The following is a 57,671-nucleotide window of genomic DNA, read 5'->3' on the forward strand; positions in this document are numbered from 1 at the left end:
AATATTTCCCTGAAAAATGCCCTTCAAAAACTACAGAAGGAATCGGGATACAACGTCTTCTATCTGTCTTCCAAAGTAACGCCTTATAAAGAGGTTACCCTGCCAAAAGCCACGCGCTCCGTTCATCAGACTTTGGAGCTGATTCTTCAGAAAACACCGTTTTCATTTCGGCAGGAAGGGAAAACAATCATCCTGACCGACAAGAGTGAGATCGTACTTCCGGGACAAACGGAGGCGCCCAATCAGAAACAGGTGAGAGGTAAAGTTTCTGATGAGAAAGGAGAAGGCCTCCCCGGTGTCAGCATACTGGTAAAAGGAACCCAGCAGGGGACCATCACAGACGAAAACGGGAACTACCAGCTCTCCGTTGAGCAGGACAATGCCACGCTGATTTTCAGCTTCGTGGGTTACCTGAGCCAGGAAATAACCCTGGGTGGCAGAACAACTGTCGATATCTCGCTCGCTACCGATACCAAAGCGCTGAACGAAGTGGTCGTGACCGCCTTCGGTATGTCAAAAGAAAAGCGGATGCTGGGATTTGCCGTAACCGAGGTAAAAGGCGCAGAACTCGCAGCTACCCAACAGATAAACCCGGTCAACTCACTGATGGGTAAAGTTTCCGGTGTTCAAATCGACCAGAGTGCTTCCGGGCCTTTCGGCAACTCCCGGATCGTCATCAGGGGGAACTCCACGTTGAGCAAAAATAACCAGCCGATCTTCGTAATCGACGGGATTATCGTAGATAACGAATCGGTTTCAGGCGGCCGCGATTTCGCCAACGACCTGACCAACCTCAACAGCGAAAATTTCGAAAGTGTCTCCATCCTGAAAGGGTCTTCCGCTGCCGCTCTTTACGGATCGAGGGCCATCAACGGGGTGGTGCTGATTACTACCAAAAAGGGAAGTAAGGCTACCGGTCTTGGCGTGGACATTTCGCAAAACTTCATGGTTTACAACCCGTATAAAGGCCCGAAGTTTCAAAACGAATTCGGCGGAGGTAGCGTAGGCGCTTTCTTTACCGATGCCCGCGACCCCAACTACCAGCCCAACCAGATGTGGACGACCAAAGTATTCCCGGTCAACCCGATCACCAATGAGCCGTACATCGACCCCGCTGTCAACCGGGAAAACGAAAACTGGGGCCCCAGGTTTGCGGGTCAGAAAGTACGGAACTACGACGGCACCTGGACCGAATATAAAGCAGTTCCCAACAACTTCCTCGATGCATTCAAAAACGGGACCCTGAGCACGACCAGCGTAGCCTTCTCGGGAGGCGGCGAGAAAACGACTTATCGTTTCGGCGCAACGCACGACGCGCAGACCGGTATTTCCGTTAACAATAAAATGAAGCGGAACAGCTTCAACGTACGCGCCACCCACCAGGTAGCCAAATGGCTTAGCACCGATTTCAGCGCGAGCTATACCGGGAGCGATAATACCAACCCGCAAAACCTGACCTGGGCGCCTTACACCGATACTTTTGCCGGTGATAACTGGGGAGTTGCCTATATGTGGATGTTCCCCCGGAACTACGATACCAAATACTGGAACCAGCAGGAAAGGTTTACCAGCCAGGTATTCGGAGGTGCGCCGAAAGCAACCAACCCGCTTGAGCCCAACAAGGTAATGGCGCCGGAATTCTGGTTCAATATGCGGAACACCGTGGCCACGATGGACAGCCGTAACTTTATGGGCCGGTTTGCATTGACAGCCAAACTCACCGACTGGGCCAGCCTGACAGTTGAAGGCAACATGAACAACAATTACGACAAATATGAGAACAAGGCGCTGGGCCATTTCAGCAACTACAGCGGCGGTTCCTATACCATTAACCAGTCGAAGAAGGAAAGCAATTTCAAAAAAGCCATTCTTACCTTCTCCAACATCAATATTGCCAAGGACTTCGGATTCAGCGGGTTCCTGGGCGGGGAAATGTACAACTCCATCAGCTCCTTTACGCAGGGGACTACCAATGGCGGACTTATGGTGCCTGGCAACTTCTTTATCACCAACTCCATCAATTCCCCGATTGTAACGGCAGGCGTCAATTACAACAAAAAAATCAACTCTGTATACGCAGCTGCTGATTTTGACTACAAAAACCAGTTCTACCTCTCCACCACCTGGCGGGGCGACTGGTCTTCTGCCCTGACTTACGCTAACGGAACAGGTAACAACTTTTATAATTACCCGTCAGCCAGCCTTTCGTGGATTGTATCGGAAACATTCTCACTGCCGAGAGCCATTACCTTTGCAAAACTCAGAACGAATATCGCCGCTCTCGGGAAAGACACCGAACCTTTTGTCATCAACCCGGGGTACAAGTTTTCAGGCAAGGTTATCGGCCTCCCTGGAGAACCCACCCGTGCTGATTTCAGCTCTACAACCACGCTGTCGTCGAGGCTGAAACCCGAGAGAAAAATCTCAAAAGAAATAGGTCTTGAAGCCCGTTTCCTTAAAAACCGCCTCGGTTTTGATCTTACCCTTTACCAGGATAACACCTACGACCAGATCATCGACATTTCGACACCTGTTGAAACCGGGGTATCGGGCGTGATGATCAACGCCGGGAATATCCAGAACAAGGGTATAGAAATCTCGCTCGACGGCTCACCCATCGAAACCAAGAACTTCTCCTGGAATTCACGGGTGACTTTCTCGCGCAACCAGAACCTGATCGTCTCCCTGGCAGAAGGCAGAAGCGAATACCCGTTGGGCGGCGCTGCATTTGACGCGAGCTCATGGGCAGTCGTAGGAAAATCATACGGTATGATCCGCTCTACTACCCAGTCACTCAAATACGTTAATCCCGAAAATCCGAACGACCCGAAGACCGGCATGACGGTATTGGCCTGGCGGAACGACGCCCGCGCGGCTTTCCCGCAGAGAAGCAATAAATACCAGGATATCGGTAATATCAATGCCAAATTCAGAGGTGGCTTCTCTAACGATTTCAGCTACAAAAACTGGTCGCTTAATGTATTGCTGGATGCTAAATTCGGTGGTGACATGGCCATGTCCTCTATCCGGTCGGGTACACATACGGGCGTATTGCCCAATACGCTATTCGGTCGCGATGCCGATCACGGCGGGATCACTTTTACCAGTAAATTCGACGGCATCACCTACGACGACGGTATGATCATTGACGGGGTGTTCGCCAAAGGGCAGAAAGTATCCATCCCGGGCGGCGGTACGGCAGATGTAGGCGGTATGACTTTCAAGGAAGCTTACGAGGCCGGCCTGGTAGAACCGACCCACGCGCCGCAGTTTTACTATCGCTATGCCTCCTCTTCTACCGGTGTCTCCGACTTCTGGGTGGTCAAAAGCAGCTGGGTAGCCCTTCGCCAGGTGATGTTATCCTATAACCTCCCCAAGGACATTGCTACGAAGTTCAGAGTGAACGGAATCTCGATCAGCCTGATCGCCAGGGACCTCGGGTACCTGTACAACTCGCTGCCCTTTGATTTGAATCCGGCGTCGCTCAACTCCAACCTGACTTCGGCCGTAGGAGAAGAAGGCTTCCTGCCGATGGTACGGTCTATGGGCGGATCAATAAAGATTCGTTTGTAAGCATCATTGATCATGATCGTACGTAAAGACATGAAATAGCCGTGAGCCTTGAGGTATCAGGTTTGAGGAACCAGGAAAATAAGCCAACGCGTTCCGGCGCAGCAGCTCATACCTCACAGCTCACCGCTTAAACTTTTTATACAGATGAAAAAGAAGTTCCTATATATTTCAATTGCGGCATTCCTCGGTTTGTCCAGTTCGTGTACCAATGATTTTGAGAAGGTAAATGTGAACCCCAACGTAGTTACCGACGTTGATGTCAGGCTGCTGTTTACCTCATCGCTTGTGCCTATACAGACCTCCCGGGGCGGAGAGTACTGGAACGAAGGGTTTACGCATTTTCTTTCAGCGTGCCAGTTGGTGACGGGACAAAGCTACGCCGTAGCAACTACCGCGGTAAACGGCCGGTACAGGCTGTTCTATACGAGCGTATTACCTAACCTGGTAGAAATGAGACGGCTGATCGCACTCAAGCCGGATAAAGAAAAGTTTGAGCAGATCAATGCGATTACCTACATCCCCCAGGTTATGATGGCGTTGAAGGTAAGCGATATGAACGGCTCAATGCCCTATACCGAGGCAAACAAGGGAAGGGACGAAGGGCTTTACAATCCCAAGTTTGATAACCAGGAGTTTTTGTACACCCTGTGGTTAAAAGAGCTTTCGGACGCTATCGTCACCCTCGAGAAAAACGCATCGAACCAGGTAAATTTTGGCAACAATGATGTTTTCTTTGCCGGCGACGTTACCAAGTGGATCAAACTGGCCAACTCGCTGAAACTGAGAATAGCAGCCCGGATCCAGAACCAGGATGCCGCAAAAGCAGCCAAAATTTTTGAGGAAGTGATGTCGGATGCGGTAGGACCGTTCAGTTCCAATGCCGATCAACTGATTCATAAAAACCCGGCTTACTATCCATTCGGTGTAGACGGCTACAATATTGACATCTACAGCCGGCACTTTGCCGTAGGAAGCGCCGTCGAATTCCTGAAATCGTCGTCAGACCCGCGTCTGGGCATCTACTACGACAAGAATTCCCTGACCGGCAGCTTTCAGGACACGTTGACCAAGTACAACAAGGTGCTTCCTTCGTGGATCAAAATGAACGATGCCAATATTATGTACCAGGGCGGGCCGGCAGATTTCCAATCCAATCCACCTGTCAGTACTTATTTTGTCAACCCGTTCAACGCCGGCGGTTCCAACCGCTACCAGTTGATTTCTACGGTAAACCGCAAATTCTTCGCTCCTACGGTAGACCAGGGAAGCGGAACGGTAGTCGATGTGTTGTTTTCTTACGCCGAAGTATGCTTCCAGGTAGCGGAGTTTATCCAGAAAGGCTACGGCGCCAAGATCAACACCAAGGGCACGGCCGCAGATTGGTATAACAAAGGCGTCCGGGCATCCTCGCAGTCGATGAACGATATAGCCATCGCCGCCAACTCCACTTCTTATGCCAACATCGACGCAAGAATTGATGCGCATCTGGCAAACCCAAAAGTGAAATTCGACGGCGCCAACGATCTTGAGAAGATCTACATCCAGGCGCTTTTGAACCTGTACCGCGATCCGAACGAGGCCTTTACACTGGCGCGGCGTACCGGCTACCCGAAATTCAACTCCACGCTCCTTGCGCGTGAAGTCATTGCCGACGACCTGCTGCCCAGAAGATGGTGGACCCTCGACCCGGGAGAAGTCAACAGGGCCAACTGGACCGCCGCTATGACCGAACAAGGCTTTACACCCAACGATTTCTCTATCGAAAAACTCGCGAAAGAAAGAATCTGGTTTGATAAAAAATCCCCCGATTACGGGAAAGGAGGAAATTAAGGCGTGAGGCATGAGGCATGAGGCATGAGGTTTGAGGTTTGAGCAGTCGGAAATCGGAAATCAGAATCGGCGCGCTGATTTCCGATTTCCGATTTCCGATTTCCCATCCCCCCTCACGCCTCACCCCTCACCCCTCAAACCTCCCCCCTAACCCCCAAAAGCCATGACCAACCGACGAAAATTCTTACAACAGCTGGGCGGAATGGCCGGAGCTTTTTCGGCCAATAGCCTTTACAACGAGCTGCATGCCGAGTCTATTTCTGCTGCCAACCGAACCGTTGACCACCTTTCAGCCCTTGATGTCGCCAAAGACGAAGACTACTGGAGTGTCATTCAGCAGGCTTACACAACAAGCCCGAACCTGATCAACCTTAACAACGGTGGGGTCAGTCCTGCTCCCCGCGTGGTACAGGAAGCGCTCGAACGCTACAACAAGCTGGCCAATGAAGGTCCTTCTTACTTTATGTGGGAAATCCTGGACCAGGGCCGGGAACCGCTTCGCGAAAAACTGGCCGAACTTGCCGGCTGCGACAAAGAGGAAGTCGTTTTTAACCGGAATGCGACGGAATCGCTTAACACCATCATTTTCGGCCTTGAACTGAAAGCGGGCGACGAGGTAATCGGTTGCAAACTCGACTATCCCAACCACATGAACGCGTGGAAACAGCGGGCGCTACGTGACGGAATCCACTACAATCAACTCAGTTTTAATTTCCCGATTGAGAATGACGATGAGATCGTTGCCGCCTATGAAAAGGCCATTACGCCAAAAACGAAGGTTATCCACGTCACCCATGTGATCAACTGGGTCGGGCAAATTATGCCGGTCAGGAAAATAGCGGACATGGCACACCGGCACGGACTGGAGGTAGTATGCGATGGCGCCCATTCCTTCGCCCTGCTCGATTTCAAAATCCCGGATCTGCACTGTGATTACTTCGCCACCTCGCTGCATAAATTCCTGAGCGCTCCTATCGGCAGCGGGATGATGTGGATCAAAAAAGAAAAAATCACTAAAATATGGCCGCTTCTGGGCAATGGCGACCCGCGAAGCAGCAATATCCGTAAGTTTGAAACCCTCGGTACCCGGAGTTTCCCGATTGAGCAGGGGATTGGAGAAGCAGTAAATTTTCAGTTAGGGATCGGGAACAAAAGAAAAGAGGAGCGCGTGCGCTACCTGAAAAACTATTGGGCGGAACGGGTGACGGCGCATCAGAAGGTGAAACTCTGGACTTCTCTGAAACCTGAATATTCCTGTGCCATCTGCGGCGTAAGCATAGAAGGCCTTAGCCCGAAAGAAATAGAAAGAGCACTATTTTTACGGTATAAAATTCACACGGTGGCCATTGAATATGAAAATGTGAAATGCGTGCGCGTAACACCTCACGTGTACACGCGTCTGCCGGAACTGGACAAATTTGCAAGGGCCATCACCGAAATAGCGACGGCCGGGAAATAAGCTATGGAAATACTGAAGTTGCTCGGGAACCCGTTGCCGGTAGGGATGCTACTTTACCCGGCCCCGGGTTACCCCGAACCCGCCAGCAAATGATTTTTTTCAACTTCCCCGGCAAAAATGTAAAGATTCGGAGTGATATTTGTTTTCCTATATTTGCCGGGTACTATCAGGAGGGCCAACTTTTTCGATAGTCAATTGCAAGCAGGCCGGGTATGGAAAAAAAACTTGAACAACAGCATCTGGATAACCTTTTAAAGCGGCTCGCCGAAGCAGACGACGCCGCTTTCAGGGAGATCTATGACCGCTATGTAAAAACGGTTTACCAGACGGGCCTGCGGTATCTTCGCTCGGACGACCTGGCCAATGACGTTGTTCAGGAAGTATTTTGCTCTCTGTGGGACAGGCGTGAGCATTTTCTGCACGTAAGGAGCCTGGAAGGTTACCTGGTAACCATGACCCACCATCAGATTTACAGGCTTTTCAGAAAATGGGCGGCAGAGACCAAAGGCAGGGAAATGTACGCGGAAAGACGGGAATCGGCTTTTAACGATACCGATTTCGGGATCCTGTCCAGTCAGTATGAAGAAATTCTTGAGGAGCTGGTCGACAGGCTCCCGCCCCAACAGAAACAAATCTTCAGAATGGCCCGGAAAGAGGGGATGACCCACGAAGCCATTGCGCGTGAACTGAATCTCTCCCAGGGAACGGTAAAAAATCATATGGTGAGAGCGCTGCAGTTTCTGAGACAAAATCTTTCTCCCCACGTCGGGATGTATCTGCTGATTTTGTCTGAATGGATTCTAAAAGATTAATGCCGGTTTAGCAATATTGGTTGTCGTACGCATAAAACCTATCTTTGCTAAAAGGTGTTACATGGTGTAGTCATCGGGTTAGCGACACTAGAAAGCGACCCGTCATTTATGCCTTTCTAAAAATGAAACTTTCAAAAAAAAATATTGAAGCACTCAAAAGCTACTTTTCTTCTAAACCGGTAAAAAGGGCGTACTTGTTTGGCTCCTATTCCCGTGGAGAAGCGAAAGCTACCAGCGATGTCGATATTTTGGTTGAACTGGATCATACTCATCCAATCGGGCTACGCTTTTTTCAATTTAAAGACGAACTTCAGGAGTTACTGGCGAGAAAAGTAGACTTAATAAGCGAAGAAGGCTTATCTGTCCACGTCAGGCCATTTGTAGTAAAAGACAGGATATTAATCTATGAAAGGTAGATTAGGTGACAAGGTACGTTTAGAGCATATTCTTGACGCCATCTAATTTTTTTTCTGCTCGACTGTCCCTATCCGCCGATCAAACAACTCTGTAGTGTAGGAGCCTGAAAAACAGGCTGGCCGGGGAGGTCCCCGGGTAAACCCTATACGATCAGGATCGGTAGAAAAATGGAAGATCGCTTTAACTACTTGTTGCAGAAATACCTGGCACAATCAGCTACTCCAGATGAAGAGGAAGAGTTGAAATTATTGTTTCTGACCGACCGGCACGAAGATGACTTCAAAGCCAGCGTTGCCAGTTATATGGAGGATAAGTTTCGCGAGAGCGACAAGCACCCATCGTCGTTTGATACTGAAAAGCTATATGAACAGATCAGCAGCCGAAATATGCCCAAAAATGAGCAAAAGCCTGCTTTTACTTTTCAATGGCATTGGTTCCGCATTGCGGCGGCACTGGTGCTCACCCTCGGCGCCGGGTGGTGGCTTCTTTCCACCTACAGGGCACCGGATCGTCCCTATCTGACCCGGACCGGTGGCGCAGAAAACGACAGCGTCGTCGTCATTTCAAAAAAAGACTTTATCCGGCTACCTGACGGCAGCACCGTTTTACTAAACGAAAACAGCCGCCTGGTATACCACCTGCCTTTCGGAAACGGTGCCCGGGAGGTGGAATTGAGAGGAGAAGCCTTCTTCGATATCGCGCACAACCCTGCCAAACCCTTTGTAGTGCGTACCGGTAAAATATCGACTAAAGTACTTGGAACGGCCTTTAACGTAAATGCCCGGGAGAGAAATGTGGTCGTGACCGTGGAACGCGGACTGGTTGAAGTCAACAATCAGACCCAGACACTCGGCCTGGTGCGGCCTACGGAAAGCCTTACCGTGAATGAAGACAGCGACAATAAGATTGAAAAAACTGCCGTAGACCTTACCGAAGCCATTAAATGGAAAGAGGAAAGCCTCGTGCTGGACAACCTTACCCTGGGTCAGGCGATTGACCGGCTTGAAACCTATTTCGATGTAAAAATAACGCTCGAAAACCGGGCGATAGAAAACTGCAGGATCGACGCCTGGTTTCTGCACCAGGAGAGTCTTGAAGAGATCCTGGAAATGGTTTTCGGTATCCGCCAGGCCACTTTTACCAAAAAGGACAAGCTGGTGACAATTTCAGGTGGAATTCCGTGCACCCCCGTCGACCCCAATTAACCGCTCACCTAAACCTTTGTAAATGAGAAAATAATAAACCCAACAAAAAATCGGCCATCCGGGGTAGGAGCCGGATGACCGGGCGTTCTTAATAACCATTCTGTAACTATCAAAAACACGTAAAGTTATGCAATTATCTTTAACTGAACCCGCGTGTACCTCCCGCAAAAAACCGAAAAGCGGTAGGCATGCGTTAATTCGATCAGCTATGCGGATCACGCTATCCTATATCCTGCTGCTCACATGCACGATCCAGCTGCTTACGGCCAGTCCGGGCACCAGCCAGGAGCTGCATCAGATGACCATTACGATAAGCGCCCAAAAGGAAAGCCTAAGAACAGTGCTCAAAAAGATTGAAGAGAAAACAGGACTTTCCTTCGTAGTTCCGGTGGATGAAGTGGAAACGTATACAGCAATAAGTTTCCCCAAAATGAAACGCAATATCAAAACCACACTGGATATTCTTTTCGAAAATACACATTTGGGATACCGGCAGATTAATAGCAGATCTGTGCTGATCTATGTAAAAAATAAAAACGCGAATGCGTCATCTTCCGCTTCCCCGTCTACCGGCCTTGCTTCCAACGTTTCGACGGAGTGGAGTGCCCCGGCGGTCAGGGGGAAAGTAACCGATGACAAGGGAGAATCTCTGCCGGGTGTGAGCGTGGTGATCAAAGGCACGCAACAGGGGACTATAACCGATGAAAACGGGAACTTCCAGCTCTCCGCCCCTGAAGGCTCCGTGCTGGTTTTTAGTTTCGTAGGCTATGAAAACCAGGAAGTTACCTTTGTTGGACAAACTTCACTGAGTATTTCCCTGAAAGTGGATCAGCGCTCTCTTGAGGAAATTGTAGTCGTAGGGTATGGTACCCAGAAAAAAACGTCAGTAACCGCCGCGGTTTCCACCATGAAGGGAGAAGCAATTGCAACCGTTCCGGTAGCCAATATGAGTAACGCTATCGGCGGCCGTTTACCCGGTTTGATCGTCAGGCAAAACACAGGGGAGCCGGGTCGCGACGCCAGCAACATTTTCATCAGAGGGGTAGCCACCACCGGTAATTCTCAGCCGCTTTTGATCGTAGACAACATTCCGAGAAGCTTCCAGAACCTCGACCCGAATACGGTAGAAAGCATTACTGTATTGAAAGATGCTGCCGCTGTGGCCCCCTACGGTGTGGCAGGCGCCAACGGGGTAATCCTGGTTACCACCAAAAGAGGAAAATCGGGCACACCGACCATTTCTTATAACGGCTATATCGGCTTTCAGAATCCGACGGTATTACCCGAGCTTCCCACAGCCTATGAATATGCCAAACTGAAAAACGAGGCCAGCCTAAGTGTAGGCGGCGCACCGCTTTACTCCGAAGAAAGCCTTAGAAAATACCGCGACGGTTCCGATCCTGACGGCCACCCGAACCAGAACATCTACGACATGCTGTTTGAAAAAAACACGCCGCTGACCGGGCATAACGTAGAACTGACGGGAGGAGCCGAGCGTGTACGATACTACGCCAGCGTGGGTTACCAATACCAGGCTGGTTTGTGGAAGCCTACCAACCAGTCGCGGTACAATTATGCCATCAGCATAGATGCCGACGTGACCAAATCGACCAGGGTTTCTTTCAGCCTGAATGGCCGTGAGCAGACCAACAAAGCACCGACCGTAGCTACCGATCGCATTTTTGAACTCGTACACTATGCGGCGCCCAACCAGCCCATTCTTTTCTCCAACGGTGAAAGTGGCGTGTATGTGTGGAACAACGTGCATGGCAGCGGTCAGGCGCGGACCAATACCACCCAGGTATATTCGCAGCTCTCGCTTGAGCAGGATCTCAATTTTATCAAAGGCCTGAAGCTGAAAGGTACACTTGCCTTCGACCCGACGCTTACTCGTTACAAAGCATTCCGTACGCCGTCGCATATGTGGACGGTAGATACTACTCAGACTCCTTATGTTTTTATAGACGGAATTTTTGAGCAAACCAAGCCTTCTCTGAATCAAAGTATGAGCTATGCCAAACAGCTCACTTACCAGGCCAGCCTGAATTACATCGGCTCGTTCGGGAAGAATACGATCGGCGCACTGGCGGTCTTTGAGGCCAAATCCAATGATTACGAAGATTTTGCAGGTATCAGGAGAAATTACAACCTTACTATCGACGAGCTCAGTATGGGGAGTTCCAGCGTGCTGGATATCGGCAACAGCGGCACGTCCAGTGCAGCGCGCCAGATGGGTCTCGTATACCGGGTTACTTATGACTATGCCGACAAATACCTCTTCGAGGCCAGCGGACGTTATGACGGAAGCTACTACTTCCCCAGAGAAACACGTTTCGGCTTTTTCCCGGCATTCTCGGTGGGCTGGCGCTTGTCTGAAGAAAACTTCCTGAAGGGTACCCGCTGGATCGATAACCTGAAATTGCGGGCTTCCTACGGCGAAGTCGGCGCCCTTGCCGGTTCACCTTTCCAGTTTATGAGTCTTTATAATGTGAGAGGCCCGGTTGCCGTTCTGGACGGTGTGGCCGTACAGGGCGCCTACGAAGGGACCGAGCGAAACCTGAACATTACCTGGGAGCGCGCCAGGAAGACCAATATCGGACTGGAAGGATCTTTCCTGAATAACCTGATCAAGCTGGAAGCCGACTATTTCTTCGAGCACCGCGCCAATATGCTTACCAACCCGACCGTGGTGGTTCCGGTCGAATACGGCGTGGGACTCAGCCAGGTGAATGCCGGCGAAATGCAAAACAGCGGGATCGACCTGACGCTCAGCACGCAACGCAGCTTCGGCAAAGACTTTGACGTATCGCTCGGAACCAACTTCACTTTCGCCAAAAACAAGCTGATCCAGGTCTTCGAGACACCGGTTACTTACAACAACCCGAACAGGAGAATAACCGGCAGGCCTTACAACACACGCTTTGGCTACGAGTCACTCGGGTATTTCCAGGTAGAAGACTTCAACGACAAAGGCGACCTCCTTCCGGGCATCGCCACACAACCATGGGGTAAAGTATTCCCCGGCGATGTGCGGTACAAAGACGTGAACAGCGATGGGAAAATCGATGTCAACGATATTGTCCCGATTGGTGTCGCCGACGTCCCGCAAATTATTTACGGTATTTTCGCCAATGCGAGGTACAAGCGGTTTGCAGTGGATTTGTTGTTCCAGGGTGCCGCCAAAACCAACATCTACGGTCAGAACGGGTACTGGCATCCCTTTAACAACGGCCGGGGCGCTTATAAAAGCAACATGGACTACTGGACCCCCGAAAACCGGAACGCCTCCCATGCCAGGATCACGCCTTCCCCTACTTCGAACAACAACCAGATGTCGTCTTACCTGATGTTCAATTCGCGTTACCTGCGTCTGAAAAACATCAATGTATCCTACAGCATACCGGAAAATCTTTCGAAAAAGGTGGGAATCCAGAGCGCAAGGGTATATGCGGCAGCACAGAACCTGCTGACTTTCACCCCGATCATCAACTACGATCCTGAGATCATCAACTCACAGGCGCTCGACTATCCGCAACAGCGTGTGGTGTCATTTGGTCTTAATCTAACCTTCTAATATCCTGCGAAATGAAATTTTCGATATTCAGATACAGCAAGTTTTTAGCGGCACTGGCATGCACCTTTGTGATGTCTTCCTGCCAGGATTTTCTTGACGTCACCCCCAAAGAGCGGGTCTCCGACGCCACACTCTGGACCTCAACCGGGAATGCAGACCTTTTCCTGAACGGCATTTATGGCAGCATCCGCGGTCCTATCGACTTCTTCGATCACGGCGATAACTATACAGACAACTCCATCAGCCAGTATTTGTGGGCCGGGAGCCGGGGACTGTACGTATTAGGTATCGAAACCCCCAATACGCTTTCAAACCTGCAGCAATGGAGCCAGTTCTCCAAAATACGCGCCTGCAACGTGTTCATCGCCAACGTCGAAAAATCCAAGCTGGATGAGAAATGGAAAAAACTGCGACTCGCAGAAGTCCGTTTCCTGAGAGCTTATTTCTACTCCATTCTCTGGACGACCTACGGCGGGGTCCCGATCATCACCGACGTACTGGACCGGAACACCCAGGGTGAGGAAATCTTCAGGGCAAGAAATACGGACGATGAGACTTTCAAGTTTATCGTAGACGAATGTGCGGCCATCGCCAATGACCTGCCGGTAAAACCCGGCGCTTCGCGGGCTGGAAAAGGCTCGGCCCTTACCCTGAAAGCCTGGTGCGAGCTGTTTTACGCGAGCCCGCTGAAAAACCCGGCCAACGACAAAACCAGGTGGCAGAATGCGGCGGCGACCTTCAAACAGGTAATGGATTTAGGGGCATATTCCCTATTCCCCGACCGTGGAACGCTCTTCTACGAAGCAAACAACAACAATTCCGAGGTCATATTTGACAAAACTTATCTCGGTGGCACCAGTATCGGCAACAGCCGTTCGGGGTACCAGCCGATTTGTTTTGTGGGCGGTACGCAGAACTCCTGGTCAGGTGTTAACGTGACCCAGGAGCTGGTAGACGAATATGCCATGGCCAACGGGTTGCCCATTACCGATCCGGCATCCGGGTATGATCCTCAAAATCCCTACAAAAACAGGGAAAAACGCTTCTACCAGGATATCAATTTCGACGGGAACATCTGGAACGGCTATGAATCGGTTTACTATACCGGTTCGGGAAGCTTGAATGAGGTTGATTTCAACTTCGGGAGCACCGGCAGGCCATGTACGGTGTACCACCCGCTGAAAGGCATAGAAACGCAATTTTACGTCAACGGGGATAACAAGCTCAGCAGTGCCAACTGGGTAATCTTCAGGTATGCAGAAGTCCTCCTGGGATACGCAGAAGCACAAAACGAAGCGGCCGGAGCCGATGCTTCGGTGTACGACGCCATCAACCAGCTCCGCAAGCGGGTTGACCTTCCTGAGCTGAAAAAAGGTCTGTCACAGGCAGACATGCGCACCGCCATTTACCGCGAGCGCCGGGTAGAACTGTGTTTTGAAGACAAAAGATGGCCCGACCTGATGCGGCTTAAACTGGCTGAAAAACTTATCCCCGGAAGTGTTCACACCATGAAAATCGAAATGGTTAACGGCAAGAAAAAGTATACCGTTGTGCCCACAGGCGGCACTAACCGTGCATTTGACCCGGAAAAAAATTACGTATTGCCGATTCCGCAAAGCGTATTGGATCAGAATTCCAAAATTGTGCAGAATCCGAAATACGGGAAAAACTGATTCCTTACCCGAAAACCGGGGCGGCCGCTATGCGGCCGCCCTCAATTCTCATCTTAAGATCCTCTTCCTGAGGCTAAACCTGCAATCTTCATGAACAGAAGACAATTCTTTAAAAAAGGCGCTGTTCTTTCCGCTGTGGCGCAGTTCCCGGCACTCCTTCCGGCGACTCCCCCGGCAAAGTCCGACACCGTTTTTATTGCCAACTACGATACGGAAAGCCCCGCCTGCCTCGAGCACCTGGAGTCCATCGTGAACGTGCACCTCAAACACCGAACGCCCGCAACTTTTTTTATCGTATCGGATATTCTCAACGACGCTAACAAGCAGCGGGTGGTAAAATTGCTCGACAATCCGCTGTTTGAAATCGGAAGCCATTCCAAAAGCCATCAGCTCATTCTCCCGCACCCGCTGAACCCCAGGACCGGGAACCCGCGGGAGCAACTGATCGATTCCAAGAAAAGACTGGAAGATATATTCGGCAAACCCATTATCGGCTACGCCACCCCTTATGCCTACGTTGACGGCTTCAAAGGCCACAAAGATATTCTTGATATCGTAACGGAGGCCGGGTATCAATACATCACTACCATCTGCTGGGGGCCCGGATTCTCCCTGCCCGCCCCTATTACCGACCCGTTTACTTACGCTGCTGACGGCTATGCCAACCTGTGGGAGATCCCGAAACACGGCTGGCACGAAAACGTGCTGAAAGGCCACACCAACGTAGACACGGTAGCCCTGCTCAACTGGCCAAGCCCCTGGCCTGACGGCGCCGTCCCTCAAAAACCGATTCAAAAACCGGAGGAAGAATTTGCCGTGAACAAAGTCTTCATGGATCTTGCAAGAGAGAAGAAGAAAAAGCACTTGACGCTCGCTTGGCATCCCTGGTCAATCGGTCGTTTCGACCCCAAAATGAAGGCGCTTGATATGACGTTCGCATATGCCAACAAAACCGGCATGAAAACCGGAACGTTTGAAAGTCTCTATAAAAACCTGATTGGGTAGATATTATTTATCCTCAATCATAATGATGCCTGCACTTGGCAATCAGAATCGCGTCTGCTTCGTATCTGTAAATCAAACGGTGCTCGTCATCAATTCGTCTTGATCAAAAACCCGTGTACTTATGCTTCAAAGGCTCCGGTTTTCCCAGTCCGTCAAAAGGATTCCTGGCAATATCTTTCAAAAGCTCATTTATTTTTCTCAGCTTTTTCTTGTCTGTGCTTTGTCAATAGAGATAGTCTTCCCAGGATTCATCTACAAATATATATTTCATCCTAATCCTGGATCAGATCTTTTGCAAACGAGTCATTTTTTTTCAGTTTTTCAATGGCCGAATCCAGCCTCATTTCGTTTTTCCGGGACGACAGCTCATACTGGGTTGCCATTAACGAGTTATACTCATCCAAAGAGATCACGACAACACTCACATCTTTGGCACGATTGATAATCAGCGTTTCAAAATTTTTCGAAACCTTATCCAGATAAAGTTTAATGTCTTTTCTGAAATCCGAGATATTGACTATCAGCATAACTTTCAGGCTTTATTTTCTTGTACAGAATTACGTACAAAATTCGCAATTATCCAACAACAAATGAATTTCCTCACCTCCCCGAAATACGCGATAAGGTTGCTTCGGCAGCTTCTGCATCCGCTTCCGGCACCAGCCTGCGGATTGCTGCTACTCGTTTTTTCGGCAGTGAGGGCCCAGCTTCCCCCTTCGTATTGGGCGACCGGTTTCTCAGGCGCTGACTCCGTTGCCACCACGAAAGGGGTCGCGGGGAAGGCCCTGGACCTGAGTAAAAATGCAAAAACCCGCCGGTCCCTCGATTTTTCGATGGATACGACTGCGGCAATCCGTAACTTTTCCTTTACCATTTGGGTCAATACAGACCCTACGTCCGGAAAGGAGTATACGATTGCTTCCACCCTTCTGCCGGGCAAAAAAGACTTCTGGTCCATCGGCGTTACGGCTGAGGGCGCATGGTTTTTTAAGGCCCGGTTCCGGGACGAGTTTTATGAATACCGGGCTACTGCCCCCCGGCAAAGCATACGCGACGGCAAATGGCACCTGCTCGCCCTTACTTATTCCGCCGATGACCGCGAGCTCCGGTTCTATCGCGACGGCATCCGGGTAGCCACCTATCTCGCTTCACCTTACCTCCGCTTCCTTTCCAGCGGCAACCTTACGCTCGGCGCCTCGCGTGCCGGCCGGAACTACCGCCAGTTCTGGAAGTTTCCCTACACCACCCAACCCTTTTACACGACCTGGGAAACGTACAATGGCCTCATCGACGATGTCAGCATTTACGAGGCCACCCTTACGGATACAGCGATTGCGCGATATTACCGGCAAATCTCGGGATCTGCCGTTCCGGCAGCTTATACTCCCGCGCCGACCTCCGGGCTCACCGTGACCACCCATAATATCAAACACGGCGGCAACGTTTTCGGAGCAGAAACCGGCCGGGCCAATCTTGCAGAAATACTCCGCAAAACAGACTCCGACGTCTACCTCATTGTTGAAACAGAAGGTTCCGGGGCCTACCTCGCCGATGCGCTCGGCTACCAGTTCTACCTGGTCGGCTCGAATGACACGGCCAACCTCGCCATTATCAGCAGGTACCCCATTATAAAAAGCTATCCGCTAAGCCGCCCCTTTACCGCAGGCGGCGTACAGATATCGCTCCCGGGGAATCAAAAAGTAAATATCTTTTCGGTTTGCCTGGATTGGCAACCTGCTTATTTCTTCTATTCGTTCGACAACAACGAAGGTTGGTCGGTTGAGCGATTTCTCGAAGAAGACGACCGCACACGCGGCCGGGAAATCCGTGAAATACTCCGGAAAATCAGCCAATGTCTGGCAGAAACCGACAGCATCCCACTCATCATCGGTGGTGACTTTGACAGCGGCTCACACCTTGACTATGTGGCAGCCACCCGCAAACAGCATAAGGGCTACGTGGTCAATTGGAATGCCAGCCGCATCAAGGCAGAAGCCGGCTTTAAAGACTCCTTCAGAGAAATTTATCCTGATCCGGTGAAAATGCCGGGTATTACGTTCAGCCTTGCATTCGAGGTGTGGATGAACGATCGTATCGATTTTATCTATTACAAAGGAAATCGACTCCGCGCGGTCGCGTCGCGAATAATAAGCGAACACCCCGTTCAGTTTCCGTCCGACCATGCGGCCTTAAACACCACTTTTGCAGTATCCAATAAGCGTTCACAACGTATCAGTCCTTATTGATTATGACTCCCTTAAACCTGCATTCAAAAAACACCTATGACGCCATTGTCGTAGGTACCGGTATCAGCGGCGGCTGGGCCGCCAAAGAACTCTGCGAAAAAGGCATGAAAACTCTTGTGCTGGAACGCGGCCGCAACGTAAAACATATAGAAGATTACGACGATATGAAAGCCCCCTGGGAGCTGCCGCACCGCGGCCGTAAAACTCAGGACGATATCCGCCGCAGCCCTATCCAGAGTGGTGTCTATAATTTCCATGAAACCTCCAAGCGTTTTTTTGTAAACGACCATGACCAACCCTACGAACAGGTAAAGCCCTTTGAATGGGCGCGGGGCTACCAGGTGGGCGGCCGCAGCCTGCTTTGGGGCCGTCAATGCTACCGCCGCAGCGACGTCGATTTCGAGGCCAATGCCAAAGACGGGTTCGGTGTGGACTGGCCTATCCGGTACAAGGATATTGCTCCCTGGTATGACTACGTGGAACCTTTCGTGGGCATTTCCGGATCGCTCGAAGGTCTGCCCCACCTGCCCGACGGCAAATTCCAGCCGCCAATGCCTATGAACTGCCTGGAAAGTTATGTATCCGAACGGGTAAAAAAAGGTTTCAACGGGGAAAGGCTGATCATACACGGGCGGACTGCCAACCTTACCCGGCAAATCGGCACGAGAGGTCCCTGCCAGTATCGTGCCAAATGTGAGAGCGGATGTAGCTACGGCGGTTATTTCAGCAGCGTTTCCGCGACCATACCGGCCGCCGCAGCCACAGGCAACATGACCCTCAGGCCATTTTCGGTGGTAAAGGAAGTCATCTACGACAAAGAAAAAAGAAAAGCCGTCGGTGTCCGGGTCGTCGATTCGGAAACACTCGAGGAATACGAATATTTCGCCAAAGTAATCTTCCTGAACGCATCGGCACTCAACACCACGCTGATCCTCCTCAATTCGGTTTCGGACGCATTTCCCGAAGGCCTTGGGAACGGAAGCGGCCAGATCGGCCATAACCTGATGGACATGCCCTACGGCATGGGGGCCTCCGGCAGTTTCGATGGGTTCCAGGATAAATACACTTTCGGCAACCGGCCTACCGGGATATTTGTCCCACGGTTCCGCAACATCAACGAAAAAACCAAAACCGACAAATTTCTGCGGGGGTACACCTACCAGGGTGGCGCCGGTCGGGGGCGCATCGGCTGGGCCGACGGCGTGGGCATGCAATTGAAACAACGCCTGACCGAGGCCGGCGGATGGAGCATGGCCATCACCGCCTGGGGAGAACACCTGCCGTACTTCGACAACAAAGCAACGTTGAGTAAAACCCGGAAAGACAAATTCGGTATGCCCGTTCTGGAAATCGACTGCGAGTTCCGCGAAAACGAAGAAAAACTGATTGAAGATGCCATGACCAGCGCCGCGGAAATCCTGGAAATGGGCGGGCTCAAAAATATCACCACCTATAACTGGAAAAAAATACCGGGATCCTGTATACACGAGACCGGCACCGCCCGGATGGGAAAAGATCCGAAAACCTCCGTACTGAACAAATGGAACCAGATGCACGAGGTGAAAAATGTCTTTATCACCGACGGTTCCGCTATGGCTTCATCGAGCTGCATCCCGGGCCCATCCGTGACCTACATGGCACTCACCGCCAGGGCGGTAGACTACGCAGTTAAAGAAATGAGAAAAGGAAATATCCGGTAACGGAAATCAGAAATCGGAGATCGGAAATCGGAAATCGGAGATCAGAAATCAGGCGCACAAACGGGCTTGCGCGGCGCGGCCGATTTCCGAATTCTGATTTCCGATCTCCCCCCAACACAGACAAAATCATGAACAGAAGAGAAGCACTCGAAAAAGTAACCCTTTTGCTGGGCGGTACAATGATCGGCGCGCAGGCATTTCTGAGCAGCTCGTTCACCTTTCCCAAAGACAGTGATTTTTTAACCGCAGCCCAAAAAGTGCTGTTGAACGAGGTCGGGGAAACTATTTTTCCGGCAACCGACACCCCGGGTGCAAAAGAGGCGGATGTAGCCGCTTTTATGTCTGTTATTGTAGCGGACTGTTATACTCCGGCGGAACAGCAAATTTTTCTGGCAGGGATAGAGAAACTGGAAAAAACCAGCCATGATACCTATGGCAGGTCCTTTCTTAAACTAAACCCCACAGAAAGAGAAACGCTGCTGACCACCATCGACAAAGCACATATCGCTTATATGTCCGCCCGGAAGTCCGGCGAACCGGTCCATTATTTCCGCATGTTCAAGGAACTTACCATTTCCGGCTATATGACCTCGGAAGTAGGCGCCGTCAAATTCCTGGAATATAATCCCGCCCCCGGCCGTTACGACGGCTGTACAACTGAGAAACCATGGCATTGAAGCTATTGACACTCGTTTTTCTTGCTTTTTTTTGTTTCTCCGCAAAAGGACAGGAAACCAGGGAAATCTATTTCAAGGTCCCCCTGAACGACTGCGATACCCGGCATTTTCCCCGGGGACAGAACAATGCTCCCGTTGAAGACTTTGCCATTCTCAAACTCCCCGCCACCTACTCCGCCAACGGGGAACCGACGCGCCTGGTTTACATGGCGCATGGCGCCGGCGGCGGCGTGTCGGCCAATGAATGGTTCCTCAACCAATTTGATCTGCAGCGTACCCTCCTCGAAAACGGCTATGCCGTGTTTGATGTGAACGGCGGCGGTGTCGAAAATTTCGGCGGGCCATTAGTAGTTTCCTCGGCCTTCAAGGCTTATCAGTACATTGTTCAAAATTTTAATGTATATCCCCGGATCATTGTCGGCGGATTTTCTATGGGCGGCCTGTCGTCCACAAATTTTGTGTACCGGCATTCGGCAATTGTACTCGGGCATGTCATGTATAGCCCGGTGCTTGATTTGTACGGGCAGGCCTGGAAGAACCCTTGGCTGAAAAGTACCCGGCAGGCAATGGCAGCGGTATATCAATTCGGCAATGTATCCGAATTCGATTCCTGCGCGGTAAATGGTTTTAACCCTATTGATGAATATACGGTGAATTCCACGCGCGGACCATTGAAACCGTACCCAGTACCGGTAAAAATCTGGCATGGCGCCCGCGACCCGGTAGTGACGGTACCGACCTCCCGCCGTTTCTTCGAAGCGGTGAAACGTGGCGGCGGAGATATAGAACTCGTGGAAATTGACAGCGACGACCACGCGCTGAGCTGCGGCAATGAAAGTATGAACAAAGAATTGCTCCTGTACATCAAACGTTTTAAATAAATGAACGCTCTCAGACGCCTGCTTCCCGATACCCTGGTCAAAACCTGCATTTGCGTCGCGCTTTTGCTGGGATTGACGGCAATCGAAAGCCGGGCCAGGGTTTGGCTTCCTTCGATTTTCGCTGATCACATGGTGCTTCAGCAAAATACCCGGATTAAAATATGGGGTTGGGCCGACCCCTGGGAAACAGCGACTGTGAAACCCTCCTGGTCTGACCAGGTATTTAAAATCAAAGGCGATGGAAATGCTTCCTGGCAGTTTTATGTGGATACACCCGCAGCAGGCGGCCCCTATACGCTTACTATTGCGGCTGAAGACGGTGAGTTCACCATCCGCAACATCATGATGGGTGAAGTCTGGCTTTGCGCCGGGCAATCCAATATGGAATGGAGTGCCAAACACGGCGTTAAGGATGCCATTGCCGATCAAAAAGGTCTTTCAAATCCGGCGCTGCGTCTTTTCAAAATGAGAAAAAGAGGAAGCGAAGAAAAACAGGCGGACGTAGAAGGGAACTGGTCGGTTTGTGATTCGGCCGCCCTCCGCAACTTCAGTGCGGTGGGCTACTTCTTCGGAAAGCAATTGAACCGGGAATTAAAAGTGCCGGTAGGTTTGGTAGATATGGCGTGGGGCGGTTCCTACATCGAATCCTGGATTCCACGCGAGTTGGTGGAACTCTACCCGGATTGCAAAAAATCGGCTGATATTATTCCGCCCACCCTGTACTGGCCCAACAAGGCCGGCGCCATATACAATGGCATGGTCGCCCCGCTGACGGACTTCCGGATCGCGGGAGTGATCTGGTACCAGGGAGAGTCCAACACCCACAACCCGCCCGCCTATTATACGCTGCAGCACCTGATGGTTGAGAACTGGCGAAGGGCAAATGCAACCGAGTTCCCGTTTTACTATGTTCAGATTGCACCCTTTCAATATCCGCAGGATAGTACCGGCAAAAAAGCTGCATATGTGCGGGAAATGCAGGAAAAAGCGCTTGATCTGCCTAAAAGCGGTATGGTGGTCTCAACCGACCTGGTCGACAACCTGAAGGATGTACATCCCATTTACAAAGCCGAAGTGGGCAGGCGCCTTGCCAATTGGGCACTGAATGAAACCTATCAGGTCCGGCGCCCCGATTATAAGAGCCCGTCGTTCGCAAAAAAAGAAATCCGGGGAAATAAAGTGTTGCTTACGTTCCGGGATGTTTCCGAAAAAGGCCTTGAATTCCGGAAAAACGAGGTAATGGAATTTGAAATCGCAGACCGGAGCAAAAAATTTACCGAGGCCAATGCCCGCGTAGTCGGGAAAAACCAGGTGGAAGTGTGGGCAGACGATGTTACGAATCCCGTGGCCGTTCGGTTTGCATTCAGCAACAGTCCCTCCCCTACACTGTTTGACAAGTCCGGGCTGCCCGTCGTACCGTTCAGAACCGACGAATGGTGAAATTGCTATTCCCTTAACCTTTTCCAAGTATGTACCTGAATCCAACCTTTAAGAAAAGCCAAAGTAAATTTCTTTTATTCCTGGCCCTGTTTTGCTTTTCCAGTCTTTACGGGCAGGAAGCCGGGAATTTCAAAGCCGGCTTCGGCAGGAGCAATATCACCCCCCTGACGCCCCAGAATTTGCTGGGATATGCACCGCGGCAATCCAATGGCGTGAGAGACAGCCTGTACCACAAAGTGGTGGTACTCGACGACGGGAAAAAGCAGTTTTACCTGGTGGCAACCGATCTGGGCACTATTGCTCCCAACACCTATGACAAGGCTGCTGCCCGGCTGAAGAAAATGTTCAACATTGACCGCGCTGATTTCTGGTGGACCAATACCCACACGCATTCGGCGCCGGAAACGGGCCCTCCCGGTGTGATTCCCCTGTTTTTAGGAGATCGCTATGAGGTGAAACACAATGAAGCCTATGCGCAATATGTAGAAGACCAGCTGGTAGAAGCCGTGCGCCTCGCCAGGAAAAATCTCTCGGCTGCCCGGTTGGGGGTGGGTTGGGGCTTCTCCCGGGCCAATATCAACCGCCGTGCCCGAGGGGTTGACAATAAAACCTTCCTGGGCGAAAACCCGGATGCCCCCGTCGACAACCGGATCGGCTTGCTGCGCATCGACCACGCCAACGGAAAACCCATGGCCATTGTCGCCAACTACGCTATCCACGGGACCGTTCTGGCCAGTACCGATGTCAGGATAAGCGGTGATGTTCCCGGTGAAGTGGCCCAGTATGTGGAAGAACAGGCCGGGGCGCCGCTGCTATTCGTAAATGGCGCCCTGGGCAATATTGCACCCCGCTTCTCCATCTCTGTCAATAATACAGGCAACAAGGACGGACAGCTCCGGCAGTTCAGAAAGCTCCTGGGAGAGCCTATACTCGAAGCCAGCCGTAAAATTACAGCCACCACCGGCCAGGTCAGGCTCAATACCACCGGCATTAACATTGAAACCCCGCGGCGGGCGGATATAAAGACCTGGCCCGATGATCTGAAAGCCTACGCGCGTACCTCCAGCACAGGACAAAACCTGATCCGGATGCCGGTACAATTCCTTCGGATTAATGATGACATCATGTTCTGGTCTGCCCCTTGCGAACTGTTCTGCGAAGTTTCAAATGAAATTCGCAACAATTCACCGTTTGCTTACACTTTCTATTCCGGCATCACCAACGGTACTTTCGGCTATTTGTGCACCGAAGACGAAATTAAGCTGGGCGGCTATGAGCCTATGGTATCGCCCTTCTCACCTGCCGCCGCAGTTGACCTCGCTGAAGGCGTAAGCAGACACCTCGAAGAAATTTCGAGGCAAAAAAAATAAAGTAACCGTATCGATTTACGCTATTTCTCTATAATAAACGATTGATTAATGTTAGCCAAAAGAGTACTCTACCTGGGCGGAATCATCGGCCTGAGCTGTTTCTCAGGTTGCCAGAAAACCCAGACCCGGCAGGGGCTTTCTCCCGCCGAAGCTATCCCGACCTTTGAAATTGCCGAGGGTTTTGAATTCCAGCAAATCGCTGCGGAACCGCTGGTCGCTGACCCGGTGGCCATGGAAATTGACGAAAACGGCCGTATGTACGTGGTAGAGATGCACGGCTACCCCCTTGACAAGGGTGGTTCCGGCGCCGTCAAACTCCTGGAGGACACCGACGGTGACGGTGTAATGGATAAAAGCACGGTTTTTGCCGACAAACTGGTATTGCCTACCGGTGTCATGCGCTGGAAAAAAGGGATACTAGTAACGGATCCGCCCAACGTATTGTACCTGGAAGACACTGACGGCGATGGCAAATCCGATAAACGGGAGGTTATTCTGACCGGATTTGCGCTGGCAAACCCCCAGCACAACGTGAACAACCCCATGCTCGGCCTCGACAACTGGATCTACCTGGGCCACGAACCTGCCGCTACAGCCAAAGTTTATACGCAGTACTACAGTGACAGGGGAAGCGAAGTTTTCTATCCGGGGCACCCTGACGGACCCAGGCTCCCTGAAAATGCACTCGGGAGAAGCGTCAGGTTCAACCCCGACCAGGTAACGCTTGAAAATCTTTCCAGTCAAACCCAATTCGGCCATACTTTTGATAAGTGGGGAAACCGCTTCCTGGTCAGCAATGCCCACCATATTTACCATGAAGTGATAAAAGCGCGGTACCTTGATCGCAATAAATCCCTCCTTGTATCCAATTCCATCGAATCCGTATCGGATCACGGTAACGCGGCCGACGTATACCCCATCACCAAGAACCCGGAGCATCAGTTACTGACGGATTTAGGTGTTTTCACATCTGCGTGCGGTATCACTGCCTACACAGGAGGCCTGTTTCCCGCTCTTTATGACAGCGTCACGTTTGTAGCCGAACCTGTAGGAAACCTCGTACATGCGGACATCCTGCGCGACCGCGGCGCCACGTTCACCGCCAGCCGCGTGCTGGAACAAAAAGAATTCTTCGCCTCTACCGATGCGTGGTTTCGCCCGGTGAATATGTATGTAGGGCCGGACGGCGCCCTGTATGTGGTGGATTATTACCGGCAAATTGTGGAGCATCCGGAATGGATGGCCGACGAGGTAGCCAAATCCGACGCAATTTACAACGGGATGGACCAGGGGCGTATCTACCGTATTACGCCCAAAGGCGCCGCCAAAGCCGATTGGACTTCGGGACTCAAGCTGGGAGAAGCCGGTACAGAAGAACTCGTAAAATACTTGTCCAGCCCCAACTCCTGGTGGCGTAAAAACGCACAGCGGCTACTCGTCGACCGGAAAGACAGCAAGGCAACCGCCCTGCTGGAAGAAGTAGTCCGCACCGGCGCCAGTCCGCTGGGCAGGCTTCACGCGCTCTGGACACTGGAAGGGTTAGCCTCGCTGACAACCGATGTTCTGTTGAAAGGTATACAGGACCCGGAAGCCGGTGTTCGGGAAAACGCCATTCGCATTTCAGAAGAAGTGCTTCTGGGCAAAGACGAGGAGAAAAAAGACCGGGTGGTGGCCGAACTCGTAAAACTTCAGCATGATCAATCGTCCAAAGTACGTTTTCAATTACTGGCAACGCTCGGGTTTGTCAATACCCCTGAAGCAGTTCAGGCGAGAAAAAACCTGTTATTCGAAAACCTGGGGGACAATTGGATGCAAATCGCGGCGCTTTCCGCTATTCCTGCCGCCGAAACGAACCTTTTGGAAGAAGTCATTCAACGGTACCAAAAAGGGAACCCCCAATACGCCACTCTGCTGGAACGGCTCAGCAATATGGCCGGGGCTGCGGGTGAAAGCTCCCGGATCAAATCGCTCGTCGCCCGCGCGCTTGCTCCTGCCGGCGGTAATGCTGAATGGAAAGCCCCTTTACTGAAAGGCCTCGCCCAAGGATTGCGGAATAAGGAAATTGACAAAGACAGCCTGGGCGCTGAACGTAGCCTGCTGCTTTCGAACGCCCTGGAAAACAAAGATGCAGGTCTCAGAAAAGCCTCTATGGACCTGCTGCGGGTATTGGGACTACCTGCCGGGGAAAGCACCGCCAGGGCAATTGCCGCCGCCGGGAAAAATGCGGAAGATAAAAAACTTGATCCTGAAAAAAGAACGGAATCCATCCGGATGCTGACCCTTGAAGATCCGCGGAAACATGCGGACGTTTTCCGGCAGCTGATTGATCCTGTCCAGCCCGTTTCAGTACAATCGGCCGCACTCAGCGCGCTCAATGCGATTCCAGATTCAACCGTCAGTGTGTTCCTGGTCAGCAAATGGAGCAGTCTTACGCCCGGGCTGAGAGACCAGGCCATCGGCATATTCATGTCGAGCGAGTCCCGTGTGGTCTTGCTGCTCGACGCACTGGAGAAAAACGTGGTTGATCCCACCGCGATCAGCTGGCCCCGGCAGGTAGGACTAATGGCCAACGGCAACGAAAAACTCAGGAACAGGGCGAGAGGGCTTCTGGCCGGCAACAATAATTCTCAGCAGGAGGTGATCAAAACCTACGAGGAAGCCCTGAAGCTTCCGGCAAATGCAGAAAACGGGCACAAGCTCTTCATCCAGCATTGCTCCGTTTGCCACCAGATAGGCGGTAAAAACGGCGTTGCCTACGGCCCAGACCTGGGCACAATCCGCAACAGGCGCCCCGAATCCATCATTGCCGATATCCTGGACCCTAATTTGTCTATCGCTGACGGCTTCGATATCTGGAATGTAGAGCTCAATTCGGGAGAAACGCTCCAGGGTCTTATCGCCACGGAAACGCCTTCGGCAATTACGCTTAAAAATTATGGCGGTATCGAAACAATCGTAGCCAGGTCCGACATCAGGTCGCTTACCGCAATGAGCACTTCGGTCATGACCAACGGCTTCAACCAATTGATTGATAAACAACAGATGGCTGATTTACTCGCCTATATCCGACAACCTAAATAGTACGAATAAGGCAATTCTTATGAACTATCCGACAACAAAAAACGTGCGGGCTTTGCTCAAATCCACGGCCGCCTTGGGTATTGGGCTAATGGCGACATTTACGCCCCTTCCCTCCATTGCGCAGTCTTTCAAGGCAGCAGTAGGCAAAGTGGATATTACACCGGACAGCCCGCAACAGCTGTTAGGCTACGGAGCCAGGAAGTCAACCGGGGTAAACGATAAAATCTACCACCGGATTGTGGTTATGGACGATGGGAAAACCCGGTTTGTATTGGTTTCATCGGACATCTGCCTGATTGCACCGTCCGAATACGACCAGGTTGCCGCCCGTTTAAAGAAAGAACTGGGCATAGAAAGGGAAAACTTCTGGTGGTCATTTACCCATACCCATTCCGCCCCGGAATTAGGCCCTCCCGGTCTGCCTGAAGCTTTTCTCGGCGAACGGTATAAGCACCAGTACGACAAAAAATATGCCGAAGAAACCGAGACAAAGCTGGTCTCCGCGGTAAAAGACGCCATAAAGCGGTTGGAACCCGCCAGGCTCTCGGTGGGCTGGGGACATTCCAACGCTAACATTAACCGGCGCGCACGCGATGCCCAGGGGAAGACCTACCTCGGGCTTAACCCCGACCTGCCGGTGGATCGCCGTATCGGTATGTTGCGCATCGACAAAAGCGATAACTCTGCCATGGCGATTATTGCGAACTACGCCATGCACGGCACGGTGATCGGTGGTGAATGTACACTGATCAGCGGCGACGGCCCCGGTATTGTTTCGGAGTACGTGGAGAAAAAAACAGGCGCCACCATGCTTTTCATCAATGGCGCCGCGGGGAACATTGCCCCTATCTACAGTACACAGCCCACACCGTTCCGCCTGAAGGAATTTGAACCCCTTCTGGGCGACCGGATCCTGGAAGCCAACGCCAGGATGACCTCCTCCGACGCAATCGTCAGCATTAAGACGGGCGGTACCATTGTCGAAACACCACGACGCGAAGGTCTGAAATGGCCCGGGTACATGGCAGACTACACCGGCACCAATACTGCCGGAACGCAGGTGGTCAAACTCCCGGTTCGTTTTCTCAAGATTAACAAGGACATCGCAATCTGGAGCGCTCCGCTTGAGCTCTTCTGCGAAATCTCGAATGAAGTCCGGGAACGGTCACCTTTTCCATATACATTTTACTACGGCTACACCAACGGTTGGCTCGGTTATATGATGACAGACGAGGAAATCCCTTACGGTGGCTACGAGACTACCGTTACCCCCTTCAAGCCCGGCGCAGGAAAGGACCTGATTAACGGCGTTCTCGGCTATATAGAAGGAGCCATGAGCGCCCGGTAAAATTTATTAAACCAATCCGATTTATGAATAAGCTATCAAAATTCGCCCTTTTGCACCTCCTTTGTTTACCCCTTACCGGGGCACTGGCGCAAGGCAATCCGCAGAAATTTCCGTGGCCTGAAGGCAAACGCATGGCGCTTAGCCTGAGCTTCGACGATGCACGTAAAACAAATGTCAGACAAGGAACCGACTTGTTCGACAAGTACGGCGTACAGGCTACCTTTTATGTCGTTCCCTCCAATGTGAAGCCTGATCTCGAACTTTGGAAAAAAGCAGTCAAAAACGGGCATGAAATGGGCAATCATTCCATTGTACATCCGTGCAGCGGCAACTTTGTGTGGTCGCGGGAAAGGGCACTTGAAATGTACACGATCGACAAAATGCGGGCGGAACTCACGGAAGCCAACCGGCAAATCAAAGAGTTGCTGGGCGTAACCCCCACCACCTACGCATATCCTTGCGGCATCACGACGATCGGCAGGGGTAAAAACGCCCAGAGTTTCGTCCCGCTTATCGCCGACATGTTTGTAGCCGGCCGCAGATGGCTGGACGAAGCCCCGGTTGACCCCAATTACTGCGACATGGCGCTGTTGACCGGTGTTGAAATGGATGGAAAAGATTTTGAACAACTCCTTCCCATGATCCGGCAAGCCGAAAAAGCGGGTCAATGGCTGGTGTTGGCAGGTCACGAAACAGCGGATTCGGGCAATCAAACCTCCCGCCTTGCCATGCTGGAGAAATTGATTCAGTACGCCAAGGACCCCAAAAACGGGATCTGGATAGCGCCGATCGGTACCATTGCACAATATGTAAAAGAGAAAAGAGATGCCGGGCTGATCAATACGCCCCAAACCCTCTATGCTGCCGCAGGAAAACCGCTGACGCTGGAAGCACGCTACGGCACTGCTGTGGGCCCTAAAATTGAGTATATGCCGGAATGGAAAGCATTCGGTTGGTTTACCGGGAAAGACAAGGTGGAATGGAGCCTGGAGATACCCCAGACAAGTCAATACGACGTAGTACTGGATTGGTCGGTTTCTGACGAAGAAGCCGGCAAGAACTTTGTCCTGGAAACCAATAAGAAGCTTCTCTCCGGGAAAGTGGAAAAGTCCGGCTCCTGGGAAACTTTCAAAGAGAAAAAAATCGGCCGGATAAAATTGGAGAAGGGAAGACACCAACTGGCTTTTCGTTCCGAAGAACCCTTTGAAAAAGGCGCACTACTTGACCTCCGGACGATTAAGCTGATACCGGTGAAGTAAACATTGCGTCCGGAATGACGGGAGAGAAATCGCCCTCTTCGTCATTCCGGGAAAGAAGTTTTTTGCGAAAACACCTTGGGATAGAAATGACAAAGAGGTGTTGTCAATGGAAGTCAATGGTAGCCGGAGGCTACCATCCGGACGGTCATCCTGAGCGGAACGCAGTGGAGCCGAAGGATCTCCTGTTGTTAGAAAAATCCTATTTAAAGGATTAGGTTCGGGGGGCGGGAGATTCCTCGGCTCCGCTCGGAATGACCGTCCGGACGGCGCGCAAATCCGTAGTATTGTCAATGGTAAGCACTTCTACCCGAGGGTCATCCTGAGCGGAACGCAGTGAAACCGAAGGATCTCCTGTTATTAGAAAAATCCTATTTAAAGGATTAGGTCCGGGGAGCGGGAGATCCCTCCACTGCGGTCGGGATGACGGAGACATACGTCAGGATGACGGAAACATCGGTAGGGGATAACGGGGAGCCCCCTCATTCCCCTGTCATCAAATCAGTGAGTAAACTTCCTCCTGTATTTCACTATACAAATCTCTTCTCGAAGGATTTCGAATCGCTATCAAAGCGTCCTTTTTAGCACGCGTCCACTTTTTCAATTGCTTCTCTCTTTCGATTGCTAAAGCGACGGATTCATAGTGTTCATAGTATACCAGATACTCCAGGTTATAAACATCAGTGAAACTTTTTTCTAACAAATGATGGCGATGCTCGTATGCTCTTTTCCGAAGATTGGAAGTAACCCCAATGTAGAGTACATTTCCATGTTTATTACTCATCATATAGATAAATGCTATTTTTTTCATATAGTATGTTTTGAGAATACCAATATAACAATTTGATAACTAACAACATACACCTCCGCCATTCCGAGCGCAACGCAGTGGAGCCGAGGAATCTCCCCAATCAAACCGCAAAATCCATTCCCTAAAAAACCGGAAGGCATAGGAGATCCCTCCACTGCGGTCGGAATGACGGGGACTCCGGCTCCCGTCATTCCGAGAAAAAAGTTTTTTTTTGCGAAAACACCTTGTAGCGGAGATGACAAATAGATGTTGTCAATGGAAGTCAATAGTTGCCGGAGACTACCACCCGGACGATCATCCTGAGCGGAACGCAGTGGAGTCGAAGGATCTTCTGTTGCTATAAAAAGTCCTCTAAAAGGGATTGGGTGAAGGGACCGGGAGATCCCTCCGCTACGGTCGGGATGACCCTCCGGTTGGAGTGGCGTCATCCATCGTGTTGTCAATGGTAGCGCATCTGCCGGATGGTCATCCTGAATGGAACGCAGTGGAACTGAAGGATCTCCTGTTGCTATAAAAATCCTATTTAAAGGATTGGGTTCGGGGTGCCGGAGATTCCTCGGCTCCGCTCGGAATGACCGTCCGGATGGCGCGCGCATCCGTAGTATTGCCAATGGTAAGCACATCTGCCCGAGGGGCATCCTGAGCGGAACGCAGTGGAGCCGAAGGATCTCCTGTTATTAGAAAAATCCTATTTAAAGGATTGGGTTCGGGGAGCGGGAGATCCCTCCACTGCGGTCGGGATGACGGGGATACAAGCCGGGATGACCGAGCAGTCGGGGTGACAGGTACGTCGGTCAAATGACGTACCTTTTCTTTATCACCTCAACACCTACTACAACTATACTTTTCTACGTTTTAAGATAGTCGTAACTTACTGCGGCCTCATACAAACAAATAAACAAACATCACCTCTCGGAAATGGAGAAACCAATCAAAAAATTAGCGCCGCTTTTCTTCATCGGCGCATTATCGCTTACCCTTTCCTGCAACCCGTCTACCAAAACTGCAACTACTGAGCCGGATGCTATCCAGGCCCCAAACGACGGTCAAAACGAACCCGCTGCAACGGGGAAAACAGACCAGCACCTCCTGATTGGCTCATGGCTGGACCTCTCGCAGGCCGCCCTTCATTTTTCGATGTTTGAAGACGGCACTGCACGATCCGACAATATGAAAACCCTGCTTTACAAAAAATGGCGGGTGGCCGGCGACACCCTCATCCTTACTGCCGAAAGTATCGGCAACGGAACCTCTTCAACAGGTGATGAAGTATTTCATATCGAGGAGTTAACGCCGTCTAAATTGGTTCTAAAGCAAGGAGAAAACCTTTTGGAATACAAGAAAAAATAAAATCCCGGTTAAATTCCTGATTCTTCCATACTAGCACCGCAGAGCGTTGCTAATTCCGCACGTCCGGGCTTTCCGGGAGAAGTCATAAATAATCACCAAAACCCATCAAATATCCAATTTTTTATCAACTTAGTTCAAATTTTAGTAGATTTTACTGCCGCTAATCTTCTATGTTCATGAAACACATAAACCTCGACACAAATGAAAATCCACGTTTTAAAAGTCGTACTGGCGACTTGCCTGCTGCTTTCCGTCGGAAGCGCCGGCTTGCTCGCGCAGATCCGGGTGACCGGGCTTATTACCGGGGGACAAGCGAAGCAGCCGCTCCCCGGCGTCACGGTGGTGGTAAAGGGAACTAACCAGGCCACCAGCAGCAATGCCGAGGGGAAATATGAGCTTCAGGTCGGTCCCAACGCGACCCTGGTCTTCAGCTTTATCGGTTTCAAAACCCAGGAAATCCCTATCAACAACGCCCAGGTAATTGACGTCAACCTGGAGGAAAGTGTAACCGGCCTGGAAGAAGTGGTCGTTACCGCCCTTGGAATAAAGAAAGAAGCAAAAAAACTGGGCTACGCCACCACCACGGTTAGCTCGGATCAACTTACCGTCAACCGGACACCCAACTTCGTCAACACCCTGCAAGGCAAAATCGCCGGCGTTAATATTACCAGCCTCGGGTCAGGACCCGGGGGAACTTCCAAAATCAGAATTCGCGGACAATCTTCATTTTCAGGTCAGAATACGCCGCTGATTGTGATCAATGGCGTACCCATAGACAATACCAACTTTGGTACCAACCCCGGCAACCAGGCCTCCGACAACGCTTATGCGGTCAGGGGCAGCGGCATGACCTCGGATGGCGGTGACGGCCTTTCAAGCATTAACCCCGACGACATTGAGAGTATGACCGTACTGAAAGGCGCAACCGCGGCCGCTCTTTACGGTTCCCGGGCCAAAGACGGGGTGCTCATGATTACTACCCGGACCCGTGGAGAAACCCAGGGGATCGGTGTATCATACAGTACCAATTTTACTATTGACACTCCCCTGGATTTCACCGACTACCAGTATGAATACGGCCAGGGTGAAAATGGCGTACGCCCTACTTCACCCAACCCTACTTCCGGCCAATGGTCATTCGGAGAAAAATTCCAGCCCGGCATGACACAGGTTTTATTCGACAGCGTGGTAGTTCCTTATGTACCCGTATACGACAGAATCAGGAAATTTTACCGGAACGGAAGCAGCTTCAACAACACTGTTTCAGTAGCATCCAACTCGGAGAAAGGCGGCTTTTACCTCTCTTTTGCCAATATGGACAACAAGGGCCTGGTCCCCAACAACAGCTTTAACCGCAAAACACTCAACCTTGGATTCAACTACGACTTGTCCAAAAAACTGACCATTTCCGGGAACGTCAACTACTCTTACGAACGTAATAAAAACCCGCCGGTGATTGCCGAACAGGACAATTCAATTCCGACCAGCCTGAATAACCTGGCCAATTCGATGCCGCTCGACCTGCTGAACGAGAAAAAATACAATGCCGCCGGGAATGAATTTCCCTATTCACGGTTTATGAACCGGACGAACCCGTATTTCACGCTCGCGGAGCAATTCCAGGATATCAGGAGGGATCGTATATTCGGCAATATAGCGGTTCGTTACAACCTGGCGGACTGGCTTTATGTGCAGGCTCGTGTGGGACAGGATTACTGGTCCCGATCGCATGACTATATCAACTACCCCACCGGGCAGGCATCAAGGCCTGCAGCCCCCGCGGGGTTTGTCAACGGAATGTTTACGCAGGACGCCCGCCGCTTTCGCGAGATCAACAAGGATATTCTCATCGGTTTGAATAAGAATTTCGAAAAATTCGGCCTGGATGTCTCGCTGGGCGGCAACCAAATGTACCGCCGTTCCGAACAAAATAATACGCAGGTCACCGACTTTGTCGTCAGGGGCTTGTACACGGTGATGAACGGCAGGGTCAAGGATCCTATTTACAGTTTGTCTGAACGTGCCGTAAATTCGGTATACGGATCAGCTGAACTATCGTTCCAAAACTTTATTTTCCTCAATTTCACCGGCCGGAATGATTGGTTTTCTACTCTCTCCAAAGAAAACGCCAGCATATTTTACCCGTCTGTATCGGGTAGCTTCGTGTTTTCGCAGGCATTTAACGCTACACCATCCTGGCTGACCTTCGGTAAACTACGGCTCGCGCACGCAGAGGTAGGAAGCGATACCGATGTGCCTCCCTACTCCAATATACTGTTTTACGGCATTGGCGCCAACCTGTTTCCTAACAGCGCCGGCGCGCAGCAACCGGTCGGCGCCATCAGCGGCCTGACAGTGCCCAACGCCAACCTACGTCCCATGCGCGCCTCAGAGTCAGAAATAGGCCTTGAACTAAAGCTTTTCGACAACCGCCTTTCACTGGACTTTGCCGCCTATCGAAAAGTCACCAAAGACCAGATTGTCTCCGCCCAGATCTCGGACGGCTCAGGCTTTACGAATACGCTGATCAACAGCGGGGAAGGACGAAACGATGGATTTGAGCTTTTGCTTGGCACTGAACTTGTCAGAAGCAATCATTTTCAGTGGGATTTGTCAATCAACGGATCCTACAACAAAACGAAAGTACTCAGTCTGCTAACCGATACTCCGGGCGATAAAATTACCGTCGGTACCCACGTATTCAATGGCGAGCTCAGGCAGGTGGTAGGCCAGGAAATGGCACAACTCTACGGATTCGGTTACAAACGCGACAATCAGGGCCGGAAAATATTCGGGGCCAACGGGCTGCCCATACGCACGAGCGACATGATCCCCTTTGGCACGGCTATTCCCAAATGGACCGGCGGGATCACCAACGCCTTCCGGTACAAAGACGTCATGCTTTCCTTCCTGATTGATTTCAAACTCGGCAACTCCATGATCTCGGGCACGAATTTCAATGCCACACGCCACGGCCTGCATAAAATGACACTGGAAGGGCGTGAAGGCGGTGTGAAAGGTGTTGGCGTCAATGAACAGGGTGAGACCAACGAGGTCATCGCAAAAGTGCAGCCCTACTGGGAAGTAGTCCGGTCGCAGGGACTGGTGGAACCGATCGTCTACAAAGCCGGGTTCTGGAAGTTGCGCCAGATCACCGCCGGGTACGACTTTACCAAAATGCTCCCGGCCAAATTCCCCATCAAAGGGCTCCGGTTGAACTTTGTCGGCAATAACGTGCTGCTCATCAAAAAATGGGTACCGAATATTGATCCCGAAAGCTTCGGCTACGCTTCAGACAACATCATGGGCCTTGAAGCGAGCGGGCTGCCCACCACGAGAAGTATGGGCTTCAGCCTGAATGTCAAATTCTAACCGGTCGAAAAGATGAACATAGCAGTTGGAAAGGCGATCGGAAATCGGCGCGCTGATTTCCGAGTTCCGATCTCCGATTTCCGATCGCCCTAACCGCTCAAACCTATTTCCTACCATGAAAACAATACTCAAATTTTGGTTAATGGTGGCCACCCTGGTCGCCGCCACTTCCTGCGATAACGGCTTTGAAGATCTGAATACCAACAAAATAGGGGTTACCGGCATTAACCCGGTGTTTATGCTGAACGACGCGGTCACGTTTACGGCGCTTCCCCTGGGAACGGTGATCTATGATGTAGGCATCATGCAACAAATAGTCACTCCCAATTCCGGTATATTGACCGGCGCCAATTTCAACCTCGACAACCGTACCGCAACCCAGGAACTCTGGCAACGTTACTACCGCAATACGATCCGCAACACGGTATCGGTTATCAACCAGGTTGCCAACGATCCTACCCGAACCAACCTGCTGCAAATGGCGCGAATTTTAAAGGCGTTTGCCTTTATGGTCATGACCGATACCTATGGTGACGTTCCTTACTCCGAAGCGGGAAAAGGGTTTATCGATCAGATAGTGCTCCCCCGGTACGATCCGCAGGAAACCATTTACAAAGAGATTATCCGGGAGCTTACGGAAGCCTCCGCAGCGCTCGATGCAACCAAGCCCACAGAGTCGGCCGACATCCTGTATATCGGCGACGTAACCAAATGGAGAAAGCTTGGTTACTCCTTGCTGCTCAGGGCCGGGATGCGGCTCTCGCTGGTCGCACCGGAGCTGGCCGCACAAACCGTCAAGCTTGCTTTCGAAAAAGGGGTTTTCCAATCGAACGGCGACAATTTCATGATTCTTCACAATGCCAATTTCCTGAACCCTATCGGCAACGGCCTTAATGCTACCGAAGCCAACAATTTCTTTCTGGCAGCGCCTTTTGTTACCCACCTCAAAACCACTGCAGATCCGCGTCTGAAAGCCATTGCGGTGCGTTACGTGGGAGCCACTTCAGGCCCACAGATGGTCCCGTCACGCGGATCTACCGATCCGGAGGTACAAATCGGGATGCCATTGGGATACGACAACAACACGATTTCCGGCCCGGTGGCCGCCAGCAAACTGGCTAGTTTTTACGACTACAGCCAGGTTGACCGGAACCGCATGGTGAAACTGCAAAGTCCGTCATTCCTGGTTACGTACGCGCAAACCCAATTACTGCTTGCCGAAGCCGCACAGCGCAACTGGATCGCCGGCTCGGCAGCGACGTTTTATGAACAGGGTATCCGGGCTCACATGGAGCAAATGGCACTTTACGACGCCGCATGTGCAGTTCCACCCGCTGCGACTACGACCTACCTCGCCGCCAATCCGCTTGTACCCGCAAAGGCTCTTGAACAAATTAACACACAGTATTGGATTGCGTCTTTCCTGAATGGCCCCGAAACTTTCGCCAATTTCAGGAGAAGCGGTTTCCCGGCACTGCCCCCCAACCCCTTCCCGGGGAAAGGGATCAAAGGCAATTTTATTAACCGGTTGACCTACCCGAACTCAGAATTGTCCGTTAATTCCGGCAATCTGAACGAAGCAGTAAGCCGGCAGGGACCTGACGATCTTGACACGAAAGTGTGGTGGCACAAATAGGGAGCATTAAAACTCCCTTTCGCCAAATTCACTGGCGGGCAACTTGCCTTTTTTCGCCGACTGGTTGATGTTAAAACTCAGGTTCAACAGGAAAATGTCGGTCTCGTGAATGTAGTTGGTTGTGGTAAAAAAGTCCTTGCCCCAGGTAGTAATACGCTGTTGATTGGTACCGAAGAGCCCCATATCCACGTTTTGCCATTGTAGCAACGCTGCCAGCCTCCCCTTCAGAAACGTTTTTCTGAGGGAGAGGTGCGGCGTAACAAAACGCGAATCTTCTCCCTGCGCCGTTACCCTTTTTGAAAGGTAATTTACCGAGCCCTGAAGTTGCCAGGTAGGTGAAAGCGCCACTGTGGTGTTGGCATTGATCAGGTATACCCAGCCTGCCGAATTAACCTTCACTTCATTGTTGAAGAGCGTACCGTTGATTTTATAGTGATACAGATTTCCGCCGGCATACAGTTTCCAGCTTTTTGTAAGGTCCAGCGTGGTCCCCGCCTCCAATCCATTAGAGAAGGCGATACCGGCATTGGTGTAAATTCTGTTCAGGATAGTATCGCTATATATGCTATTAACCCGGTTAACCACATTTTTTATACGCTGCCGGTAAACATTGGCAAAAAAGGTTCCATTGTCAAATGTCTTGGAAATCCCCAGCTCCATTAGCCCTATGAATTCGGGCAGGATGTGCGGGTCGCCTGATTCCAGTGTCTCCGAGTGTTCGCGTTCGGGGAATGGATTCAGCTCATTGTTGGTGGAACGCTGCACCCTTTTGCTATAGGCGGCTTTAACCGTAAAGGAAGGGTCTACTTCGTACTGAAGATTAGCGACCGGGAACAGGTTATTGAGATTGAGTATCGCCGCAGCCTCCTCCCCGGGCCTGAATGACCGGAAAGCATATTCGTACCGCAGCCCGCCGTTGTAGGTGAATCTGCCGGCCTTACCGTTGTACTGGCTATACACAGAATGAATACGATTGACGGCACGTGTAGTACTGCTGAAGGCAGGAACGATCAAAAAAATGTTTCGTGGAACGTCCAGTTCAAGATATTGGAAATCCCCGTTCTGAACCTGGTTCCGGTATTGATACCCTGTCTCCAGTTTTCCTTTGCCAAGGTTCAGCACATAATCGGCCCGCAGCCTGTAAGCCCGCAACGGGTTTTCTCCCGGGTTCAGACTTCCCTGGAGTATCACCTTCCTGCCCGGCTCCTCCAGGTTATAATTGGTGGTCAGGCCATCGATGTCCGCCCATTCCGTCAGTCCTGACAACGTTACTACCGACCGGTTATTAAAAGTGTGCGAAAAGTCGAGGTTACCCAGTGTTACCCGTCCCGTTTTTTTGGCAATATTGGTGTTGAAGTAATTGATACGGCCGATGACATCTCCTGTGTTCAGATCGGTTTTGGTATTGTTATACACAATATCCGCCCGTCTTGATTGTGAACGATAGCCGGTGTAAAACCCGGCGGTTAGCGCATTTTTTTTGTCGGGCCGGTAAGTTACCGCCGCGCGACCCGTGTAATTGTACCGGATAAAGCTTCTCTCCCCGTCAGAAGGGAATGAAGTATAAACCTGGTTGATGGTGGTATGAACATCTCCCACCCTCCTTCCGGACATATCATTCCGCAGAAACCCGACGCTGGCGCTTACCTCCCACTTGTCTGTGAAAAGTCCGTATGTAACATCGGCACCAAAGCGGAGCGGCGCATTCAGGTTGTCAAAACGGCGTACGGAGGGCAACCCGCCCTGGACGCTGGCCGAAAAAGACTGGCTGTCGGGAGCGGCGGCTTTGGTAGTAATATTAATAATGCCGGATTTCCCGTCGGGATCAAAGCTGGCGGAAGGCGCGGTAATTACTTCTATATTCTCAATGCTATTGGCAGGAAGCTGGCTCAATACAGTCATGGGATCTGCACTTACCGGGCGTCCGTTCAATAAAACCAAAAAGCCCGTAGAACCCCGTAACATCATGACGCCTTCGGCGTTAACGGAAACGGAAGGCATATTTCGCAATACATCCACTGCCGTTCCGCCACTGCTGTTTAAAAATTTATCGGCACGATATACCTGCCGGTCTATTTTTTGCTCCATCGTTTGCCTTTCTCCTGCCACGTTCACCGCATCAAGCAGCCGCGCATCGGCCTCCAGCTGCAATACCGGCGCTACCTGATCTTTACCGGATTCAGGTATCAGGACATCCTGCTTCAAGACTTTGTAGCCAATAAACTGCGCCTGCAGAAAATACTTTCCGGGAACCACGCGCTCAAAAAGGTAGGCTCCTTTTTCATCGGTAAGAACTCCCGACACGGAAGCAGAATCCGCGCTGCGGAATAAAACTACAGAAGCAAAAGGCAACGGCTCACGGGTAGTTTTGTCAGTCACTGTACCGGAAATCTTTACCTGGGCCAACACCAGGCAGGGCATTGAATACAAAAGCAATAACGATAAAAACTTCATCCCGGCGGCTATTCAAAAGTCATTGATCAGTTTAGGCGGCAAAACTACCCTTATTGTCATAAAATTCCACGGCAATTAACAGTAAGAAGCTTTTTTTTCGTTCTTCTTACCAAAAAGAAAAAACGCCGGACCGGAACTCGTCTTTGAAAAAACATCCTCTTAAAACTTCGCAAGCCGCATTACCAACAGAGCAAAGCAATAACTACCGGCTAATGTTCTCCTTTGCCGGGATATTTATCGCCTTGTCGACCTTTATGCGCATTTTACTGGCCTGCCTGTCGCTCCGGGACGCCGATCTTTCGTTGGGGGCGGTAGCGCGGATTTTCTCGACGGGTTTCCTTTTTGACCTCGGAGCCTGCGCTTTCTTCCTTTTGCCTTACGCGATCTACCTGGCAATCTGGCCTGCCCGGTTCAACCAAACCCTGGCCAACAGGCTACTAACGTATACAGGTTTTGTACTCGCCACGCTGATCTTCCTGTTTTCCTTGTTTTCCGAAGTGACTTTCTGGCTTGAATTTGAAAGCAGGTTCAATTTTATCGCTGTTGACTACCTCGTCTACACGCATGAAGTCGCCCAGAACATTAACGAGTCCTATCCGATGCCGCTCCTGGTCAGCGTAATCCTCGCCGGAGCAGGCCTTCTGACGCTGGTGCTCACCAGGCGGGGGATATTCCGTTCTACGTTCAGAGGTCGGACCCCTTTGTTCAGGCGACTGCTCATACTTGGCGCTTTCCTGGCAACCAGTGCGATATACGGGTGTTTCCTGGGCAATAATCTTGCCGAAAAAGGGCAAAACCGTTACCAGGATGAACTCTCCAAAAACGGCATTTACTCCATTTTCTCAGCCTTCAAAAACAATGAGCTCAACTACCAGCACTTCTATCCGCTCATCGACGACCGGAAAGCCTTCACAGTAGTTCGGGATGCACTTGCGGGTGACAATGTCCGGTTTCTGGATGACGGGCTCAGCATCCGCCGGCACATTTCTGCCGTGGGTAAAGAATCCCGCCCGAACGTTATCCTCGTTACTATAGAAAGTCTTAGCGCCGACTACCTCGCTCATTTCGGGAACAAGCAGCACCTGACACCTGTTTTGGACTCGCTGGCAAAGAAAAGCCTGGTTTTTGAGCAGATGTACGCCACCGGCACCCGGACTGTCAGAGGGATGGAAGCGCTTACCCTTTCCATTCCGCCTACGCCCGGCAGCAGCATTGTACGGCGCCCGGACAACGGCAACCTGACTACCGTGGGCTCCATTTTTCAATCCAAAGGCTACGAAACGAGTTTTATATACGGGGGAGACGGATATTTCGACAACATGAACCAGTTCTTCGGCGGCAACGGCTTCGACATTACCGACAAAGGGCGGTCGGCCACCGTGGGCGATAAATTTGCGGCCGCACGAACTATAATCCCCGATTCGCTGGTTCAGTTTCAGAATGCATGGGGCATTTGTGACGAGGACCTTTACACGGCAGTGCTCCGGAATGCGAATAAAAATTACGCCGGCGGCAAGCCTTTCTTCAGCTTCGTAATGACCACCTCCAATCACCGGCCGTTCACCTACCCTTCCGGCAAAATCGACATCCCCTCGGGAACAGGCCGCGAGGGGACAGTGCGTTATACCGACTACGCCATCGGGCAATTCCTGGAAAACGCCCGGAAGCAACCCTGGTACGCCAATACGGTATTTATTTTCGTAGCGGATCATTGCGCAAGCAGCGCCGGGAAAAACGACATTGACGTCACCAAATACCATATCCCGGCCATCGTGTACAACCTTCCGGCCGCTTCGCCCGGTTCAGTTCCGGTGCTTTGCTCGCAAATTGACCTGCTACCTACCCTTTTCGGTTTGTTGCAATGGGATTATGACAGTAATCTCTACGGCCTTGACGTGCGTTCAGCCACTTACCGGCCCCGCGCCCTGCTTGGCACCTACCAGAAGCTGGCCTATTTACAAAATAACCGCCTGACCATTCTGTCGCCGCAGCAACACGTAGAAAGCCTGGTGTATGCCAACAGCGGCGCTCCGGGAGAGACTGCCCGACCGGATAAAAAGACGACGGAGGAAGCGATCTCCTACTACCAAACCGCCTACTACCTGTTCAAAAGCGGTTTGCTGAAACAGAAATAGCCTGAATAATCCGCCTGTTTAGCGGCAAAGACCGGTCGGTCTCCCACAGGACGGCTGTTGTCTTTGGCTGTACACCTTATGTGAATAAAAAAAATCCCCGGAAGCGATGCTTCCGGGGACTCATACTCTATAACCTGAACCAGACGATTGATTACATCATGCCGCCCATTCCGCCGCCGTGAGGCATAGCAGGAGCAGGATGATCTTCCGGTTCGTCGGCAATTACACACTCGGTAGTCAGCAGCAGACCTGAGATAGAAGCAGCGTTCTCAAGTGCAAGACGCGATACTTTTTTAGGATCAATGATACCGGCTGCCAAAAGATCTTCGAAAGTATTATCTTTCGCGTTGTAGCCGTAGCCGCCTTTTCCTTCTTTCACTTTCTGTACTACTACAGAACCTTCGCCGCCAGCATTGGCAACAATGGTACGAAGCGGCGACTCAATCGCAACACGGATAATGTTGATACCGGTTGTTTCGTCGTCATTTGCACCCTGAAGGGTTTCAAGTGAAGCAGAAGCACGGATGAGGGCAACACCACCACCGGCAACGATACCTTCTTCAACCGCCGCACGGGTAGCATGCAAAGCATCGTCCACACGGTCTTTCTTTTCTTTCATTTCTACCTCAGTTGCAGCACCGATGTAAAGAATGGCAACACCGCCTGACAATTTGGCCAAACGCTCCTGCAATTTCTCGCGGTCGTAATCGGAAGTAGTATTTTCGATCTGAGATTTGATCTGGTTAACACGTCCCTGAATTGCTTCAGAATCACCGCTACCGTTAACAATTGTAGTATTGTCTTTGTCGATCAACACTTTCTCGGCCTGGCCAAGATATTCAAGAGAAGCATTCTCCAGTTTGAAACCACGCTCTTCGCTGATCACGGTACCACCGGTAAGGATTGCAATGTCCTCAAGCATAGCTTTACGACGGTCACCGAAGCCCGGAGCTTTAACCGCAGCCACTTTCAGGGCGCCGCGGATTTTGTTTACTACCAGCGTAGCCAAAGCCTCGCCGTCAACGTCCTCAGCAATGATAACCAAAGGACGACCGGTTTGCGCTACCGCCTCCAATACGGGAAGAAGCTCTTTCATAGAAGAAACTTTCTTCTCTGAGATCAGGATAAAAGGACGCTCTGCCTCTACTTCCATCTTCTCGGTATTGGTCACAAAGTACGGAGAAAGGTATCCTCTGTCGAACTGCATACCTTCCACAGTTTTTACTTCTGTTTCAGTACCGCGGGCTTCTTCTACAGTAATTACGCCTTCTTTACCGACTTTCTCCATCGCCTCGGCAATCATGTTACCGATTTCCTCGTCGTGGTTGGCGGAAATAGTCGCTACCTGAGCGATTTCCTTCGAAGTCGAGATGTTTTTCTTTTGTTTTTCAAGATCAGCAACAACCACTGCAACTGCCTTATCGATCCCTCTTTTGAGGTCCATAGGGTTAGCGCCGGCCGCTACGTTTTTCGCACCGATGGTATAGATCGCCTGCGCAAGAACGGTCGCTGTAGTAGTACCGTCACCAGCAGAATCAGCAGTTTTGGAAGCAACTTCCTTCACCAGCTGAGCGCCCATATTCTCGATCGAATCTTTCAGTTCAATTTCTTTGGCTACAGTAACACCGTCTTTTGTAATGGTAGGTGAGCCGAATTTTTTGTCGATCACTACGTTACGACCACGAGGTCCGAGTGTTACTTTCACGGCATCAGCCAGTGTATCAACACCTTTTTTTATTTTGTCTCTAGCTTCTACGTCGAAAAATATCTTCTTTGACATAACTTGTTAAGATTATTTAAATTACTTGGTGAATAGAACAAAAAAACCGGATAATTAGCCGATGATGGCATAAATATCCGACTCACGCATAATCAGGAATTCGCCCCCTTCTACAGTCAATTCGGTGCCTGAATACTTGCCGTAAAGAACAGTATCACCAACTTTCACTGTCAACGGCTCATCTTTTTTACCGGGACCCACAGCAACGACAGTGCCACGCTGCGGCTTTTCTTTTGCTGTGTCGGGAATAATGATACCGAAAGCAGTTTTTTCTTCAGCAGGAGCTGCTTCTACAAGTACGCGGTCCGCCAGAGGTTGGACTTTCACATCGATTAATGATGACATAAGAAATTAACGTTTTTATTGATTTGTCAGTTTTTTTACAAGATTGACACACCCCTTTCTTTTACAAGGTTCATGCCAAACCTGCCAAGTCTGCCATTTTTGCATGATAGGAGCAGTGAGGAGTGAGCAGTGAGGGTGAAGGGCTGTCAGATGTTCCGGGTTTGGAAATCGGAAATCAGAAATCAGAAATCGGAAATCAGAAACGGGTAGACAGAAATCAGGAACGGCGGTAACGCAAGCAGAGGGGCTGATTTCCGATTTCCGATTTCCGATCTCCGATTCCAACAAAAACTCCTGACATGAAGCAAATCAAGTCAGGAGCCTTTCTGTTCTTTTAAAAATTGCTATTTCGCGCTGTCCGCGGCGGCTGCCGGAGCTGCCTTATCGGCTTCGGCACCGGATAAGCCGGGAGCGATACTACCAGTCGGAACCGGCGCGCTCTGCGCTTTTTCAATGTTTGCGCTGTTAATACCGCCGGCAGATGCATTCCCGCTCTTCACCACAACATAAGAGGCGAGGGAAAGCAACAGGATCGCTCCGGCAAAACCCCAGGTAATCTGCTCCAGCAGGTCGGTTGTTTTCTTTACGCCGAACATTTGGGATGTTCCGGTCCCGCCGAATTCACTTGACAATCCACCACCTTTCGAATTCTGGATCAGTACGATTAAAACAAGTAAAACCGATACCAAAGCGGCGATAATGATCAATGCTAAATACATATGTCTACAATAAATTTAATAAGTCAGTCCGGATACCTGGAGGAAGCCTGCGAAGCTCACTTCAGTTTTTCAATTTTTTTCGCAAAGTAATCCTTTTTTTCCGGGATTTTCAAAATTAGTTTTTCGTAAATCGCTATGGCCCGCTCAGGCTTGCCCTGCCTGGCCAGTATTTCGGCAAACGACTCCGTCGCAAAATCTTCCAGGGCCATTTGATTCCGGAGGCTCAGGTCTTCAACTTCCTGGGGCTGATCCTTTTCAGGCGAAAGCGACCCGATTATAGGCTCGGCTTTGATAAACTTATCAATCAGCTCCTGGATGGGCGTTCTGCCTGCGCGCGATGGCTGCTCGTCCTTTTGTACCAACTGTTGCGAAAGCGCAAATTCAGTCAGCACGGTGGGATCAAAAGGCACGGCCGGCAACTCATTATGACTGACGGCCACCGCTTCAGCCTGGTCCGGCTCTGTTTTCGGAAGGTCCGCAATAGACTCCCTTCCCTCTTTTTGCGTACGCGTGAGCCTGTCCAAAAGCGTAACTGACCATTCCACCTCGTTTTCCAGCAACATCTGCAACGCTTTCCGGTTCAGTGAATGCACCGCCGCCTTCGGCAAATAACGCCCCATGAGCTCGGGGTGATGCATGGAAACCGTCTTGGCCAAAAGCATGTGCGCCAGCTGAAAATAAGGGAAATCACGCGTCATCTGCTCCAGCTTCGCTGCATCAGCCCCTTCCAGGAGCTCCGGCTGTGTTACCCAGTAAGAAAACATTTCTTTGTCTGCCATGGTTGTCGGGTATAGAAATGGATAACCTACCAGTCGGCGGCAGATTTATTGAAAATATTCTGCACCAGCTGATCCATTATTTTAGGAAGCATCCGGGCTTCGTTGGCATCCAGCGTTTCGCTTTGCGGAAAATCTTCATAAAACGAGAAAGACTGGTCAAAGTTCTTCGTCTCGTCTTTGTTGTTTGTAAAGCGCACCTGAACGGTGACGTTCAACCGGTTAAAACCGGCCTTGTCACTGGCAGTGGGCGCTACCGGCACCACGTCATAGCCCGTGAACGTTCCTTCAATAAGCAAATCTCCCCCGCTCGGCCGTTGTGTGAGGCTCGTATTCCGCTGAAAATACTCTTTCAGCTTTTCACTGAAGTCCAGCGTCAGGCTGGCGGGGCCGCCCGCAGTACTCATCGTAAAATTCAGAACGGTGAAAGTTTTGATATCCGGCGACAGGTTCGTCCCCGTGAACGAATATATTCCGCAGCTATCAAGTGTCAGCGCCAACAAGACCAATAACAGTCGCAAGCCGCCCAACCGGCCCATCTTCAACACGCTTCTAGTTTTCAATTCCGTATTCCTTGATTTTCCGGTAAAGGGTTCGCTCGGATATGCCCAACGCCTGTGCCGCATACTTACGCTTATTATTGTTTTTCTGCAAAGACTTAATAATCAACTCCTTCTCTTTCTCTTCCAGCGACAATGACTCTTCTTCTTCCGTCGTGTGGTCCACATCTTCCACCACCACGCCTTCGTCGTCGTAATCGTTCAGATCCACGATCCGCGGTTGTGACGAGGAGAGTATCCGGGGCGTTTCGGCACCCGAAGGCACCGGAAGCAGGGTCTCCGGACCACCAAGGTTGCTAAAAAGCTCCTTGTTGTTTTGCAACACTTCGCGGCCGTCGTATTGCTCACCCTGCAAAACATCCCGGACTAGTTTCTTCAGCTCGTTCACGTCGCGCCGCATATCAAAAAGAACCTTGTACAACAGCTCTCTTTCTGAAAACGCCGCGCCCCCGTCTTCGGTATCGGCCACCGGGACAAGGCCTCTTCTTGCCGCAGGCTGCACAGGATGCAGGTATTTTTGCAATACGGAAGAATCAACCGGCATGTCTTTATCCGTTTCCAGGATAGTGATCTGCTCGGCAATGTTCTTGAGCTGCCGGATATTCCCCCTGAATTCATAGTCCATCAGCATCTGGCGGGATGCTTCGGTGAGCTTAACCGGCTTGGTACGGTAACGCTCGGCAAAATCGTTGGTAAATTTCCTGAACAACAGCACCACGTCCTCGCCGCGCTCGCGCAGAGGCGGCACAAAGATCGGCACGGTATTCAGGCGGTAGTAAAGGTCTTCCCGGAACTTGCCCTTGTCCACCGCGTCCCGGAGATTGACATTGGTAGCGGCCACCACCCTCACATCCGTTTTCTGAACTTTGGAAGAGCCTACCCTGATAAATTCGCCGTTTTCAAGCACCCTGAGCAACCGGGCCTGCGTGCCTATAGGCATTTCCCCGATTTCATCCAGGAAAATCGTCCCGCCGTTGGTGGTCTCAAAATAGCCTTTCCGTGCATCCACGGCCCCTGTAAATGCTCCCTTCTCGTGCCCGAAAAGCTCTGAATCGATGGTACCTTCCGGTATTGCGCCGCAGTTAATGGCGATAAATGGGCCGTGCTTACGTGCACTCAGGCTGTGAATAATCTTCGAAAAAGACTCCTTCCCGCTACCGCTCTCCCCGGTAATCAAAACGGTGAGATCGGTCGCTGCTACCTGCATTGCGACATTAATAGCATAGTTCAGCGCGGGCGCATTCCCTATAATCCCAAAGCGATTTTTAATCGCCTGTATTTCCGGATTGTTCATACTTACAATAGCTAGCTGGCCCGCAAAGGCCTGGTTCCGAAAACATTAAAGCGCCACAGTCTCTTCCTGGACCACCTCACCCAAAAGCGTCGCAGCCGTGCATTGCGTTACAAGCACCTTCACATAATCGCCTTTGCGGTAGTGCCCTTTCGGGAACACGACCACTTTATTCTGATCGTTCCTCCCCTGGAGGTATTCGTCAGAACGTTTGGAGGGCCCTTCTACCAGTACTTTATGAATCTTCCCTACAGCCGCCTGGTTTCGCTCCAGCGAAAGGCGCTGCTGCAGGTCTATAATCTCGGTAAGACGCCGCTTTTTGATTTCCTCCGGCACATCATCGGCAAGCTTTTTGGCGGCCGGCGTGCCGGGACGCTCCGAATAAGAAAACATATAACCGTAGTCAAATTTCGAGTACGCCATCAGTGAAAGTGAATCCAGGTGCTCTTCTTCCGTTTCACTGCAAAAACCGGAAATCATATCATGGGAAATCCCGCAATCCTCGCCCAGGATCTCCCTGATCCTGTCAATTTTGCCCAGGTACCATTCCCGGTCGTAGGTACGGTTCATCAGCGACAGGATCCTGCTGTTACCGCTTTGTGCCGGAAGATGTATGTAATTGCAGATGTTCTCATACTTTTTCATGGTATACAAAACATCATCCGTAATGTCTTTCGGATGTGAGGTACTGAAACGCACCCGCAAGTCCGGATGAATCTGCGCGACCCTTTCCAGCAATCCGGCAAAATCGAGCGGGCTTTCGCTGCTGTTTTCACCAGGCTGCCACCGGTAGCTGTCCACATTCTGGCCCAGCAGCGTCACCTCCCGGTAGCCGTTTTCGAAAAGACCGGCAGCTTCTTCCACGATGGAAAAAGGATCGCGGCTTCGCTCCCGCCCTCTTGTAAATGGAACCACACAAAAGCTGCACATGTTGTTGCAGCCCCGCATGATGCTGATAAATGCTGTTACGCCGTTTGAATTCAGCCGGATGGGCGATATATCGGCATAGGTTTCCTCGCGTGAAAGCAGTACGTTCACCGCTTTTTGTCCGCCCTCGGCTTCCAGCACCAGGTTGGGCAGCTCGCGATAGGCGTCAGGACCCGTGACGATATCTACCATCTTCTCCTCCTCCAGCAGTTTCGCTTTCAGACGCTCGGCCATACAACCCAGTACGCCGATCAGCATGCCCGGCTTTTTCTTTTTCAGCGTATTGAGTGCCTTCAACCGGTTCCGAACTTTCTGCTCCGCATTGTCGCGTATGGCGCAGGTATTCAAAAATATAAGATCGGCTTCTGCCTCCTCTGAAGTAGTGGCATAGCCCGCATTCCGCATTACCGAAGCTACGATCTCGCTGTCAGAGTAATTCATCTGGCAGCCGTAACTTTCAATGAAAAGTCTTTTTTTGTTCAGGGCGGGCTCATCTTCCGTCACTTTTACCATTTCACATCCCTCCTTCTCTGTATCCGACAAAATTTTCAGCCCGCCCGGCATGATGGTACGCTCCTGGTTTACCATTTTATTAACTTTAACAAACAATTGGTCTAATCCGAACTATACTTCAAGGTTGCAAAAGTAGCAATTATTTAGAAAAGACTGACAAAGTGACAGTCATTTCCCACCAAATTGCCCACAGGGCAAGATGCCTGCCGATCTGAGGACCTGATACCGCGAATTGCCATAAAAGTGTTTTTTGATTCGGCACCCGTTTGTACTAATTTTATCCCCGAATTCTCACGTCATTTTCTCTCACCGCATCGTAAAACACGTTGTGATCCCCCCCTTATGAAAACAAACCTTTACCCCTATTTTTTACTGGCCCTTGTTATGCTTGCTGCGGTACGTACCGAAGCACAGCGCGCTGCCTCAGAAGTCTTCGAAGAAGGTAACGTCCGCGCCAGGTCCGGCGACTATGTAGGCGCCCTCAAGTCGTTCAGCACCGTCATCGGCATGACACCGAACCATGCTCCCAGCTATTTCAACCGGGGCCTTGCGAAGGCCACGCTCAAAGACTACAGGGGCGCGATTGCAGACTACGACAAAGCCATAGAAATCAACCCTTCGGAAGCGCTCTATTTCCAGAGCCGCGGCGTCAGCAAGAGCTTCCAGGACGATTTCCGCGGAGCCATTGCCGATTACTCCCGTGCGATCGAAATTGCTCCGGAAGACGCAAAAAGCTACTTCAACCGTGCCGTAAGCTACACCAGGCTTGAAAATTACGGAAAAGCGGCAGCAGATTTTGACAAAGCTGTTGCCCTGGAGGGAAATGATATCAATTCGCTATATGCAAGAGGACGGAACAAGCTCCAGCTAAACGATTACGAAGGAAGTATCTCAGACTTTATGCAGGTGCTCTCGCTGAGTCCGAAGCGTTATAGCGCCTATGCAGGGTGCGCCGAAGCCAAAATAGGCCTCAATAATTTTTCAGGCGCTATCACCGACCTGGACAAAGCTATAGAATTAAGCCCGCGCGACGCCTACCTGTTTGAACTGAGAGGCTTTGCTAGAAACAAATTACTGAGCTTCACCAACGCACTTGCCGACTTTGAAAAGGCATTTTCGCTGGGTCGGGCAACCCCCGACGTCTACTATGGCCGGGGCTTGGCGAAAAGCAAGCTGGGTCGCCAAAAAGAAGCCATAGCTGATCTTAGCCTGGCCATCGAACAGGACAACCCGTATTTCGAAAAGGACCCCAAAAAAATCACCTACAGCGGACCGATCACAAGAAAAATCCTGGATCAGCTGCGGAACGAAATCAGGGAAGGCAGCAATATACAGTCTCTCTCTCCCGAGCGCGCCCAGGCCTATTACGAGCGGGGAAACAGCAGGATTAAGAGCGGTGACACGAAAGGCGGGATGAGCGACCTGAATACAGCCATTGAAATTTCGCCGCTCTACGCCGAGGCCTATTTCTCCCGCTCTATGCTGCGATCAGCAAACGGGGAACAGACGTCCGCACTGATGGACCTCTTTACGGCCATAAAAATACGTCCCGATTACCAGGAGGCCTACCACTTACAAGGCATTATCAAACATAGCCTGGGCATGATCAACGAAGGCTGTATAGACCTCAGCAAAGCCGGTGAACTCGGCTACGAGGCATCGTACAGGGTAATCGGGGAGTATTGTAATTAGGGGTGAGGTTTGAGGTGTGAGGTGTGAGGGGCCAGGCGGCTAATGGGTCACGCATCATGGCTTACACCTCACGCCTCATCCCTCATGGCTCACACCTCATCCCTCAAGGCTCACACCTCATCCCTCAAGGCTCACCCCTCACAGCAGGCTTGCTACTTTGTCCCAGTTCACTACGTTCCAGAAGGCGTTGATGAAATCGGCCCTTTTGTTCTGGTACTTGAGATAATAGGCATGCTCCCATACGTCGAGGCCCAGAACCGGCTTTCCTTTTATTTCCGAAATATTCATGAGCGGGTTGTCCTGGTTGGGCGTTGAACCTATTTCTAGCTTTTTGCCATTTGCTACCAGCCATGCCCACCCGGAGCCAAACCGCCCGGCGCCCGCTTTTGCAAAGGCTTCTTTGAATGCAGCAAAAGAACCGAATTGCGCGTTGATGGCATCTGCGACTTTCCCTTTAGGTTCACCGCCCTTACCCGGCGCCAGTATCTCCCAGAAAAAGGTGTGGTTCCAGTGCCCGCCGGCATTGTTACGGACTGCAGCCGGTGCCGACCCCGCCGAAGCCAGCAATTCTTCAAGCGATTTCTTTGCCAAAGGGCTTCCTTCCAGCGCTTTATTCAGGTTAGCCACATAGGCGGCGTGGTGCTTCGAATAATGGATCTCCATGGTCGCCTTATCGAAATGCGGTTCCAGGGCATCAAAAGCATAAGGCAGTTTTTTCTGAACAAAAGGAGCAGCGTCTCCGCCCGCAAAATCGGGCGCACCGTTTGCATTGGTCCCGACTAATCCCAGCGCAAGGGCGCCGCCTGTAACAGTTTGCAAAAACTCTTGTCTATTCATGTGTCTAAAGGTTTGAGCTGTGAGGTGTGAGTGCCTGGCTCTCGGAAAGTTTGCGGCTCCCGCCTCATACCTTGCAGCTATTTCGAAATACGCATTGTTTATTTTATAAGGTTTGAGGGGTGAGGTATGAGGTTTGAGCCTTAGCAACAGGCCCGGTTCAAAGGCTGCTCACACCTCACCCCTCAAACCTCACCCCCTCTATTGATACACCAATCTCCCGACAATGCTTCGTCCCAGCGTCACTTCATCGGTAAATTCGAGGTCACCGCCGACCGGTATGCCCCGCGCGATGGTGCTTACTTTAAGATTGCTTTCCTTTAATTTCTTTTGCAAATAAAATGCGGTCGTATCACCCTCCATAGTAGCGCTGAGGGCCAGGATCACTTCCACAACCGGCTCGTCTGCATCGGCCACACGGGCAAGCAGCGAATCAATATTTAATTCGCCCGGCCCTATCCCCTCCATGGGCGAAATAACGCCTCCCAATACATGGTAAAGCCCATTGAACTGAGCCGTATTTTCGATCGCCAGAACGTCGCGCGTATCGGTCACCACACAAATGATCGAAGCATCCCTTCGTTTATTGCTGCAGATACCGCACAACTCACTGTCGGCTATGTTGTGGCACCGGACGCAATAACACGTTTGCTCGCGAAGGGCTACCAAAGAGTCCGCAAGGCTTTTGGTTTGGCCGGCATCACGTTTCAGCAAGTGCAACGCAAGACGCAACGCCGATTTTTTACCAATGCCCGGAAGCCTGGAGATTTCATTTACGGCATTTTCTATAAGCTTTGAAGGATAATTCATGGCAACGCAGGGCGGGAAGCTATATCAGGCCTGGCTCAGAGCACTTCTGCAGAGATACCACGGCGGCAGATATCGTTCCTCATCTCAACAAGTTCTTCGAAAGAACCGTTCTTAACATTACATTTTCCTTTGAAATGAATAATGATCGTGCATTGCTCCGCCTGTTCCGGCGTGTGGCCGCACACTTCGATCAGCGTTTCAATCACCCAATCGAAGGTATTCACATCATCATTAAAAACTACCAGATTCCTTACCTCGGTATCGACGGTCTCTTCCAGCACATCCGTTTCGGTATTTTCACTGATTTGCATTTGTACCAAATTTCGTTTACAAGAGCAAATCTACTCAAAGATGCCCAACTAAAGAAGGTTTTTTTGTACTTTCACGCGTCGAAACCAATCCGGGCCGTGTACTTTCAACTGACACCAAATCCAGTCCGGAAACCCGGTTTCATCCCAAAGAACCTTTTTATTATTCATGAATCCGTACGTAGCACTTGCTATTCTCTCCGTATACTTTTTGATGTTGATTATCGTCTCCGTCTATACCTCCCGCGGAGCAGACACCAACACTTTTTTTACGGCTAACCGCCAGTCCCCCTGGTACCTGATCGCGTTCGGCATGATCGGCACCTCCCTGTCGGGTGTTACCTTTGTGTCCATACCCGGGTCTGTCGCAAATATACAGTTCTCTTATTTCCAGGTAGTTATAGGATACCTGCTCGGATACCTGGTCATCGGGACGGTCCTTATGCCTCTTTATTACCGACTCAACCTGATTTCCATCTATACCTATCTCGAAACAAGATTCGGCTTCTGGTCGTACAAGTCGGGCTCGGCCGTATTCCTGGTCTCCCGCACCATCGGTTCGGCCGTGAGGCTGTACGTGGCGGCCGGGGTACTGCAATATGCGTTGTTTTCGCCGCTGGGCATACCTTTCGAGCTGTCGGTAGCCATCACTATCCTTTTAATCTGGGTCTACACTTTCAAGGGCGGCGTCAAAACAATTATTGTCACCGACACACTCCAGACCCTGTTTCTCATTACGGCTGTGGTGTTAACCATCTTGCTGGTAGCCAAAGAGCTTCATCTTTCAAGCATTTCGGATATTGTTAAAACCGTAAAAGAAAGCGGCTATTCAAAAATTTTCTATTGGGAAGCCAATGACCCCAAAAACTTTTTCAAGCAATTTTTTGCCGGGGCTTTTATCGCTATCGTCATGACCGGCCTGGACCAGGACCTGATGCAGAAAAACCTTACGTGCAAAAACATCGGCGAAGCACAGAAAAACATGTTCTGGTTTACCGTTACCCTCGTAATTGTCAACCTCCTGTTTCTTTCTCTCGGCGCTTTGCTATATCTTTATGCTCAGGCAAAAGGAATTACCCCGCCGGCAAGGACCGACGATTTCTACCCCATGCTGGCGCTTAACAACCTGGGAACGGTGGTTGGCATTACCTTTTTGCTGGGCATAACGGCCGCTACTTATGCCAGCTCGGATTCTGCTCTCACGGCGCTCACAACTGCTTTTTGTGTGGACTTTATGAACATCGGCAACAAACCCGAAAAGCAGCGCGCCGCTATCAAATTCCGGGTGCATGTAGGGTTTTCGATCTTGTTCTACCTCGTCATTATCGTTTTCAATAAACTCAACAGCAAAGAAGTTATCACCGCGGTTTTCGATCTGGCCGGTTACACCTACGGGCCGCTGCTTGGCCTTTTTTCTTTCGGTGTTTTCACCAAAACTGCCGTCAAAGACCGGTGGGTACCGGTTGTCTGTATCCTGGCTCCGATCCTTACCTATATACTGAGCCAAAACTCTGTCAATTGGTTCAACGGCTACCAGATAGGCTTCGAACGTTTGATTATTAACGGGCTGATTACCTTTATCGGGCTGTGGCTGTTGAAATCTAGAAACGGGGCAACGGAGCTGGGAACCGGGATTTAGATCGGGAAGCGGAGGGCGGAAGTCGGAGATCGGAAATCGGAAATCAGAGGGCGGAAGTCGGAGATCGGAGATCGGCTATTCACTAATGAGCCCTCACGACTAAAGGCTCAAAGCTCACACCTAAAAGCTCACACCTCATACCCAATGGATACGGCCTTCTATAAACAGTCGGCGAATGAAGTGCTTGCTTCCTTCGGAACCTCCTCCACCGGGCTCTCCGGCGAACAGGTGGCGGAGCTGCGCGACCAATACGGAGCCAACCTGCTGAATGAAGCCCCGCGAAAAACCAAATGGGCTATTCTGCTTGACCAGTTCAAGGATGTGATGGTTATTATCCTGATCATCGCTGCGGGTATATCGTTCGCGGTGGGCGAGCATACGGATGCATATGTAATCCTGGCTATTATTGCAGGTAATGCCTGGATGGGCTACGCACAAGCCAACAACGCCGAAGAATCGATCCGGATGCTGCAGAAAATGTCCGCCCAATTTGCGGTCGTGCTTCGCAACAATCACCCGGCGAAAATCGACGCTACAGAACTCGTTCCCGGTGATCTCATCCAGCTGGAAGCCGGGAATATCGTACCTGCCGATGCTCGCCTGGTGGAGGTCAATTCTCTCAAAACAGATGAAGCCTCACTCACGGGGGAAAGCCATTCCATTGAAAAGTTATCCGATCCGGTGGATGGTGACCACCTCGTCCCGGGTGACCAGCTCAATATGGTTTTCAAAGGCACTGTCGTCAGCAATGGGAGCGCCAAAGCAGTTGTTACCGCAACCGGTATGAATACCGAACTCGGTAAAATAGCCGGCCTCATGGATTCCGAAGAGCAGAAAACACCACTACAACAGCGTCTCGCGCGGTTTAGCCGGCAATTGGCAGTGGTCGTGCTGATTATTTGCGTGGCAATTTTCGGCTTTGGCCTTTTGCGGGGCGAGTCTGCTTTCGGTATGTTTTTAACCGCGCTTTCGCTGGCCGTTGCAGCATTGCCGGAAGCCCTCCCCGCCGTCATCACCATTGCATTGGCGCAGGGCGCCCGCCGCATGGTCAGGCAAAACGCCCTCATCAGGAAACTTCCTGCGGTTGAAACTCTCGGGTCAGTTACCTACATCTGCAGCGACAAAACCGGGACGTTGACCCAAAACATCATGACGGTGGAGCGCGAATGGCATGTCCCCGACCAGGAAACGCTTTTTTACCAGGCGCTTTTGCTCAACAACGAAGTACAAACAGGGAAAGACGGCGCGCTGCTGGGCGACTCCACCGAAACCGCCCTCGTGCAATATGCCATCGCCCAGGGATTGAGCCGCGAAACAGCGCTTGAGTCGGTTCCGATAGAAAACCGCCTGCCGTTTGACTCCGTCAGGATGCGCATGAGCACCCTTCACCCGTACAACGGCCGGTACGTGGTTCTCACCAAAGGGGCGCCGGCCAAAATCGCCGATGTGCTCGCTCCGGGCCAGGAAAACGAGGTAAAAGGCTGGCTGGAACAGAACAGGACCTGGGCGGCGGAAGGTCTGCGGGTTTTATTTTTCGGATACCGGATCCTGGATCAAAAACCGGAGAAAATGGATGAAACCATCGAAAAGGACCTGCGTTTCCTCGGAATGGTAGCCATCATCGATCCCCCCAGGGAAGAAGTTATCGCCGCCATAGAAGACTGTAGGGAAGCCGGCATCAGGACGGTTATGATCACCGGCGATCAGCCGCTGACGGCGCAGGCGATTGCTGACCGCCTCCGTATTTCGTGGGCGCAAGGCAGCAAAGCCGTGACCGGTGCGGAGATGGCGGAATGGAATGACTTTGAGCTCGAGCAAAACGTAACCGAAACCTCCATTTACGCGCGGGTATCTCCGGAACAAAAGCTGAGAATCGTAAAAGCGCTTCAGCAAAACGGTGAATTTGTAGCTATGACCGGAGACGGGGTCAATGACGCTCCTTCGCTGAAACAGGCAAACATCGGTGTTGCAATGGGCATCACAGGTACCGACGTCTCAAAAGACGCTGCGGAAATGGTGTTGCTGGACGATAACTTCACCACTATTGTCAAAGCTGTGCACGAAGGCCGACGGATCTACGAGAACATCCGGAAGTTCATTCTCTACGTCCTGTCCTGTAACCTGGCCGAAATTCTGACGATTTTCAGCGCGCCTCTGCTCGGATTTGCAATTCCCTTATTGCCTATCCATATTTTGTGGATCAACCTCGTTACCGACGGGTTGCCAGGATTGGCCCTTGTTGCCGAATCCGCTGAAAAAGATATTATGAAGCGGCCGCCCCGGCCGCCAAAAGAAAGCCTGTTTGCCGGCGGATTGCTTACCCGTATTCTCCTGAGCGGATTGGTAATGACCGCGGCAGCTCTCCTGATCCAGGGTTGGGCAGCATACCGGGGACTCGACGTAAAAAGCCAGCAAACCGCAGTTTTCTCAACCCTGTGCTTCGTGCAGCTGATGAATGCGCATTCGGTCCGTTCAGTTTACCATTCGCTTTTTGCATCAGACCTGTTTGCCAACCGCGGCATGTGGCTGGCGTTCGTCCTGACCGCCCTCCTCCAGACAGCCATTGTATTTGTGCCGTGGCTTCAGCCAATCTTTAAAACCACCGCCCTGGAGCCCGCTACCATTCTGGCAATTGGTGTCGTTACCTTTTCTTCGCTGTTATTCCTGGAGCTCATTAAATTTGTAGTGCGGCGGCGATACCTGGGCGGCAAAGCCGAAAAAAATCCCCGAACCCCAGCCAACCAATCATGAAAACCGCGACAATCCACTTCAACTACCGCGATTTTGAAACGGTCAAAAATATAGCGCTTACTTTTCCCGATACAGAAGAAAGCACATCGCACGAAGGAACGCCATCGGTAAAAGTACGGGGCAAACTAATGTGCCGCCTTCATGAAAGCGGAAAATTTATTCCGATCCGGCTTGATTTTGACATCAGGGACAGGTATCTGGATAGCCACCCGGAGCTGTTCCATTTGCCCGATCATTTCAGGGCGTACCCCTACGTTTGTATGTGGATACAACCCCATTACGACAGGAGCCTCCTGGAAGAAATACTCGCACACAGCTGGAGAGGCCTTGCCTCCAAAAAACAGCTGCGGGAATTTGATGAGCAGCAAAAAACCGATCGCTGAAACCTGAAAAGACGAAATTCAATAAAGAGAAGAACATACAACTCGAATTTATCCAGATTAATAAACTATAGAAAGATCTATGTTGCGAAGAGATTTCCTGCAGGCCGCGCTTGTTGCGCCGGTCGCCGGGCTGACCGGGGCCGTGAAGGCAAATACGGGCACTGAGGAGAAGCCGTTTATTGTCAATGCCGGCGTGGGCGGGAACAATACCGTTGATTTGCTGGCCAGGATTGAAAGGGACTGCCTGGTCCATCGCCCCGATATGACCATCCTGATGGTTGGTACCAATGACATGAACAGCAAAAAATACATCCCTTTACCTACTTATCGGCAAAATCTGCTTAAACTGATCGGGTTAATCAGGGATGCCGGAAGCGAGGTGTTGCTGATGAACATACTCCCCGCTTACGAACCTTACCTATATACGCGACACCCGGAATCATTCTATGCCCCGGAAGGCTACCAGGGCCGGAAAAACCAGGTTAACGAATTGATCAGGAAAACTGCGGAAGAATTGAAACTGCACTTCCTTGACCTCCACCATATCTTCGAGAAGGTGGGAAATATCGGCGAATCGCCGGACAGCCTGCTGCAGAACATGGCCAATACCCAGAAAACAGATGGTGTGCACCCCACCCCGGAAGGGTACCGTACCATTGCCGTTGCGGTCTATGAAAAGCTGCTTACGATAGCGGCGCCCCATAAACGGCTGGTCTGCTTCGGCGATAGTATTACCAACGGCGGCGGCGGTACCGACGGACGCAGCTACCCGGCTTATCTGAAAAGATTGCTGGGGTTTTAGCAGAAAAAGCACAATTCGCGCATTCGCGGCCACCTGTCATGAAAGTGGCCACGAATTCGAGAGAAGCGGCGCTGGCTGGCTTTGATTTAAATAAACAACCTTTAGCTTTTGACCTGGTTGAGGATCAGACATCCGGCAGATTATGTTAAAGGGGTTCGACGGGCTCACCCGCCATCCGAATGGCAGCCTCCGGTAGGCAGCCTTCGACGAGCTCAGGCGCCATCCGGATGGCACCA

At 51.1% G+C, this 57,671-nt stretch carries 43 protein-coding genes and 1 pseudogene (1 of these 44 running past the window's edge); 30 read left to right on the plus strand and 14 right to left on the minus strand.

The genetic code is table 11. The features are described 5' to 3' along the window. The 9 genes from ABD852_RS14005 to ABD852_RS14045 form a co-directional block, all read left to right on the plus strand. Positions 1–3,573: the 3' portion of a SusC/RagA family TonB-linked outer membrane protein gene (locus ABD852_RS14005; RefSeq protein ID WP_345029902.1), read on the plus strand. The gene continues 195 nt to the left of window position 1, outside the view; 3,573 of the gene's 3,768 nt are visible here — the last part of the coding sequence; its start codon lies beyond the left edge, outside the window; the stop codon is at positions 3,571–3,573. Between the two features lie 144 nt (positions 3,574–3,717). Further along, positions 3,718–5,403, plus strand: coding sequence for a SusD/RagB family nutrient-binding outer membrane lipoprotein (locus ABD852_RS14010; RefSeq protein WP_345029904.1), 1,686 nt, complete (start codon positions 3,718–3,720; stop codon positions 5,401–5,403). A gap of 163 nt (positions 5,404–5,566) precedes the next feature. After that, complete coding sequence (locus ABD852_RS14015; RefSeq protein ID WP_345029905.1) at positions 5,567–6,862, plus strand: aminotransferase class V-fold PLP-dependent enzyme; 1,296 nt, start codon at positions 5,567–5,569, stop codon at positions 6,860–6,862. Positions 6,863–7,074: 212 nt separating this feature from the next. Beyond that, positions 7,075–7,674, plus strand: a complete 600-nt coding sequence (locus ABD852_RS14020; RefSeq protein ID WP_345029906.1) for an RNA polymerase sigma factor — start codon at positions 7,075–7,077, stop codon at positions 7,672–7,674. A gap of 122 nt (positions 7,675–7,796) precedes the next feature. Next, positions 7,797–8,090 (plus strand): nucleotidyltransferase family protein, encoded by a 294-nt coding sequence (locus tag ABD852_RS14025; protein ID WP_345029908.1) that lies wholly within the window; start codon positions 7,797–7,799, stop codon positions 8,088–8,090. Positions 8,091–8,258: 168 nt separating this feature from the next. Beyond that, the gene (locus tag ABD852_RS14030) at positions 8,259–9,296 is read left to right on the plus strand and encodes a FecR family protein (protein ID WP_345029910.1); all 1,038 of its coding nucleotides are present in this window, start codon (positions 8,259–8,261) and stop codon (positions 9,294–9,296) included. Between the two features lie 208 nt (positions 9,297–9,504). Continuing rightward, positions 9,505–12,870 carry a SusC/RagA family TonB-linked outer membrane protein gene (locus ABD852_RS14035; protein WP_345029912.1) on the plus strand — a complete coding sequence of 1,122 codons (3,366 nt, stop codon included), beginning with the start codon at positions 9,505–9,507 and terminating at the stop codon, positions 12,868–12,870. Positions 12,871–12,881: 11 nt separating this feature from the next. After that, positions 12,882–14,543 (plus strand): RagB/SusD family nutrient uptake outer membrane protein, encoded by a 1,662-nt coding sequence (locus ABD852_RS14040; protein ID WP_345029914.1) that lies wholly within the window; start codon positions 12,882–12,884, stop codon positions 14,541–14,543. A 90-nt stretch (positions 14,544–14,633) separates the two neighbouring features. After that, positions 14,634–15,548: a polysaccharide deacetylase family protein gene (locus tag ABD852_RS14045; RefSeq protein ID WP_345029917.1), complete on the plus strand. Its 915-nt coding sequence runs from the start codon at positions 14,634–14,636 to the stop codon at positions 15,546–15,548. A 13-nt stretch (positions 15,549–15,561) separates the two neighbouring features. On the opposite strand, the pseudogene ABD852_RS14050 reads toward ABD852_RS14045, so the two are convergent. Further along, positions 15,562–15,819, minus strand: a pseudogene (locus tag ABD852_RS14050) (Txe/YoeB family addiction module toxin). A gap of 1 nt (position 15,820) precedes the next feature. Beyond that, a complete protein-coding gene (locus tag ABD852_RS14055) occupies positions 15,821–16,075 on the minus strand; it encodes a type II toxin-antitoxin system Phd/YefM family antitoxin (protein WP_345029918.1) in 255 nt (84 codons plus the stop codon). A gap of 63 nt (positions 16,076–16,138) precedes the next feature. On the opposite strand from ABD852_RS14055, the gene ABD852_RS14060 reads away from it, so the two are divergent. The 10 genes from ABD852_RS14060 (at position 16,139) to ABD852_RS14105 (ending at position 29,765) form a co-directional block, all read left to right on the plus strand. Further along, positions 16,139–17,794, plus strand: coding sequence for a LamG-like jellyroll fold domain-containing protein (locus tag ABD852_RS14060; RefSeq protein WP_345029919.1), 1,656 nt, complete (start codon positions 16,139–16,141; stop codon positions 17,792–17,794). A gap of 2 nt (positions 17,795–17,796) precedes the next feature. Then, entirely contained in the window at positions 17,797–19,494 is a 1,698-nt protein-coding gene (locus ABD852_RS14065; RefSeq protein ID WP_345029921.1) for a GMC oxidoreductase, read from the plus strand. Between the two features lie 128 nt (positions 19,495–19,622). Further along, on the plus strand, positions 19,623–20,171 hold the full coding sequence (locus tag ABD852_RS14070; RefSeq protein WP_345029922.1) for a gluconate 2-dehydrogenase subunit 3 family protein: 549 nt from the start codon (positions 19,623–19,625) through the stop codon (positions 20,169–20,171). After that, a complete protein-coding gene (locus tag ABD852_RS14075) occupies positions 20,162–21,052 on the plus strand; it encodes an alpha/beta hydrolase family protein (protein WP_345029924.1) in 891 nt (296 codons plus the stop codon). The genes ABD852_RS14070 and ABD852_RS14075 overlap by 10 nt, the downstream gene beginning before the upstream one ends. Beyond that, entirely contained in the window at positions 21,053–22,492 is a 1,440-nt protein-coding gene (locus ABD852_RS14080; protein ID WP_345029926.1) for a sialate O-acetylesterase, read from the plus strand. Positions 22,493–22,521: 29 nt separating this feature from the next. After that, entirely contained in the window at positions 22,522–23,862 is a 1,341-nt protein-coding gene (locus tag ABD852_RS14085) for a neutral/alkaline non-lysosomal ceramidase N-terminal domain-containing protein (RefSeq protein WP_345029929.1), read from the plus strand. A gap of 48 nt (positions 23,863–23,910) precedes the next feature. After that, a complete protein-coding gene (locus ABD852_RS14090) occupies positions 23,911–26,943 on the plus strand; it encodes a PVC-type heme-binding CxxCH protein (RefSeq protein WP_345029931.1) in 3,033 nt (1,010 codons plus the stop codon). A 19-nt stretch (positions 26,944–26,962) separates the two neighbouring features. After that, positions 26,963–28,291 (plus strand): neutral/alkaline non-lysosomal ceramidase N-terminal domain-containing protein, encoded by a 1,329-nt coding sequence (locus ABD852_RS14095; protein WP_345029933.1) that lies wholly within the window; start codon positions 26,963–26,965, stop codon positions 28,289–28,291. A 23-nt stretch (positions 28,292–28,314) separates the two neighbouring features. Then, entirely contained in the window at positions 28,315–29,550 is a 1,236-nt protein-coding gene (locus ABD852_RS14100; protein ID WP_345029935.1) for a polysaccharide deacetylase family protein, read from the plus strand. 86 nt (positions 29,551–29,636) lie between these two features. Continuing rightward, complete coding sequence (locus tag ABD852_RS14105) at positions 29,637–29,765, plus strand: hypothetical protein (protein ID WP_345029937.1); 129 nt, start codon at positions 29,637–29,639, stop codon at positions 29,763–29,765. A gap of 278 nt (positions 29,766–30,043) precedes the next feature. On the opposite strand, the gene ABD852_RS14110 is transcribed toward ABD852_RS14105, so the two are convergent. Further along, on the minus strand, positions 30,044–30,358 hold the full coding sequence (locus ABD852_RS14110) for a GIY-YIG nuclease family protein (RefSeq protein ID WP_345029938.1): 315 nt from the start codon (positions 30,356–30,358) through the stop codon (positions 30,044–30,046). A gap of 361 nt (positions 30,359–30,719) precedes the next feature. On the opposite strand from ABD852_RS14110, the gene ABD852_RS14115 reads away from it, so the two are divergent. The 5 genes from ABD852_RS14115 to ABD852_RS14135 all read left to right on the plus strand — a co-directional run bounded on the left by ABD852_RS14115 (position 30,720) and on the right by ABD852_RS14135 (position 36,716). Next, positions 30,720–30,872 carry a hypothetical protein gene (locus tag ABD852_RS14115; RefSeq protein WP_345029940.1) on the plus strand — a complete coding sequence of 51 codons (153 nt, stop codon included), beginning with the start codon at positions 30,720–30,722 and terminating at the stop codon, positions 30,870–30,872. Further along, positions 30,833–31,039 carry a hypothetical protein gene (locus ABD852_RS14120; protein ID WP_345029942.1) on the plus strand — a complete coding sequence of 69 codons (207 nt, stop codon included), beginning with the start codon at positions 30,833–30,835 and terminating at the stop codon, positions 31,037–31,039. The genes ABD852_RS14115 and ABD852_RS14120 overlap by 40 nt, the downstream gene beginning before the upstream one ends. 237 nt (positions 31,040–31,276) lie before the next feature. Next, complete coding sequence (locus tag ABD852_RS14125) at positions 31,277–31,708, plus strand: lipocalin family protein (RefSeq protein ID WP_345029944.1); 432 nt, start codon at positions 31,277–31,279, stop codon at positions 31,706–31,708. A gap of 201 nt (positions 31,709–31,909) precedes the next feature. Continuing rightward, positions 31,910–35,080 (plus strand): SusC/RagA family TonB-linked outer membrane protein, encoded by a 3,171-nt coding sequence (locus ABD852_RS14130; RefSeq protein WP_345029947.1) that lies wholly within the window; start codon positions 31,910–31,912, stop codon positions 35,078–35,080. A 115-nt stretch (positions 35,081–35,195) separates the two neighbouring features. Next, complete coding sequence (locus ABD852_RS14135; RefSeq protein ID WP_345029950.1) at positions 35,196–36,716, plus strand: SusD/RagB family nutrient-binding outer membrane lipoprotein; 1,521 nt, start codon at positions 35,196–35,198, stop codon at positions 36,714–36,716. A gap of 6 nt (positions 36,717–36,722) precedes the next feature. Here ABD852_RS14135 and ABD852_RS14140 read toward each other — a convergent pair whose 3' ends face one another. Next, positions 36,723–39,170 (minus strand): TonB-dependent receptor, encoded by a 2,448-nt coding sequence (locus ABD852_RS14140; RefSeq protein WP_345029953.1) that lies wholly within the window; start codon positions 39,168–39,170, stop codon positions 36,723–36,725. A 254-nt stretch (positions 39,171–39,424) separates the two neighbouring features. On the opposite strand from ABD852_RS14140, the gene ABD852_RS14145 reads away from it, so the two are divergent. Then, on the plus strand, positions 39,425–41,305 hold the full coding sequence (locus ABD852_RS14145; RefSeq protein WP_345029955.1) for an LTA synthase family protein: 1,881 nt from the start codon (positions 39,425–39,427) through the stop codon (positions 41,303–41,305). A gap of 151 nt (positions 41,306–41,456) precedes the next feature. On the opposite strand, the gene groL is transcribed toward ABD852_RS14145, so the two are convergent. From groL to miaB, 7 genes are all read right to left on the minus strand, one after another. Next, positions 41,457–43,085 (minus strand): chaperonin GroEL, encoded by a 1,629-nt coding sequence (groL, locus tag ABD852_RS14150; protein ID WP_345029957.1) that lies wholly within the window; start codon positions 43,083–43,085, stop codon positions 41,457–41,459. A 54-nt stretch (positions 43,086–43,139) separates the two neighbouring features. Next, a complete protein-coding gene (locus ABD852_RS14155; protein ID WP_345029959.1) occupies positions 43,140–43,430 on the minus strand; it encodes a co-chaperone GroES in 291 nt (96 codons plus the stop codon). Positions 43,431–43,774: 344 nt separating this feature from the next. Then, entirely contained in the window at positions 43,775–44,149 is a 375-nt protein-coding gene (gene secG / locus ABD852_RS14160; RefSeq protein ID WP_345029960.1) for a preprotein translocase subunit SecG, read from the minus strand. A 56-nt stretch (positions 44,150–44,205) separates the two neighbouring features. After that, positions 44,206–44,928 (minus strand): hypothetical protein, encoded by a 723-nt coding sequence (locus ABD852_RS14165; RefSeq protein ID WP_345029961.1) that lies wholly within the window; start codon positions 44,926–44,928, stop codon positions 44,206–44,208. Between the two features lie 26 nt (positions 44,929–44,954). After that, the gene (gene lptE / locus ABD852_RS14170; protein ID WP_345029963.1) at positions 44,955–45,488 is read right to left on the minus strand and encodes an LPS assembly lipoprotein LptE; all 534 of its coding nucleotides are present in this window, start codon (positions 45,486–45,488) and stop codon (positions 44,955–44,957) included. Next, a complete protein-coding gene (locus tag ABD852_RS14175) occupies positions 45,478–46,779 on the minus strand; it encodes a sigma-54 interaction domain-containing protein (RefSeq protein WP_345029964.1) in 1,302 nt (433 codons plus the stop codon). The genes lptE and ABD852_RS14175 overlap by 11 nt, the downstream gene beginning before the upstream one ends. A gap of 45 nt (positions 46,780–46,824) precedes the next feature. After that, positions 46,825–48,291, minus strand: a complete 1,467-nt coding sequence (gene miaB, locus ABD852_RS14180; RefSeq protein WP_345029966.1) for a tRNA (N6-isopentenyl adenosine(37)-C2)-methylthiotransferase MiaB — start codon at positions 48,289–48,291, stop codon at positions 46,825–46,827. 267 nt (positions 48,292–48,558) lie between these two features. On the opposite strand from miaB, the gene ABD852_RS14185 reads away from it, so the two are divergent. Further along, a complete protein-coding gene (locus ABD852_RS14185) occupies positions 48,559–49,908 on the plus strand; it encodes a tetratricopeptide repeat protein (protein ID WP_345029967.1) in 1,350 nt (449 codons plus the stop codon). 138 nt (positions 49,909–50,046) lie between these two features. Here ABD852_RS14185 and ABD852_RS14190 read toward each other — a convergent pair whose 3' ends face one another. The 3 genes from ABD852_RS14190 to ABD852_RS14200 all read right to left on the minus strand — a co-directional run bounded on the left by ABD852_RS14190 (position 50,047) and on the right by ABD852_RS14200 (position 51,863). Next, complete coding sequence (locus ABD852_RS14190) at positions 50,047–50,745, minus strand: superoxide dismutase (protein ID WP_345029969.1); 699 nt, start codon at positions 50,743–50,745, stop codon at positions 50,047–50,049. A 198-nt stretch (positions 50,746–50,943) separates the two neighbouring features. Continuing rightward, positions 50,944–51,552 (minus strand): recombination mediator RecR, encoded by a 609-nt coding sequence (recR, locus tag ABD852_RS14195; protein WP_345029971.1) that lies wholly within the window; start codon positions 51,550–51,552, stop codon positions 50,944–50,946. 35 nt (positions 51,553–51,587) lie between these two features. Further along, a complete protein-coding gene (locus tag ABD852_RS14200) occupies positions 51,588–51,863 on the minus strand; it encodes an ATP-dependent Clp protease adaptor ClpS (RefSeq protein WP_345029974.1) in 276 nt (91 codons plus the stop codon). A gap of 166 nt (positions 51,864–52,029) precedes the next feature. On the opposite strand from ABD852_RS14200, the gene ABD852_RS14205 reads away from it, so the two are divergent. The 4 genes from ABD852_RS14205 (at position 52,030) to ABD852_RS14220 (ending at position 57,435) form a co-directional block, all read left to right on the plus strand. After that, the gene (locus tag ABD852_RS14205) at positions 52,030–53,499 is read left to right on the plus strand and encodes a sodium:solute symporter (protein WP_345029977.1); all 1,470 of its coding nucleotides are present in this window, start codon (positions 52,030–52,032) and stop codon (positions 53,497–53,499) included. Positions 53,500–53,643: 144 nt separating this feature from the next. Continuing rightward, positions 53,644–56,250, plus strand: coding sequence for a cation-translocating P-type ATPase (locus tag ABD852_RS14210; protein ID WP_345029980.1), 2,607 nt, complete (start codon positions 53,644–53,646; stop codon positions 56,248–56,250). Further along, entirely contained in the window at positions 56,247–56,633 is a 387-nt protein-coding gene (locus ABD852_RS14215) for an MmcQ/YjbR family DNA-binding protein (protein ID WP_345029983.1), read from the plus strand. Before ABD852_RS14210 ends, ABD852_RS14215 begins: the two co-directional genes overlap by 4 nt. A 79-nt stretch (positions 56,634–56,712) precedes the next feature. After that, the gene (locus ABD852_RS14220) at positions 56,713–57,435 is read left to right on the plus strand and encodes an SGNH/GDSL hydrolase family protein (RefSeq protein ID WP_345029986.1); all 723 of its coding nucleotides are present in this window, start codon (positions 56,713–56,715) and stop codon (positions 57,433–57,435) included. Positions 57,436–57,671 lie beyond the last annotated feature (236 nt).

The organism is Ravibacter arvi (assembly GCF_039540405.1).
Lineage (GTDB): Bacteria > Bacteroidota > Bacteroidia > Cytophagales > Spirosomataceae > Ravibacter > Ravibacter arvi.

Excerpts from the sequence above, each read along its gene's own strand:
- ABD852_RS14010 (WP_345029904.1), top strand. The coding sequence starts at position 3,718 with ATGAAAAAGAAGTTCCTATATATTTCAATTGCGGCATTCCTCGGTTTG.
- ABD852_RS14015 (WP_345029905.1), top strand. The coding sequence starts at position 5,567 with ATGACCAACCGACGAAAATTCTTACAACAGCTGGGCGGAATGGCCGGA.
- ABD852_RS14020 (WP_345029906.1), top strand. The coding sequence starts at position 7,075 with ATGGAAAAAAAACTTGAACAACAGCATCTGGATAACCTTTTAAAGCGG.
- ABD852_RS14025 (WP_345029908.1), top strand. The coding sequence starts at position 7,797 with ATGAAACTTTCAAAAAAAAATATTGAAGCACTCAAAAGCTACTTTTCT.
- ABD852_RS14030 (WP_345029910.1), top strand. The coding sequence starts at position 8,259 with ATGGAAGATCGCTTTAACTACTTGTTGCAGAAATACCTGGCACAATCA.
- ABD852_RS14035 (WP_345029912.1), top strand. The coding sequence starts at position 9,505 with ATGCGGATCACGCTATCCTATATCCTGCTGCTCACATGCACGATCCAG.
- ABD852_RS14040 (WP_345029914.1), top strand. The coding sequence starts at position 12,882 with ATGAAATTTTCGATATTCAGATACAGCAAGTTTTTAGCGGCACTGGCA.
- ABD852_RS14045 (WP_345029917.1), top strand. The coding sequence starts at position 14,634 with ATGAACAGAAGACAATTCTTTAAAAAAGGCGCTGTTCTTTCCGCTGTG.
- ABD852_RS14055 (WP_345029918.1), bottom strand. The coding sequence starts at position 16,075 with ATGCTGATAGTCAATATCTCGGATTTCAGAAAAGACATTAAACTTTAT.
- ABD852_RS14060 (WP_345029919.1), top strand. The coding sequence starts at position 16,139 with ATGAATTTCCTCACCTCCCCGAAATACGCGATAAGGTTGCTTCGGCAG.
- ABD852_RS14065 (WP_345029921.1), top strand. The coding sequence starts at position 17,797 with ATGACTCCCTTAAACCTGCATTCAAAAAACACCTATGACGCCATTGTC.
- ABD852_RS14070 (WP_345029922.1), top strand. The coding sequence starts at position 19,623 with ATGAACAGAAGAGAAGCACTCGAAAAAGTAACCCTTTTGCTGGGCGGT.
- ABD852_RS14075 (WP_345029924.1), top strand. The coding sequence starts at position 20,162 with ATGGCATTGAAGCTATTGACACTCGTTTTTCTTGCTTTTTTTTGTTTC.
- ABD852_RS14080 (WP_345029926.1), top strand. The coding sequence starts at position 21,053 with ATGAACGCTCTCAGACGCCTGCTTCCCGATACCCTGGTCAAAACCTGC.
- ABD852_RS14085 (WP_345029929.1), top strand. The coding sequence starts at position 22,522 with ATGTACCTGAATCCAACCTTTAAGAAAAGCCAAAGTAAATTTCTTTTA.
- ABD852_RS14090 (WP_345029931.1), top strand. The coding sequence starts at position 23,911 with ATGTTAGCCAAAAGAGTACTCTACCTGGGCGGAATCATCGGCCTGAGC.
- ABD852_RS14095 (WP_345029933.1), top strand. The coding sequence starts at position 26,963 with ATGAACTATCCGACAACAAAAAACGTGCGGGCTTTGCTCAAATCCACG.
- ABD852_RS14100 (WP_345029935.1), top strand. The coding sequence starts at position 28,315 with ATGAATAAGCTATCAAAATTCGCCCTTTTGCACCTCCTTTGTTTACCC.
- ABD852_RS14105 (WP_345029937.1), top strand. The coding sequence starts at position 29,637 with ATGACAAAGAGGTGTTGTCAATGGAAGTCAATGGTAGCCGGAGGCTAC.
- ABD852_RS14110 (WP_345029938.1), bottom strand. The coding sequence starts at position 30,358 with ATGAAAAAAATAGCATTTATCTATATGATGAGTAATAAACATGGAAAT.
- ABD852_RS14120 (WP_345029942.1), top strand. The coding sequence starts at position 30,833 with ATGGAACGCAGTGGAACTGAAGGATCTCCTGTTGCTATAAAAATCCTA.
- ABD852_RS14125 (WP_345029944.1), top strand. The coding sequence starts at position 31,277 with ATGGAGAAACCAATCAAAAAATTAGCGCCGCTTTTCTTCATCGGCGCA.
- ABD852_RS14130 (WP_345029947.1), top strand. The coding sequence starts at position 31,910 with ATGAAAATCCACGTTTTAAAAGTCGTACTGGCGACTTGCCTGCTGCTT.
- ABD852_RS14135 (WP_345029950.1), top strand. The coding sequence starts at position 35,196 with ATGAAAACAATACTCAAATTTTGGTTAATGGTGGCCACCCTGGTCGCC.
- ABD852_RS14140 (WP_345029953.1), bottom strand. The coding sequence starts at position 39,170 with ATGAAGTTTTTATCGTTATTGCTTTTGTATTCAATGCCCTGCCTGGTG.
- ABD852_RS14145 (WP_345029955.1), top strand. The coding sequence starts at position 39,425 with ATGCGCATTTTACTGGCCTGCCTGTCGCTCCGGGACGCCGATCTTTCG.
- groL (WP_345029957.1), bottom strand. The coding sequence starts at position 43,085 with ATGTCAAAGAAGATATTTTTCGACGTAGAAGCTAGAGACAAAATAAAA.
- ABD852_RS14155 (WP_345029959.1), bottom strand. The coding sequence starts at position 43,430 with ATGTCATCATTAATCGATGTGAAAGTCCAACCTCTGGCGGACCGCGTA.
- secG (WP_345029960.1), bottom strand. The coding sequence starts at position 44,149 with ATGTATTTAGCATTGATCATTATCGCCGCTTTGGTATCGGTTTTACTT.
- ABD852_RS14165 (WP_345029961.1), bottom strand. The coding sequence starts at position 44,928 with ATGGCAGACAAAGAAATGTTTTCTTACTGGGTAACACAGCCGGAGCTC.
- ABD852_RS14175 (WP_345029964.1), bottom strand. The coding sequence starts at position 46,779 with ATGAACAATCCGGAAATACAGGCGATTAAAAATCGCTTTGGGATTATA.
- miaB (WP_345029966.1), bottom strand. The coding sequence starts at position 48,291 with ATGGTAAACCAGGAGCGTACCATCATGCCGGGCGGGCTGAAAATTTTG.
- ABD852_RS14185 (WP_345029967.1), top strand. The coding sequence starts at position 48,559 with ATGAAAACAAACCTTTACCCCTATTTTTTACTGGCCCTTGTTATGCTT.
- ABD852_RS14190 (WP_345029969.1), bottom strand. The coding sequence starts at position 50,745 with ATGAATAGACAAGAGTTTTTGCAAACTGTTACAGGCGGCGCCCTTGCG.
- recR (WP_345029971.1), bottom strand. The coding sequence starts at position 51,552 with ATGAATTATCCTTCAAAGCTTATAGAAAATGCCGTAAATGAAATCTCC.
- ABD852_RS14200 (WP_345029974.1), bottom strand. The coding sequence starts at position 51,863 with ATGCAAATCAGTGAAAATACCGAAACGGATGTGCTGGAAGAGACCGTC.
- ABD852_RS14205 (WP_345029977.1), top strand. The coding sequence starts at position 52,030 with ATGAATCCGTACGTAGCACTTGCTATTCTCTCCGTATACTTTTTGATG.
- ABD852_RS14210 (WP_345029980.1), top strand. The coding sequence starts at position 53,644 with ATGGATACGGCCTTCTATAAACAGTCGGCGAATGAAGTGCTTGCTTCC.
- ABD852_RS14215 (WP_345029983.1), top strand. The coding sequence starts at position 56,247 with ATGAAAACCGCGACAATCCACTTCAACTACCGCGATTTTGAAACGGTC.
- ABD852_RS14220 (WP_345029986.1), top strand. The coding sequence starts at position 56,713 with ATGTTGCGAAGAGATTTCCTGCAGGCCGCGCTTGTTGCGCCGGTCGCC.